We start from the raw sequence: 57,671 nt of genomic DNA on the forward strand, positions 1-57,671 counted from the left end.
ACATCTTTTTCTATTCCTAATTCCTTTATCTTTTTAATTAACTCCTTACCTTTCATAATCACACCTCCTCTTATATTTTAAACATGAAAAAAGGACTATTAAAGTCCCCTGAGTTAGTTCAGATTATATTCCTAAAGTGCAACAATTTCTCCTGTAGCTAAATACAAAGCAACCGATGCTCTGTAATTCTCAGGTACTACTTTCTTTGTGCTAGCTTCCACTGGCTCTAAATCCCACACATTTACCTTAACCAAATAACCATAAGCCTTTATTAAATAATCTTTCATATTATATTCCTCCTAATGTTATTATTTGTTCTGATAATTCTATTATAAGTTCAGCCATTTCGACTTTAGCTAAGTCAACTGGTTGGACTATTATTGGCTCTACATGTTCCCTAAATGTCTTAGTTGTCTCGTCATAATCCCAACCTTCTTTGATTTCTGCATTACCAGTTATTTCTACTAACACGATATTCGGAGCAAAGTCGGGCTTTACTTCAGCCTTAAAAATCCAATGTACTTTGCTTTTATATATCTGTGCAAAATCTTTCATATGGTATACCCCCTATCCTATTCACTCCATTCTATTATTACCAGTCCACTTCCCCCAGCACCGCCAGCACTATTATACCCAGAAGTACCACCAGCACCGCCAGCAGCTATAGTTATTAATATTGGTTCACCAGGTGTTACTGGTATAGGAAAATTATTTAACCAACCACCAGCACCGCCACCTCCGCCGCTACCATAACCAGAACCACTATTACCGCCACCGCCACCGCCACCGCCAGTATACCCAGCAGTACCAGAACCACCATTACCAGCACCACCATTACCACCATAACGATAGCCAGCACCACCAGCACCACCATAAGCATTACTACTATAATCGCCGCCAGCACCATTACCACCAACAATACTAGTAAGGACTCCGCCCTCTCTAGCATAACCCCCACTACCGCCAGCTCCACCAGCACCAGCTCCAGCGGTAGGTCCACCACCAGGCCTACCGCCACTACCGCCTCCAAGAGACACAAAATTTCCAAAACTAGTAACCCCACCGGTAGCACCAGCATTAGGATAACCAGCAGAAGGCCCATAACCAGCACCACCGCCACCTCCAGCAGCTACAATGGACAGTCTAACAGCTTTAACCTTATCGGGGACCACCCATTGGTAAGTTCCTACATTTGCAAAGGACATAGTCTTCGTTAAATTAGAAAGGCTATTAACTTTGCTCAATATTAAATCTAATGTGATCTTATCTGCAATAAAAATTTCTCCTGGCAATTACAAAACCTCCTTATAATATAATAGTCCATTTAATATGCCTAATTTATAATGTTTTGAAGTTCCTGGATCTAACATTCTGTCAATATGCTTCGAGTTATCAGCCCAATGCGAATCAACTTTTTGTTCTAATGTTGTAATTAAAGTGTATAAATTACCTGCAACGTCTGTTGTCAATTGCCCTTTAACTGCATTGAACCAACTATTAAAATCGTTTGTCCAGGTATTGGTATTGGTATTATACCAGGTGTTAAACATATCGAAAAAGTTTTGCGTATTAGTATCATACCAAACATTATATTGCAATTGTTTTTCAGCAGTCCAGTCTACTAGTTCTGCATTGTACTGTGCCTTTTTACTTGTAATCCAGTCCTGATACTGATTAAAAAATGTGGTGGTATCTAATTGTTGAACTACACCATGTACTATGCCACACAAGGATGTATTTGCCCTCAAATCTGTTATATCTGCTTGTACTATACTTACTGCACCTTTATTTATATAGATGTCTGCAATACCTAACTCATAAACATCTGCATCTCTTTGTAGGGTTGGCGCAATTGGTGCGCTTGCAAATGTACCTTTTTTAATATTTGCTGTAATTGTTCTATTTATAGTATTAAACTGTATTACCACTCTATCAATCCTTTTCAATACACCGTCTGCATTTTCTAAAGGCAAAATTAGGTCATCTGTATTTATATAAAAATAACCATCTATCCAAGACTTACCTAGCTTTAGAGTAACCGTCATATTGCTATTGCTTATTATTTGTAAATTTGTGCTAGGCAATGGGAATACACCGTTACCGATAAAGCTTGCAAAGTATTGAGCAAAATCTTGTGCAAAATATTCGCGATCATCACCTATACTATTAAAAAAACTTGATTTTTCCAAACTATCACATCCTTTCTATTTTATTATTTGCTTGATTTTATCTATTAAGGTCGGTATCGAATTACCAAACACTGCATTAATAGATAACCTATTTTCCTCATATATTTCTTCAATCTCGGTTATTCTACTATCCAATGTAATTCCCCATTTCTTAGAAACGATAGTTATTATATCTCCTAAATCAAAATTAAATTTGTACTTAAGATTAGAGTTAAGGTTTATCTTGCTATCAAACGTTTTTAATTTTAATCTCTTGCTTAACTCTGCAGCTAAATCTTTATCTACAAATAATTCAAATCTATCTAATCCGGTGCTGTTTCCTAAACTTGTTGTTAAATCATAAGCCACATTTTTATAATTATCTAAGCTATTTGTATATTCTTGTTCTAAAATGTTCTCAAATTCTTTGCTAAATATGGCCCTTGAATTAGCACTTTGGTTTACAGATCTATCAAGTCCTTTGTAGATATTAAAAGTTAATTTCTTTGTAGATGTATTAAATTCTGTCCTGAATCCTAATGCTCCTAAGGTTGCTATATTGGTTATATCCTCTAGTAGTTCCTTATTATCTAAGGTATAGCTTATAGTGCCTGTGTACCCATTGCTAACCCCTAATAGTAAGTTTGGAATAACTCTATTAGTATTTGTTGGACTTACCGCATTATCTGTTACAAGGCCTCTAATAGCATTTTCTGCAGTATTGTTAATTACGGTAGCCCCTAATGCTATTCTCCTAGTCAAATATCCTGTAGCAAACCTTCCTTTGATTACTATTATTTCTTTGCTCTCTGAATCTAACTTATAATTTACATATCCTATTACACCTACCTCAGTATCATCTTTTTTATAAATGATGCATTCTTCTTGTAATAAAATAAGGATTTCAGGAGTCAACACACATTGCAATTCAAATTCACCACATTTGAAGTACCTGCGGACCCACCTTAGGGATATAAAATTATCTACTATACCCTTAAAATTTAATAACCTATCAAATATATAAAGTTCCATCCATCACACCCCCAAATACTGTGGACGATAATAAATATTTACCACCAAATTGTCTAAATTGGTATCAGCATTATATCGGAATAAGTTATCTCCAACATCGAGCTGAAGGAATGTACTTTGAAAATCTATAAAATTAATAGCATTGGTAGTAACACCATTTAAAGTACTTTTAATATTTTTATCTCCAAAATAAGTACTAACTGAGATTACTTCCCCTGCAACTATAGTTTTATTTATTTTTATAAACTCTCTAGTATTTACATTTAAAATCGAAGGATTAGTAAGTGTAGCCAGGGCTTTAAATTCTACTCTCATTCCACATTCTGTATTTCCCAAATTAGCTACATTTACGATTAAACTTGGCTCTCTATGTCCAAATTTAATCCCGCCACTTGATAATTTCAAAGGAAAACTAAAATCAGGTTTCCATAGTGCTATTTCTTCTTTGCTTTCTAATAAATCAGTCCAATATGGATTTGGACATATTAAATCTGCTGTAAATGTTAGAAGATCATGTGTATTGGTAAGAGGAGCCTTAAAACTTTCTATTTCATATTCTATTGCTTTTTCTACTCCACAATAATCAACAATAAGGACTCCAACATATTTGGGATTAAAAAAAGAGATCAACTTTTCGCGTTCGATCTCTTTGTTTTCTCCTTTAAAGTCTGCCACAATTGCGATAGGCCTTTTATCTATTCTCTTACTACTAACTGTACTTCCATCATACTGCGAATTAGAGGTTATATTTAATTGAAATTCCGCACTCTCTATGCCCTCAATTTCTATTAACTTATAGGAAGTATCTTTAGTGATTTCTAAAATTTTATTATTACTTTTTAAAGTTATATTAATATCCAAGGGCTAAATCCCTCCCTGTCTTTTTAAGCAATCTAGCATTTTCGCTAGGTGTATTTTGTGGATTAACAATTGTAACATTTTGTGTAACACCATTATCATTGTTAGTCGTAGTACCTTGTTGACCAGATTTATAACCATTACTCGCTACAACCTTTGCTGTAATACTAGCAGTTTCGTACCCCACTGTGTCTTTCATTTTAGCAACTAGATCAGATAAGTTGCCTTGCATACTCTTTTGTATGTTTTTAGTCTCATCTTCAAAACCTACTCCAACACCTTGTGCCATATACTTACCAATTTGATCTCTGAATACAGTGGATGGTGAATGTATTCCTAAAACATCTTTAGCTGACTGTAATGCCTGTAACGCAACCTGTGCAACCGTATTGGCAAGATTAATAGCCATATTATTAACTCCTTGAGTTATACCAAGTATTATATTCGCTCCAACTGCATTCCAATCAGGAGTAGCCATTATGGTTTGGATGTTAGTAGCAAGTGTTGCAAATTCCGTTTCAGTACCAGTTCTCAATGTGTTTACTGTACTTTTTACATTTGTAGCCATTGTCTTAAATTGAGTTTCGGTATTTGTTTTTAGAGTACCTATTTTCTTAGCCCAATCTTCATTTAAAGTTTTAAGTTGTAACGCTGAGTCAACGTTTAATTCTGTAAGTTGCTTATCATAATTAGTTTTTAATTCAGTAAGTTTTGAAGCTGACTCAGTAGCTATATCTGACATTTTGTCACTCCATGTAGATACATAGTCACTTAGAGCCTGTTCTGATTCATTATTTAAGGTACTTATTTTGTTTAATGTCTCTAAACGTAATCCTTCAAGCTCACTAATTGCTCTTGTCTTTGCTTCGTCATGCTTTGTTTTCCATAATTTCACATAAGTATCTAATTCAGGAGCAGATAGTTTATTTAAAGCTTCGATTTGTGCTGCGGATTTAGGACGCATATCTGTTAGTTCTTTAATTAAATCATTGCCGATACCTTTTTGGGATAACCCAGACATATTTGATTTCCATGATTCTACTTCTGCAGCCTGGTCTTGTAAATTCTTAATTAAGGACTGCCCACTTACTGGAGATTTGGCACTAACCTCATCAAATAAACCATATGCATTATACAATGATTGGGTTCGCGAAACAACCGCATCATCATACTCCTTATTAACATTCTTGATATCATGTACAAGCTTGTCATTAATTTCTTTAGTTTTATTATAGTACTCGTCTTCTAAGCCCTTTCTCTTGTCTGTTGATGCTGTATTAATATCTAAAACACTTTTAGCATAGTCTGCAGCGAGACTTGTTCGTTTAGAATCGGTATCTGTTTCTATCTTTAAAAGAGATTGCGCATGCTCACGATTAATTTTGTTTATTTCATTCTCAAGTCTATAAACTTCTTTAGCTGCTTCTTTTCGCTCTTTTGTGCCATCTTTGTATTTCTTTTGTATTTCTGACCAAGCATCATATTCTTCCTGTAAACTCATTGTGTTATAGAATTTACGCTCATCTATTGACTCTTTAGCTTTTGAAAATGATTTTTGATTATCTGATTCTTCTTTCTTGATCAATTCATTTTTAAGTCTATATACTTCTCTGTCTGCTTTCTTACGGTTGTCAGTTCCTTCTTCGTATTTCTTTTGCATATCTAACCAGGCTTTATATTCTTCTTCTAAACTCATTTTGTTATAGTATTTAGCTTCATCTATTGTGTCTTTGTATTTTGATAATTCGTCTTGCCTATCAGTTTCTTCCTTTTTAATCAATTCATTCTTAATCCTATAAACTTCTTTATCTGCTTCTATCCGTGCATCAGTTCCAGCTTTATATTTCTTCTGAATGCCTTTCCAAAAAGTAAGTTCTTGCTCTAGAGTTAATTTATTATAATACTTTTCACTGTCAATTACGGCAATTGAGGCATCATATTTCTTCTTAGCATCATCAGCTTGTTTAGCAAGTAATTCATTCTTAAGCCTATAAACTTCTTTATCTACTTCTTTTTGCTCTTCCGAGCCTCTCTTAACTTTCTTCTGAACTTGTTGCCAAGTATAAAGCTCCTCATCTAGACTCAATTTGTTATAATACTTACGATTATCAATCCATTCTTTTGCTGCTTCCATCACAGATTTTGACATTTTCGAAGCCGCGGTTACTACTTCTGGAGTACTAGCCTTTATACCATCAGCCATACCTTTGCCAATCATAACACCAACTTCATCTCTCATAACTCTTGATGGCGAATGTATATCGAAAAAATCTGTAAAAGCATTTTTTATACTTGAAGCCGCATCCTTTGCTGCCTGTATTACTGTCCCAATACCAGCAATAAGCCCTTTGCCAATACCAGCTAAAATATCTATACCAATTTTACCCCAATTAACACTTGCAAAAGCGCCTATTAGGGCAATTACTATTTGAGGTATTGCAGCAATAAGTTGCGGAATTGCCTGTATTAAACCACCTATAAGTGCAATCATAATCTGAACAGCTGCATTAATTATAAGCGGTAAATTATCTGTAAGAACTTTTACTATAGTATTGATTATAGTAGGTAACATAGCTATTAATTGTGGTAGGGCTTGCACTAAACCTTTTATAATAGCAATTATAATTGTTATTGCCGCCTGAAGAATTATTGGCAAGTTAGTAGATATTACTTTTAACACGCTATTTATTATTTGTGGCAACATAGCTATCAACTGTGGTAGGGCTTTTATTAACCCATCTATAAGCGCTACTAAAATAGTCATTCCAGCCTGTAGAATCACAGGTAAGTTCTTAGTTATTATGGTTGTTATACTATCTATTATCTGCGGTAGCATAGCTATTAATTGTGGTAGGGCTTTTGTCAATCCGTCTATAAGTGCTACCAATAACGTTATCCCAGCCTGTAGGATTATTGGCAAATTCTCAGTTAATACTTTTATTATACTGTCTATTATCTGTGGTAGCATAGCTATTAATTGTGGCAATGCAGTTACTAAACCATTTATAAGTGCCACTAATAACGTTACTCCAGTTTCTATTATAATTGGTAGGCTAGTAGTTATAAATGTTACTATACTAGTTATTAATGTTGGCAACATAGCTATAAGCATAGGTAATGCTGTCAATATACCAGTTACTAATCCAGTTATAATTTGCAATCCAGCATTTAATAGTAACGGTAAATTTGTAATTATTGCATTAACTAAGCTCATAACACATTGCAGAGCAAGAGGTATTAGTGTAGGAAGCGCTAGTCCTATACCCATAGCAAGGTTTCCTATAATTTGGAGCCCCACACTCAATAATTGCGGTAACACTTGCAATATTCCAGTTACTAAACTTGTCATTATCTGCACAACTGCACTTGTTATTGCTGGTAAATTGGTTTGTAATCCTGTAATTAAACTTTGAATTACTTGTAACCCTAAGCTTATAATTACTGGCAAAGATGTAAGCATGCCATTTCCAAGAGAAGCTACTATTTTTACCCCAGCATCTAACAAACCAGGTAATATGGTATTTATTAATCCTGGTATTTTATCAATAATTAATGGAAATAATTTTTCTATTAAAAGCCCAATACCATTTATAACAACTTCTATTCTTGGTAATATATTTTCCCCAAAAGCACCTACACTAGTAACTAAATTTTTTATCAATCCATCAAAATCAGACTCCTCATCAGCCATACCTGTTAATAAATTGGCCCATGCGGATTTAGTCATGTTCAAACTACCTTCGATAGTGGATGCAGCTTCTTTTGCAGTAGTCCCAGTTATACCAGTTTGAGTTTGAATTGCATGAATAGCTGTAATAACATCACTAAAGTTTTTCATATCATATTTAACACCAGTAAGTTTTCCTGCATCAACAAGAAGTCTTTGCATTTCTGTTTTTGTACCACCATAACCAAGCTTTAAGTTATCTAACATAGTATAATTTTGCTTTGCAAACCCCTGATATGCGGTTTGTATATTTCCAATACCTGTACCCATCTTGTTTGCGTTATCTGCCATGTCGGTAACAGCCATATTTCCTATATCAGCTGCTTTTTTTGTGTCTCCACCCAATCCTTGTAATAAACTTGCAGAGAATCCTGTAATGGTGCTCATGTATTCGTTAGCAGACATTCCAGCTGTCTTATACGCATTATCAGCATACTTCATAACTTTATCGCTACTGCTTTTAAATAATGTTTGAACTCCACCCGTTAACTGCTCAAATTGAGCATATTGTTCAACTGATGTTTTTGTTAATGCAACCACCGCTCCGGTAGCTACTGCTAACATTGCTGCAGTGACTTTTGAAGCTACTCCTAATGCACCACTAGCCATACTTCCCAGTTTACCGCTAAGGCCTTGTATACCTTTTTCAGCGCCACTACCATTTACACTAGTATCAATTATTATCGTTCCATCACTCATATATTTTCTCACCTACCTTTTATATAAAATAAAAAGCAGGCACTGGCTCACTACACTAATGTGTGGCTCTAGGCTCTGTCTTTGGTATATTAATATCATTTATTTTTTTACATCGAGGGCACTTTAATTCTCCCTTAACATAATCAGCTTTTAAAAGCATTTGATTGCAGTGTTTACATCTAATCTCTACAATTTTAATCACCTTCTTTTTCTCCAACAAAAAAGCACCTACATTTCTGTAAGTACTTTTTTTATATTTCCCATTTGTAACCACAATGCTGACATAAAGCTATAGTTTTATTTTTAAACTTTATGTTCCCAGTTTCCTTTCTTTTCCCAATCAATAGCCACAAGCCACAAGTGCAAAGAATTAAGCAAATCCTTCCAATACTCCAAAGACATCCCATATTTCTATTTTTAGTTTTACCAGCAATTTGCTCTAGTGTCACAGATACATTTTCATTTTTACATTTTGGACATTGCATATAATCACCCCCATATACAATTTGTATTAATTATTGCATATACAGGGTAATATTACAATAGTTTGGATAAATCTCCACCATTAAGCAAAGCATTTTGAATACTATCAAGTTTTTCAATTTCATTTTTACTTACCTGACCTTTTATTTTATACAATTCTTTCATTTTTTTGTATTGTGTTTTCTGCTCTTTATCCTTGATTTCATTTAGATCAATAGAACGATAACCCATAATTTTAACTATCTCATTATCTTCTTTAAGACTTTTAAACATTGCTTTGAACTTCCACCAATGCAAATCTACATCTTGTAAATCAATACTATATTGATCTAAAAATGCACTATAAATATAATCATCATCAAAGTTAAAATCATAAATTTGATTGCTCTTACCTTTACCATTTCCGCTTGATGCAACCATATCTTTACCACATCTATAAAACCAAAGCAATTGATCCATTGCTAAATTTATGTTTTCAGGAGTCTTAGGATAATATAATTCTATGGCCTGTATTATCTTTTGTTTATCATCTAAATCATTGTCAGCCATCATTAACTCAAAGAGCATAGAAGTTCTAAAATCTGAATTTATGCTATATTCCACACCTTCTATAGTGACTTCCAAAGGTAATAAGTCAATTAAAATATTCATTATTTTTTAGCACGTTTTTGTGCCCTATTCGGAGAATATTTATTAGCGAGTTTTTGAACCTCTTCTTTCTGAGAATTCATGGCTACTACTAATTCTTCAAATGCTTTCAAACAAATCAATAGATTAACCCTATCCCCAAATATTTTTTTATCTGTACCTTCTCCAAATAAAGTATTAAAGGTACTAAAGATAACTCTGCATTGAGTTCTAATACTTTCAGATGGCTTCATACCCTCAACTTTTTTAGCAATTCCCGCTACCTCTCCTAATGCATTCTCGTATTTTTCAGCTACATCCGCATCTAATATATCTATATCTTCTAATTCTACATTATTAATTTTCAATTAAATCCCTCCTATATTGTTTTGGCTACAAATCCATCTGTAAATGTTTTAAGCACAGTATCAAATGTTCCTAGTATAGGATCACTTAAACCCAAGAAACTTCCTGAAACTCCAAGCTCTCCATCATTGTCATCAAAACTGTCTACAGATATTGCCACGTTAAATTTTCTAGCTCTAAAGCCAGTCGTTACTGCAGCTTCATCTAAATCAACTATTATATATTCTGTTTCTGTATCAGCTCCTGTAAGTTGCATTTCTCCAATGTTTCTTATATGTTCGATAACATTTTCACTAACAATTTGGTCTGCATTGAAAGAAGTGTTCCATTCATAGCCCGTAACACTTTGGCTTGCACTTGATTGATTGATGTACCTCTTACTTGATGTTTGCGCTGATGGGCTCTCATTTAGTTCTGTGAATCCTGTTCCTAGTAATTCAAAAGCTGCTTTCGCCTTTAAATAGTTTGCTTGTATTTTACGTTTTCTAACTGCCATGATTAAATTCCTCCTTGTTTTTTATAATATTTTAATCTTAATTGAATCTGATATTGTGCAGTATCCTCTGAAACTGCAAATGCATAGCCTGTACTTGTTACTTTAATTTCTCTAACTTCTAAATTTGTATCCAATATAGGAAATATTTCATTATCGTTTTTAGATTCAAGTTCATCCGCAAACTTTTCGTAAAAGCCTGAGTTATCAATATTTTGTATAACATCTGAACCGTATGGCTCTCTGCTAGTAAATATAAACGCATACTGTCTAATGCTATCACCATTAACATATTTTTTTAGAATAGGTTCTATAGGAACTTCCTCAATACTATATGCATCAATATTAGTATCTAAATAATTTACATTCAATCTAATAGCATCATTAAAAGTTTCCAAACAAGACATGTCTTTTATAAAATTTCGTATGCTTTCAATTATCATATATGTCCTCCACAAAAATTAGCAATAGTTTGTACAATAGTACCTCCATTATCAATCCAACCGCGTGAAGCCCATTGCTTTCCCCTTTTACCGCCAGCTGCATCACCCTGTTTCCCCATACCCTTGTTATTATAAAATTGTTTCGATGCATAAGGCGCTGAATATATAATTCTAGCAGTTTCAATAGTGATCATCATATCCTTAAGCCGGCCGGTATCAAGAGGTATATAATTATTAAATGCTTTAGCACATTCTTTTGTAAAAAGTACTTGAGCAGGTCCATTATTTTGCAATTTTCTTTTCGCCATAATAGCTGCAGCTGAGTTCATATTTATTTTTATAGTTGCGCCCATTACTTCCCCTCAACTTCCCAATGATCACTTAATTCTCTGGAAGACATTATATTTATTACATCATTATAATTTTTTTCTAAATCAGCAATGGAGTTAGGTTTAATACCCAAAATTTCAAAGTCAATTTCACCTTTTACGATCTTATCTCCTATAGCTAAAGTAAAATAATTTACTCTTTCATTACCATTTAATTTTGCAAACTGTTTTGGCGAAATATAATTATCTATTTTATCTAAGATAATACGGATGGAATCAGCTAGTAATAAACCATTGCTACTAACTGTAGCGTTCCTAACGCCATTCCAGTTAACGCCTTTAATAACGGTCCTTTGATATAGGTCATATCCACTTGAAAAATTATAGTATTTATTATAAATTGTCACATCAGTGTTTGGAAATAATACCATCTAATCACCCCATCATCCTGACATATGGGAGCGGCAATAACATTTTTACATTATCGGTTATAGACCATGCTTCAATACCATCAGCAAATGTAACAGATTGTACACCATCACTCTTAGATTTAATTCCTGTAGCTTTAATAGATTTAATAGCTAAAGAACTTTCTACTAACTCATCAATGGCAAGCTCAAAATTAACCATCATGTATTCATCTGTATATTTTGGATTGGTACCTACATTCAAGTAGTTTTTGATTGTAAGTATAGCCTTTCTTTGGTCCTTGCTAAGTTCCATAAATACCTCCCTTTACATAAATAAAAAGAGGAAATTAATTTCCTCTTTATTAAAGTGTTATTGTAGCTATTCCTAACTCATCTGCGTGTGGAAAACTTGGAATTGCAGTAGCGGCTGCTTTTGTAAATTCTGCAACTGGATCAATAGAAGTATAAGTCCCAACAAATACATCTCCAACCATTGAAGCTTCTTCCATTTTACCATCACCTATTAATTTTACTTCTTCAGCAGTTAATCCGTAAATTGTTTCACCTAATTCAGCACTTCCAAACATTGCAATTATGTTTTCAGGAAAGTATCTAGTAGTTACAAATCCGTCTGCAGTTTCAATTTTATATTTGCCCTCGTTTATAAGTAATATTGGTAATTCTGATTGTAATAATAGATCATTTAGCAATGCTAGAGTAACAAGCTTATCTGAGTTAGTTCCAAAGATTGCTTTCTTGATAGATGTACATGCACATATGGCTTTCATTACTTTACGAGAAATTATTGCCCTTGTAGGTCTAGCCCCACACTCTGTTTCAACTGCGGTTGCAATTGCTTCTAAATCAACAAGTGGCGCTGCCGTAGTTGTTGCTGACCAATTAAAAGCTTTTTGATTCTCTGCTGGTACGCCATAGTCTATTGTTACTTTTACTTCATTTTCCTCTATTTTAACTTTACCAGTAGAAAGGATTTCCATTCTCATAGCTTCCACACGAACATGTATAGATTCAACTAATGTCTCAGAATCTTTGTATAATTGTGCTAATACATAGTTTAATTCTGCATCATTTCTTGGATTTTGAATTTTGATTAACTCTTTTTCTGTAATCTTAATTTGTCTTTTGATAAGTGCTAAACTTTGAATACCTTTTTCAATGCCTTGTCTACTTGCTAACATTGTTTTAGTATCAAACGCATGTACGGATGCACTAACTGGTAAACCGCCCCTACCTAAGATCATGTCAAACTCAATGTCTTGAATTTTGCGTTCTGGGAATAAAGATTCACCCAACATTGGAGCTGCTACTATTTCACTAAAATAATTTATTAACTCATTTGTGTTAAATACTTCTACTAATTTTGGCATTATTATTCCTCCTCGATTATCTGAATTTTATATTTGGTAATGCTGTTTTAATTGCTGTAATTCCTTTAGCTGCAAAACCAGCTAATACTCTATCCGCTCTTAAATATCCTTCAACTACTAATGAACAAGCTTCATCCCCATTAGTAACATCTACTGTTTGATATAGGATTCCAATAGGAGTAGTCGTTAATGTTTCTGACCCAACTGCACCTGTTTGAGTAACTACTTTCCCAGTAGCATCAATTAAAGCACCTGATACAATATACTTTTTACCATTTTCATCGGCAACCGTAGCGCCTTGTATCAATGTTCCACTGAAACATACTAAATTTGCAGGTGAATATAATATTTCTAAATCATTGGTATAACTAGTTTTCTTAAACATTTATAATTCCTCCTTTATTTTGTTGCCCAAGGATCGCTTGATACAACCTTTGTACTATTATTTTTTTGAGCCATTGCAGCACCAATTGAAAGTTTTTCTCCACCTTTATCTGTACCGCCAGGAACGTAAGAACTGGATTTAAGTCTTTCATTCATGCTTGTTTCTAAACCTTTACCCCAATCAATTGCCAATACATCTAAATTAGCTTTTGTAGTATCTAGATCCTCACCTAGAAACTTATCAATAAATCCTGCTGGCAACTTCTTTTCAGCACCATACTTCATTGCCTCAGTAAGTAGATCCTTTCTAGCAGATGCTTTTTCCATTTGTGCTATTTTGGTTTCCATTTCCAAAACCTTTTTATCCTTTGGATCTTTAATTAAATCAGGATATTTTGCATTCATAAATGGCTCAAGTTCCTTTTCTAAGTTATTTTCTTTCCATGTTTTAAGAGCTTTGACATAATGCTTATCATTTTCCCCATCTGCGTAAGCCTTAAAATCCTTATCAGTTTTCATTTTTTCTTTAAAAGCATCCAAGGTTAATCCACTTGTTTTAAATTGCGTTTCAACATCAGTTCCAACCAATAAAGTGTTAATGTCCTCATCGTCTTTTGAATTTTTTATTTTTTCTAACAAATCTTTCTTTAACATATATTCACTCCTATCCCTTATACGCGAAAATGCCCATAAGACACAAATTTTTATTATTTTGGTGTAGTTGTACCCCTTATACGCAAAATGCCCACAAGACGTTGATATAGCAGTTTAATGTCATGACTAAGGACACCATTTATTCGACTATAGTATTAAATCATTAACCCAAAAGTTGGTGATTTCAGAACTCCAAAAAGAACTAACAATTTATAAATTTTTGAGTTAATATTATGTTTTCTCCACCTATCCCAACGTAGTATATGTTTTATTAACTTCATATTAGCAATATCTCCCCCTTCATAAGAAAAACACTCGCTTATTTATTCGACTATAGTATTGAACCCACGACAAAGAGGATGCAAAAGCCCAGGTGCATCCTCCAAGTCATATATATTTTTATTTATGCCAGCACATTCACCACAGGTCCTGGAATCCATTTCCTCGTTTCTCATAACTCTTTTTACTCCGGTTTCCCTACAAAATCTTTTAAATGATTCATCTTCCACGCGGCTAACTTCAGTTTCTACTAGTCTTTTCGCATTATAAGCACTGGTATTGTAGGTTTTTTCAATATTTTTTTTAATTTGATTAACATTTACCTTGCCACTAAGAAAATCATTAACCTGTTTATCTAGATGCTTGGCAACATCAGATTCATTTTCCCAAACTCTTGAGGAAAAATGTTTTCCTTTGAAATTATTGCCTATAATGGTTTTAACATCTTTTAATCCAACATTATAACTATAGAAATTAAAGGTTTTAGCTACTGTAGTGGTTAATATATCTTTTATAACCCTGTTTTGAGTAGTCCCTTGTATCTGAGCACCACTTGTAACCATTTTAGACAACCTATTATACTCTTTCTTTTTGTCTGCACTAGAAAGCTTCATAAGGTCATTTAAAATGGTATAGGTAAGCATGATAGTTGCTATTTGCTTTAATAATTCATCTCTATTATTCTTTTGTTCCTGATAAACTTCTTTTATTTGTTTGTCAGCTTCATCATAAAGACTTTCTACAAACTCAAGTTCTTCTTCATCAGTATAATTACTCATCAGCGGTCACAGTATTTAAATCAATTTCTGGTATTTCTGCATCCTGTTCCTTTTTAACTTTTTCAGCTTCAGTAATTTTATTATTAATAAAACTGAATAAGCCTCTTGCAGTATCCTTGGAAATAGTACCCTCGGGCACCTGCGCCAACATTTGAGCAGTTCCTAAATCATCCATCGGAATATTAGGAGTGTAAAGAGCATTAATATCTTTATAATCATAATTTTTATTTTTCTTAAGGTTTAAATACATACATAAAAATCTATTACGATTTTTAACAATGTTTTTATGTGCCTTTTCTTCAAGCTCACATTTATTTTCTAAAGCTATTAACCTGGACCTCAATGCAACGCCACTTAAATTACTAACCATACCCTCATTATGATTTATATGACAAGCTATTTGATACATTGTATCTACATACCTATCAAGTGTATTTTGGATGAATGTATCATTGATATTTTTAATGAGCCATTGAATAGTACTATCTTTATCTTTTGCTTGTAATACTCCTAACTTTTTCATATCAGGGATATCATCTTTATTAATTTCACAACCTGTAAACACAAGATATGCTGACCTAAAATCACTTATTTCATTACCTATATCACTAAAATTAGTTTCAAAAGCATCTTGAAGGCCTTTAATATCTTTATATAAACTATCGTGATATTCTTCCAGTGTTAATATTCCAACACTAACAGGAACTTCTCCAAATATATTTTCTTTTGGAGGAGCTATCTCATTAAATTTGTTATCAAAATGGTATATATAATCAGCGGTATAAACATCTATATACTGATTAGTTGTGTCAAAATCATTTTTAAAAGCACGAATAAAAAATAAAATCTTACCTGAGTTATCTGTATAAGCATATCCATCAGTAGGTTTTACAATTTTGCTACAAAAGTCAGCACTATCATTTTCATCCAAATAATATAGTTCATAAACTTTAGTGAATACTAATAAATACTTCATAAGGTCGGTATCATGCAATTCATCCCAATGCGCGGTGTAATACTCAATATCTTTAACTATATCGTTGTTAGCGCTCTTGGACTCATAGGTTATATCATTTCCCACAGTATAGGAAACCTCTTCTTTAACAAATTTTTTCATATAGTTTGTATTTGTCTTAATATTGGATCTCTCAGTTATAAATTTATAATTTCGCATTGCATCAGTATCACCCTTATAATACCTATACATCTTTTCATGTATATACCTATTTGCATTATACTGGCCATATATCTTTTTAACCAATTTAAGATGTTCAGGATTATACAAATCAAAACTGACTTGTTTCTTAAATAATTTTTTTATTAATTCATTTATATTCATTTCTCCACCTCCTTATAGACCTAAAGCTCTTCTGTCAAATACAGTTACAATACTTGTTACTTTTATTATGTCAATTTTCAAATTAAATTCAGCCGTTACATCAGGAGCATCATCATGAACCGAAAATTTCTGACCTGCAAACTCCATTATTTGATTTATAAATTCTTCATCTTCTTCAGCAAAAATAATCTGCCCTTTATTCATATATGGAATAATTGTGCTGATTTTATCATCCTTATTTTTCTTTTGAGCATCATTAATGATTTTTATACCCCTGGACCTCAATGCAGGATCCTCACCAATTGATTTTTCAAGCTGAAAAGCATCAGCACCATTAAATGTGTTTTTCTCAATAGAAACATGAGTTATATCAGGATAATCCTTTAATAAATCAACCATATGCTTAATATAATCATCAAAATTAGTTCTAGCATTTATTTTTGCAAGTTCTGCCTTACGAGCATACTTTAATCCATTATCACATTCTGAACCTACTAAGAATGATGAATAATCTGATTTAACGTTTGCTGTTGCTCCTGGATCCACAACTAACATAGTTTTAATAAATTTATGAGTCTCAATTTCTGTACGAGTTTGAGTATTAACAACTTTAAACCATTTTTCACCTATACTATTTACATCACCCTGAACCTCTTGTTTAAAACTACTTGGATTCGCATAATAACTCATGGCTATATCTAAGCAATCCCAAAATTCATCCCATAACATAGGAAACTGCATCTCTGATTGATACCACCAGTAAAATTCCTTTGCATCCTCTAAGTGATTTTCATTTTTAAAGTCGAAGAAGATATTCTTAAATTCAAGCCATAAACCAGTCTCAAAATAATGATCAAGTCCGTTAATTAGTTTACCGTCTCCGTCTATAAAGTCATCTATTAATACACCCTTTTCATTTTTAAATTTCCAAGTAGGTTGTTTAATAAGACTGCTATAAAAACATTCTTTATGCTGCAGTGTTCCAACTGCAATAAAAGTGGTACCCTTTTTAACTTTCTCACCCTTACGATATAATGCTTTCTGAGAAGCATACATAACATCATCACTGAAGCGTTTCCACTTTTTTAACCGCGCATCCTCAGTTCTTACATCATCCTCACTTTGATAATCATCGAGGATAATAAGATCAGGTCTACAATTATCATATTTTCTACCACGCATGGGAGAGCTTGAAGAAATGGCCTCTAAAAAAGATATATTTGTGAACTCTAACTGTGTAGAATTACAAATATATCTTTTATCTTTATCATCCAGGAGCTTTCCAAAAGCCTTTTCAATGTATTCATTGTTCAGAAATGTATTTTTTATATCTTTAATGAATTTCTCAGCAGTGGATCCTATATCGCTACAAATCAAAGTATATTTTTTAAATTCATAGCAGTGACTCCAAATAGTAGTTGCATAAGTACCAAAGGCAGACTTGCCTGTTCCTCTAGGGAGTATTCTTCCTATTTGTTCAGGACCCTCACCAATTATAGATTCTTGTATATCTTCCCAGAGCTCTCTGTGTACTTCTGCAATTGGAGCTGCAGCATTATCTTCTTTAACCAGGAATACATCTTGTAAAAAATACATACAGAAAAATTCTAATGACCTTTTACCAACAGACCAGGCTAATCCATACTTGTCAAATAAGTGGTCCTTATGTTGCTTCATTAAATCTCTAGCTTTGGTACCTTGAGGATATAACTGCTTTAAATATTTATATAATAATTGCCTATTAACTTTATGTTCATCTACTTCTATATCTTGCAACTAAATCACCTTCTCTGAGTCATTGCCCCATTAACTCTTTTATATACCCTTTGGCCCATGCATTCATTTATGTTAGCATAAGCATCAAGGGTAAAATCTAATTCTTCGCATCCATGGTTCTTGTTGCACTTATTTACCAAAGGACAGCAGCATACTAATTCTTTATCTTTCCATTGAGTTAATAATGTTACTTTCATATTCACCCTCCTACTTTATAATTTTAATAACTGGAAGACCTACAATAGAAAGTTTATCTCTGATTTTTAAAAATTCATGCTTAAACCATGAGTTATAGTCACTGCCATGGAATTCATCATTATATTTACCTCTAACTAAATCACTTAGCTTAATTTCTATATTTGTACTAAGCGCAAGGTTAACTATATATGCAGTTGTATAACCTGTTTTTCTTCCATACCAACTACAAAGCTCTTTTGTAAATAAATACTTAGACTGCATTATGTTTAGATTAAATCCTAATGCCTTTTCTATTTTAAGTATTAATCTTATATCTACCATTACTCTCGCCCCTAACCTAAAAAAATATTGTAGAAAATGTGGAGTCGGCCACCACGATTTTGAAAATTTCAAAAATTAGAATGCCACCCCCATCAAGTTTCAACAAATTATCAATTATCAATAAATTAAATAACGTCGTGAAATAGTATTTTCACGACATTACAACGCACTCTAAACCCATTGCTTTGGTTAACTACTATTATTAATGACATTATCAGGTATTTGTATGAACTAATCATTAACTAACTGTGTACTAACTATGAACATATACAATTAAAACCATTCAACTACTCAGAATCTGACTCATCCATCTCTGCATCCAATACATCAACATCAACTTTGTCCTTACTATCTCTACCATCATCTATGCTTATCTTATTTGTATTAGGCATAGTCTTATTCAATAGAGCAAGCCTAGCATCTAACTCAATCTTCTTGCTAGTAGTACTATCCGCCAGCTTAATCAACTTCATGGCGTTCTTAGGCGCATAGGAGGTGATTATCTGTATTGTGGAAGATATATACTCCTGTTGACATCTGGCCACCTCAGCCTTAAATTCCTCTAGTTCTATCCATTTATAAATAGTGTTACGAGTAACTCCTGCTGCCTTTGCCATATCAGTGATATTGCCCCCTGTAGCCTGTCTCTCTATTGCATCAATTTGTCTTTGATCTAACATCTAATCACCTCCTATATAGTCAACACCATAATAAAAAGAACACCAGTTGTCCACCAGTGCTCTTTAATCTATCTATAATTCTTAATAATACTATTATACTTCTTTCAATGTGATATTAGGTGATATACTTTTCAAGAATTTGTCATGTTTTGATCTGACCGTAATAGTTGCATAACCCATATTTGCTCCAACATCTTCCCAAATTAGTCCTTTAACATATCTATACATAAGTATTTGCCTTAAATCACTATCATCTAAACTGTAGATATACTCTGTCAGCATGTCCTTTTCTTCCACCAGCTCAATAAGCTTACGATTTAATCTATTCTGTATCCTCTGAACCTTATGCTCATAACTTTTAATATCATATCCCTCTATCTTAATACTATGTTGCGTATAAGGAAAATTTATACTTGACCCTGTTACAGAATCCATTGCATACTCTGGCTCAATACTTTCTAATTCTCGTTTAATCTGTTCAATTTCGGATATGATTTTTTGTAACTTTGATAACTCTTCTTTTGTCAACTACTCACCTACTTTATATTTTTTTATCCTAACTTCTTATTCTTATAGGTAGTACCATTTCTAAGTTATCCCCATCCTGTGTTATTACAATAGGATTAACACAGGCACTCATTCTAAACTCAACTTTGTCAGTATAAGTTTTTAAACATTCTGATAGGTACTTTGAATTTACTGCTATTCTAAATTCGCTTTTAGAACTATCATCAAATTTGGTATCACAGTCTACTTCTATTTTTATATCTGCTACCGGTACTAAAGAATACACCTTCTGGACTTTTATATTTTTCTCTTCAGGACACTTTAATTTAAATTCCTTTTTATTTTTTTCTGCTTTTGCTTTTTTAGTGGCCCAGATGTTATATTTTTCTTTGTAATCATTATGGGCTTGAACTTGTAATTCCTTAGTTTTTATTTCACTTGTTTGTTTATCAAATTCTTCTTTGCACTGGCTTGTTAATAGAGTTAATTTATTCTCTGTAAAATTTAACTGTATATGCTTTGTTTTAACTCCGTTTATAAATTCAAGCTCATTTTTAAGTTTGCCCATATCTATAATACTCACATAGAAATGCTCTTCAGGAATAATATTCTTATACTTTATAAACTCACCCTGAAGGATCTTACCAACAATCTCTATGTTTCCTATCTCAAATTTTACATTCTCTTGTTTATCATCCGTATACACATGGACTTCATTATCTGATTTATAATCAAGTGTGCTGTCTAATATCTCAACAGTATTTTTGTTAAGTACAAACTTTGCACTAGACTCATAATTTCCTTTCCTAACACTTACCCTATATCCATCTATTGCACATGTTTCATTATTATTAAAGAATAGACCACACAGTGTTGGTCTAGTATCATCCTGTGCCATTGCATATTTTACTTCTAACATTCTATGAAGTTCTTTTTCTGTGGTAGTAAACAATAAATCTCCTCTGAATAAATCTTCTGGCTGACTTGGACCAGTAGCAGAAAACTTTATAATTTTATTACCGGCTTTTATTTGATTATCCATAAGGGTTAAATTATCTTCTTTAATTTTTTTAATTAATTCTACTATTCCAGATGGTAAAACAAATCTCTCATCTCCACCATAGGAAATGCAATCTAAGGAAATATTCATTGTTGTATCCGAATTTGATTTACTGAATGTTATTGTATTTCTTACAGTTTTAGTTACAATGCCAGTCAAAAACAGGTTACATTTTAGCTTAGATAGTGCCTTTAGGGTTTCTTTTAATTTAAATAGATCTAACTCAATATTCACCTTATACTCCTCCTTTGATTCTAGCCTTTACAGCTTCAAGTAATGTATTTTGATTTATTTCTTTATTCCCTAGTGCTCTCATAACATCTTCATCCACCGTATTTTTACAAACTATATGGTGGACAACTACTGACTGCTTTTGGCCTTGTCTGTGAAGTCTTGCATTTGCCTGTTGATATAACTCTAGGCTCCAAGTAAGTCCAAACCATATTATTATATTTCCACCATACTGTAAGTTAAGTCCGTGACCGGCACTTGCTGGATGAACTAAAAGTATTGGTATTTCTCCATCATTCCATTTTTTAATATCACTAGAATCTCCGAGTCCAATTGCTTTTAATTTCTTAGCTTTTAAGTAACTAACTATTCTATCAAAATCATGTCTGAAACTATAAAATATTAATACTGGTTTACCATTAGCTGCTTCTATAAGCTCTAATAATATTTTTAATTTCTCTTCATGAATTTCTACTACTTCTTTAGTTTCTGAATATATAGCTCCATTAGATATTTGTAAAAGTTTGTTTGTAAGTACTGCTGCATTAGCTGCTGTTATATCATTATCCTCAAGCTCTATTACTAGATCCTTTTCTAATTTCTTATATGTGGACCTAACATTTTCAGGTAAGTTAACATTTATAATATTATCTATTCTCTCAGGTATATCTAAATAGTCCTTTGACATCATGGAAATACATATGTCACCTATTTTATTATGAATTGCATCCTCTGAACCATCTTTCAGTTTCCAGTCATAAACTATATAACCATTTTGTCTTCCAGGCTTAAAATACTGCTGCTTAAATCCTGTTATTGTTTTACCTAATCGTATGCCCCCATCAAGTAAATATAATTGTGGCCATAAATCTATTAAACTGTTAGGTGCTGGTGTTCCTGTAAGTCCTACTATTCTTTTAAAGTATGGTCTTACTTTCTTTAAGGATCTAAATCTAATTGCCTTGGAAGATTTAAAGGAACTGAGTTCATCTATAACACACATATCAAATGGCCACTTATCAAAGTACTCTTTAACTAACCATTCAACATTTTCTCTATTAGTAACATAAATATCTGCAGGTTTATTCATTGCTCTTAATCTATCTTTTGGTTTACCTAAAACCTTAGATATTTTTAAATGACTTAGATGGTCCCATTTTTCTACCTCAGTACTCCAAGTATCTTCTGCTACTCTTAGAGGTGCAATAACTAAAACTTTCTCCACATCCCCCAGAAATAACAAATTATCTATTGCAGTTAATGTTGCTACAGTTTTTCCTAGTTCACAGCCCCATATCTAATAGTAACCCAGCTGATGGATTATCTATGATATGGGATATGGCATATTGTTGGTATTCATGTGGTTTAAATTGCATTGCCTCTCACCTCTTTTATAAGCTCCATTATTCCTTCAACCGAATCTATACATCTAACATCAAATCCTAAAGCTCTAAATTGTTTTGCTCTATATTCTTGCATTGGACTTGGTTTTTCTCCTGGTGCTTTAAGTTCTACAAATATAATCTTTCCATGTGGTAAAATGACAATCCTATCTGGCACTCCTGACATTCCTGGACTAACAAACTTTAATGCTTTACCACCTATTTTCTTTACTTCTTTTATAAGTCTTTTTTCAATAACAGCTTCTTGAATAATAATCACCTTCTTTTTTAGGTGTTGCCAATGTTACCAAAATTCTCTTACGTACGCGTATTCGTGCGTTTAGGCATATAGGTGCTCTCGTGTATATGCCTAATTATATAAATACTACTTATATATTATATTTTGGTAACACTGGCAACACTAACCCTTTAAGCATTGCCTTACCTAGCTTTAGGGTGTTGCCAAAGACGTTACCAAGGTGCTTTTTATTGGTAACACTGGCAACACACACAAAATATTACAATTGGACTTTGGTAACGTTAATTTTGACGTATAAAAGCCCTTTGCACGCCATAAGTTTTTCCAAATCTTAATTTGCTTTTATGCTTTTCCCAACCATCAATCCCACTTAAAATATCATTTATTTCTCTCGCACCCATAGGTGAAAGTTGTTTAGGGTCACCATTAAATAGTTCACACCATATTTCCATAACACAGGTCTTTTCTCGCACCATATTTCCTTCTGGTGAGTCTCCAAAATCAGAACCTTGTATATAGCTTCTTTTTTGAGGAATGTCTAAGCTATACCAATCCTCAGGTAATGGCTTGTTCAAATATTCTTCAATTAATCCGGCTTTAGCACTCTCTTCACTGTGAGAATCTTGTTGTTGAGCTGCTTCTTTCTCTTCATCTTTATTCAGATGAAGTGGCTCTTTACTTTTCCATAGCTCTACAGCTTCAGCCCATATTTGGTCAATTTCATTTTTACTTAAATCTTCCCATACATTTTTAGTATGAGGAACTACCCCAACATCTACTGGCCAGAATCTTCTATTACCGGTCCTGTCCCTCAGAAACTCACTGTCATTAGTTGTACCTATAAACACACACTGCCTTGGGAATCTGCTTGTACGTCTTCCATAGGCAACTCTGTATATATCCTCTGTCTTAGATAGAAAATGCTTTGTAGCTTCAATATCTGCTTTCTTTGTAGCCATCATTTCACCCATTTCTATCATCCACACACCTTGTAGTTGTTCATAGGCTTCTTTGCCTTGTACAGTTGTTAAACTATCTGAATACCAATCCTTACCCAACTTTTTAATAAGTGTACTTTTACCTATACCTTGTGGTCCACTTAATACTGGCATGTTATCGAACTTTATCCCAGGGGCAAATACTCTTGCAACTGCAGCAACTATTATCTTTCGTGTTACTGTTCGTACATAGGGTTTATCCTCTGCCCCTAGATAATCTATAAATAATGTATCTAATCGTTTTACTTTATCCCAAGTAAGACTATTTAAATAATCTTTAATTGGATGGTAAGAATGCTTTTCAAAACTTAGGGCCAATGCATCCGCGCATTTTGCGGTGGAGCTTAAAGCATAATACTTTTCAATAAATTCTCTAAGTCCACTATCATCTATATCTGCCCAGTCTGACTTATTATCATCACTTCTCCAAGGAAGCTTATCAATAACTACAGCTCTGTTAGAAAATTCATTGTAGGCTATTTTACCTTTAAGCATTGGTTCATTCTCTACTACTAATAAAAAGTTACTTATAGTACTTTTTAACTTTCCAACCTCTGTGTATTTCAATTCTTTTAGCCAATCAGTGCTTACCTCTTCATCACTAACAACAGTGTCAAAATCCTCCTGGGCTTTCTCCATACGTTCTTTACCTAGAGTCAGCATTACCTTATTATCAGAACTCGCAAACTCTGACATTCGTGTAAATGAAGGTATTCTATTAGCTGGGGTATCTTCTTTAATATCATCATCTAAGTGCCCAAACTTATTAATTCTTACTAAGTCAAACACATTACACAATATTCCACTAGTTGGGTCCGTTCCATGGTGTGAAAAACTGAATTTATCTTCATAAACTACAACTCCACCTGTAGTGCTTCCATCTACAAATGTATATCTTGTATCATCTGCACCTGCAGTATAAACATCTTCTAAGAACTCTCCTATTGCTTCACTTATACTATAGGTCCTACAAAATGCTCCTATAACACCTTTCTTTTCAAGCGGATCTTCTTGCCTTTTAATAGCACTAGTAATCTTTGCCCTGGCTCTTGAACTCTCAGGCCAATAACTTACATCCTGCCACCCAAAGGTATATCTAGCTAATATAGTATCCGGATTTAACCAAGCTAAGTCCTGGACCTTAAACACATAATCACCATCTGCACTAGTTGATGGCCAATACATTAATCTTGAAGGTTCATAGGTAGTATCATCAAATTGGTCTATCCCCAAATCATCTGCAACCATTCTAGCTATTGCTTGATATTCGTCCGGAAGAACTGGTCTGCTTAAAGGAATAATTAATCTTAATCTTTGATTATCCGGTGCATGTGTATGAGTTGAATACATACAGCACCCAAAGTCCCATAACATTTCTATACTGGACCATACATCACCATTAACATAATCTAGGTCTAATGATAATAATGTTCTATTTGCAACGTTCTCAGCCTTCCTACGACCATTCTTAAGTGACCCTCCTACAAATCCTCCAACATCTTTAATATTGTCTCTATCAGTCTTTGGCATTTTCTTATATTCACTGTAAGTCTCAGGAGTTCTTGTTGTAGTACTTAGCTTTTCAACAAGAGCTGAGTACAGCATATTTTTGTTTTTCCAATGAATCTCTTTTTTACTTTTACCTGAAGCTAACGCTATTGATCCATCATATTTAATTTTTACAATCTTCTTATCTTCTGTCACATATTCCAATTTATCACCACCCTCCTATGCAAATATTTTATATGTTGTTTCTTAAACTTCTTCTACAATACTTATAAGTTTTTGAGCTACTGCTGCAACTTGGATAGCTTCCAGTGCTAATTCTATTGCGTGTTTTCTGATTACTTCAGCTTGAATTTTAAATATTTCCAAATTATCAGTCCTGACACAGCGCCATAAATACTTTGAATTAATATCTATTAACTTCAAAACTTCCTCACACTCTTCAACTTCTTCTTTAATAACTCCATAGCCCTGGTGCATGTCCACGAACTGAGGATGAATTTTGTTGGCTCTTTGTAGTTCTTCCCAAGCTAATGTTTTAACTGCTTCTCGTAATCCTTCATCAATCATTTATATTAGAGCCTCCTACTTCTCAACATAATTGTCTATATTTTTAATCATCATAGTAATGGATCCATCACCATTGTCTTTGATTTCAAACATACTACTATCCACATAAGCATCCCCAGTGATACTTAATTCAATATCACTACTAACTTTAATTTTTATATTACTTAGCTTTTTCTCTAAATACTCTTTATCTACTTGGAACTTTTCTAAATTACATTCTTGAAAATATGCTATAAAGTCTTTTTTAACTTCTGGCTCGTAAGATGAAATTACTTGTTCCGCAATATCATATATGTTTACATCTTCAGCATTCCTCAGAATCCTTTTAACAGAAGTTCTTATTCTCTCTGCTTTAACTGCTTCATCTTTGCAATTACTTCTTGTCCATAATTCAATCCTATTCATAAAATGTCTAGTTGCATCTCTATCATTTTCTATTAAAGAGCAACCAATGAATGTATCTAAGAAGTAATTAACTCCATCAGTATCTGTAACTGGCTTCTTATCGAATACAAGTAAGTCATAGGCTTGGCCATCTCTTATAGGTCTAATGAATGCAGCCTTTTGTACTTTCTTGCTTGCGGATAATCCTGTTATTATAGGAACTAATCCTATTCCAACATTGTTATCAACAATGTCAATTTTGTGGGTATATTGCTTAACATAATCCATCTTTAGTATTCCCATCATTGGGCCATATTCAGTACTGAAAGATATAACTAAAAGGTCACAGGAAGGAATATCATCATTGTCTTTCATTATTTCAAATAATTCTTTTACAATTTCCTTTGAAGCTATACCTAAATCTATTCTTCCATTCAAGTAGTCCTGGCTAACTTCTTTAACAATTGTGTTTTTAGACTTGAATGAAGCATATTTTAAATTTTCATCTTTAAGGACTCTCTCAATGTGACTTAGTATAAATTTATATCTTTCCTCTGTGAGCTCCATCATATAACTATTTAAGATTGGTTCATCTGCACCAGTATCTAATACATGAAGTATTGCCTCATTAATTGAAATATCTCTAATTTTATCCATAAATTTTACACTCTCCCTTTATTTGTTTGAGCATCCGTTCATTATCACTTAAACTAGATTCTACAAAGTCTTTACACCTTTTTAGCTTACGGTCTTGCTCCTTAATGATTTTGTTTAACTTAGCTACTTCTACTTTGTAGAATTCTTCTTTATCTGTTGATAGCTCTACCTCTGCCTTACTGGAGTTATTGAGATTAAGTTCTATATACCCATAAGTCTGATTAGTTTTATCTGCTATACCTAATATTGTTTCATTTCCTAAGGCCCCATGATTGCAACAACCACAGCTTACATGCACTGCTGTTCCTTTTGAAAACTGTCTAAGCTCATTTTCAAGAAGTCCTACTGTTAATTCCATTTATATCACCATATTCAGAACTGCTTTGACCTCTGAAACCCATTCATCTAATTGTTCTTCATTAGAAAATGATATGCTCATATCTTCTCTGCTAAGTGTTACACCCTTTTCAGTGTCTGCATCATACATCCCATTACTGCCTTCTACCTTAATTGTCTTTCTTACCACAACCTTGGATTCTATTACTTTTAATCCTTTCACTTTAATAACCTCCACTTCTTTTATTACTAATGGCTCTAGGCATTGTCTTTCTTTAGCTGCCTCAATTATCTTTTTAGCATTTTCTTCTAATTGTTTAATAGCGGGCACATGAGTTTTCAATGTTGAAAGTGTTGTTGGTGCAGCTGCATTTTTAATTACTGGGGCATCAGCAGGAGCAATAGGATCAATCTCTATTTTTCCCATCATGTAATAATTTTTCCACTTAGAATAATAAGTTTTAGCAGTGGTTTCAGTAAACCCAAACTTATTTATTATATTAGTTACCATATCTGGTCCGCTTAATCTAACTGCGCATCTGTCAAACTCTGCATACACAACTTCTTTAGATATTCTGTTTTCAGTGAGGCCCATTTCCCTTTTAACTTTTACATAAGCATTTACTAGCATTGATCTACTTAACCTTGGGAACTTATCTCTTAGGAGTTCTATACTTTCTTTTTTACTAACTTCTTTATCTAATAAATCCTTTACCTCTGCTAAAACTTTACTTTCAATTTCAGTCATATTAAAATTTCCCTCCTCTAATTTTTCACTTTTTCTACTGTCTTCAAGTAACATTCTTGACATATTAGTTTGTATATCAGATATGTCATTGTAGTCAATTCCATAATCTATTAGCGCTGCACTCATGTTCCTATCAAATAGCTTTTCAAAGTTTTGTATATATTTGTTAACTATTATATCTGCTCGTTCCATAGCAACTAGGTCTACTACTCTTGCTTGCATTGGTGTTAAACTATTGATATCCTTGTTAGCCTTTTGAAGTTCTTTGGGCTGTGATCTCCTATCTTTTCGGTTCAAGGTATAACCTCCTTTTTACTCCGCCATGTTCTTGAATTACGTATTACTTTTGCAAATCAACAATATCTAATACCTTAGTTCTAGCTTCCGTTTCTGTTAATTTAGTATAAAAATCATAATCCTTATCTTCTAATACAAATAACATTTCAACCCAACCAAGACCTCCGCGTTCAGCTAATCTCTTCAATGTTTGAGTGTGATTTCTAATTGCTTGCTCTCCATGTAGATTTACTATATCTAACGGGATATATTCTTTTGGTTTTGAACCGAGTATTGGAAATTTAGTTTTCACCTTAATTCACTCTCCTTCACACTTTTTTCAGAATCCGTATTAATCTTTCTTATAATATTCTGTTTCATATCCATCAGCGCCAAGTGGAAGTCCAGGGGCCCAGTCTAAAGTTTCTCCAAAGATGTCATTAACTTCTTTCATGGTGCCAAAATCTTTTGGTACATCCATTATTATTTCATCATGTACATGCATAACTATTGGATAACCTGCAGCTTCAACTTTAAACATTGCTTCACCAAGACAATCTCTTGCAACTGCCTGAACTATATTCTCAACTAGTTTGGGTCCGTAGGTGTCTAATGTGGTCCATTGTTTAGTTGTCTGCTCCATGCCCTCGTAGGTTATAATAGGCTTACCATACTGACCATCTTCAATCTTAGGTCTTATATAGGCTAGTTTTCTACCTGAGGGTAGTTGTATAAACAAAACCCCTGGATCATATATAAATTTAAGACCAAATTGCATACAAACCGTTGTTCTTTCAGTAATAGCTTTTTTAGCAGCCTTATCACAATCCCACCAGAACTTTGTAATATTAACATTTGCACTTCTCCAGCTTTTAACCAGACCTGGCATGTCCTCCTCTGGGATCTCTTTCTTTTTATCCATTACAGTAAGAGCTCCAACACTGCCACCATACCCAAGGGCTAATTCTGCTATCTTACCTTTTCCTCTCAGGTCACTACCTTTTGTAACTGACTCTATTGGTACTTTAAACATTTGAGCTGCTGAGGCTTCATAGATTTTCCCATGAGTATTGAAAACATCTAGTCTCCATTTTTCACCCGCAAGCCATGCAATTACCCTTGCTTCAATGGCACTAAAATCTGCTACCATGAATCTGTTACCCTCTCTAGGTATAAAAGCGGTTCTTATAAGTTGGCTTAAAGTATCTGGAATACTATCATATAGAAATTCTATTTCATCAAATTGACCTGTTCTTACTAAATTCCTAGCATCATCTAAGTCAGGTAAATGGTTCTGTGGAAGGTTTTGTACTTGGACTAATCTTCCTGCCCATCTACCGGTACGGTTAGCACCGTAGAACTGTAGTAATCCCCTCACTCTGCCATCCTCACATCTTGAATTTTCCATTGTCTGATATTTTTTAATAGAAGTCTTGGCCATAAGTTGTCTTAATTCTAAAATTCTTACTACATCAGCATTTATAACTTCCTCTAGTAGTACTCCCACGCTCTCTTTTGTGAGGCTTGTTACTGTAGTACCTAATTTATTACCTATCCATTTTTTTAATTGAGCTGTACTATTTGGATTAGCTAACCCTGTTATTTCTCTAGCTTCAATCTTAAGTCTTTCAGAATAAGTAGCATCGCACTCAATAGCCTTTTCTATAATTACTAAATCAGTTCCTACACCTCTATCATTTATGTGTTGATCCAGTTCCCAAAGCCTTTGTTCTTTTTCTGTAGTTGGGTATATACTTAATTTATTTCTTATGTCTCTCTCAACTTCAACATCCTGGCAACAATAGGTTTTAAATATTTCCCACTTTTCCATATCATGCTCAGGTAGATTTCTAGTTCTGCCACCATTAGCTTTTGTTGGTTTACAAGGCTTACAGAAGTATTGAATTAACGCTTTACCCTCTTTCATCTTCTGCTTATCTTCAGGTAGATGCATTGCAGTACCGACCATACCCAAAGAGCCGGGTAATCCCATTGTTAAAGCTTTTACCATCGTGCATTGCCACATCTCTGGTGGTGTTGGTGTTTTTAGAAAGTTTCTTATAGCATTTCTTTCAAAGTTTGCATTAAAAGCAGATTTTATTGTATTTGAATTGCAAAGAGCATCTATTACTCTCTGTGGTGTTATTTCACCTGCATCAAAATCTATTATATGAATTTCTTCATCATTGAAAGCATAAGCAAATAGCATTATTCCAAAATCAGGGGCTCCACAATATTTGTAAGCCCCTGAGGTTGCAATATCTACACTGCTGTATGTCTCCACATCTATACATAAGACATCAGCCATTTAAGTCACTCCTTATTTATAAATCAATACTGTACTCTATTTTTAATGGAACTATTGCAACAAATTCTACATCAGAATCTGTATTGTCTAGCACTTCCTTATAAAAGTTCAAAGCGGCTATTTCTGTACTAAATCTTTTTGCTTTTGTTATTATAACTGTGCAATCTATATGCTTTAATGAGTAGTATTTCTTATCAATATATTTTTTAACACCATCTCTTTTAACTACTAAGAGAAAAAATTTAGCTTGTTTTTTAGTTTCAATTGTTTTGTTATCTATTGCCATTTAATTCACTCCTATTCTTCCTCAGCATAAGGATATACTCTTGGATCTTGCTTTCTACAGTCTAGTGGTATGTTATGATTGAATATACAACTTCCGCAATCTACTTCTCCACTAAATTCATATTCACAATCATACTCTGTAGATTCTCCGTTAAATTCGGAGAACCCTAAACATCCATCATCACTCATAACTTTTTAACCTAAGAAATCATCTGTCGCAGATTCTACTGAATCAAAGTCACTTGCAGCACTTGTAAACCCACCTAGAGGTTCTCCCTCTGCTAACTTTTGTACATTTCCAAGTCCTGCTGCTATTCCTTTATTACCTGAAGCTGAGAAAGCATAAAAGTTAATTGTTAATCTACCATAGCAGCCACTATATACTTCAGTAGCATCTAATACTGGTTGTACATCTTGGTCAACTACACCTGGCTTATTTTTGCTACTAGCATTTAAGAAATAACAATTAGCGTAAGCATCATCATCTGGTCTCTCTTCATCCCCATCTCTTAAAGGAGTTTTTATATTAGCAGGAATTTGTCCACCTTTTTTTGCAACTAACTTACTTTTCCCTAGCTCCTTAGCTTCCTCTACCGCTTCCTTAATTGCTTGAAGAGTTACTTTATCACTCTTTGGAATTATTACACTAACTGAGAATTTAGGGTCATTTCCTTCTATTGCGTGTGCTTCGAATAGGTGCGCATAACTTAATCTAACCTTTCCTGTAGTTACCTTTGTTCCTGAACGCATTGCTTTTACTATTGCCATAATATATTTCTCCTTTTGTGGGGGTTGCCCACCATTATTTTTTATAATTCAATCCATCTTTTATTATTGAATATTTTCCATATTGTAGTTTTACTAACATTAAACATCTTTCCTATACTGCTTAAACTTTTAACACCTTTCATCCCTTTAATGATTTTTGCCTGTTCCCTGTTTATTTTTGGTCTGCCTTTTTCTAAACCTATTTTATAAGCGTGTTTTATATTTTCTGTTCCTGTGCACCATTCCAAATTAGTATAAATATTATTCTCTTTTAATCCATCAATATGGTTTATTTGTGGCTTACTATCAGGATTAGGGATAAAATATGTTGCAACTAATTTATGGATAGTAATAGGTTGGTATATTCCATCCTTGTGGAGCTTAACCATTCTATAGCCTTTACTTAAACAAGGTTTTCTGATTATTTCCTTTCTATTATGAAAGCTCTTTACTTTCCCCAGGTTGCTGATTTGGTAAAGCCCCTCATAATTTTTTATGTCTCTCCATATTTCAATCATTTTGAAAATCAGCTTTTACCATTGCCATAATTATTAATCTCCTTTTAATTTAAATTATTTTCTTAAAACTTTGTTTAATATCCCATCTTGCAGGTACATATTTTTTAAGTTCTACTCCATTTTCTGCTAATATCTTTTTTATTGATCTAGGAGCATACCCTAATCTCATGTGTACCGCGGTAAGAGTTGCATACTTTTCATAAAGATATAATACTTTTTCTGTGTCATATATTTTTTTAGCCATCAGCAACAACTCCAAAATCTGTAGTAGCTTTATTGAATACTTCCCTTTTATCTGTCTCAACAACGAGGACTGGTTTCCCAATTGGCTTTTCTATATAATCACCAATTAACTCATTAAATTTTTTCTTACCAATTGATTTTTCCATAGCAGATATACCAAGTATTTCAGCAGGTTTATATACTTTATCTTGTGTGAATTCATCCATCAGAATGTCTGATATAGCATCAATATTTGTGTATCTTCTATTTGCTCTACCCTCAACTAGCTTCCAGCCGGGATAATTTATACCTGATACCGCTTGCTCTAGCGCATACTCTTGTATATCCTTGGCCCACTTAGCTAAGTCATTGCACTTACCTATAATGTCTGCAATTTCCTCTGTGCTTAATGTTGTTGCTTCACTGAACTCATATACTGCAAGTTCCATGTTCTTATCAGCTCTGGCTTTACACACTGCGTTAGCTCTGCAAAATCCAGAGCTACAATGCTCTCCTGCACAGAAATCTCCCTCACCTTTGAATGCTAAGTCTGCGGTGGGCTTTAGAATATCCTCCGCCCACTTCAATAGGTCTTCTGCTTTTATTTCATCTGTACTAATACTGTCTAGTCTAGGTTGAATAATAGTCATTTTTACATTTTCTATATCATATAAAAATTCAAACTCTGCTATAGCTCCTAATGCATAAAGTCTCATTTGATTATTATTAATTGCACTTACCGGAACACCTTTACCATATTTAAGGTCGATAATTTCAATTGTTCCATCCGCAATAATAACCATATCCCCTGTACCAAATCCTTCTGGTACCCATCTACTGTAATTAAGTCTCTGTTCTAAATTAATAACTGCATCTGAGGTTTTTGCTCTTGCCTCTGATACCTTTTCCAAGCAAGTAGCTACATAAATATCTACATAATCAGGCATGTCTGAGCTAAAAAGTTCATTCACTTCTATTTTCTTAAACTCAGAATTAAACTTCCTAGTACTTATAAATTTTAATTCTTTTCTAAGTGTTAACTCCCCTAACTCATGTGCCAAGGTTCCTTCTTCTGCAGCTTCAGATGTTTTATTTGCAAATTGTTGTTCCAATCTTGCAGAAGGTGGGCAAGTCAACCATTTTTTAGCACCGCTTGCACTTAGTATTGCATGTTGTGCCATTATAATAATTCCTCTGCTTCCTCATAGACTGCTGCATATTCCTCTTCTTTTAGATCAGGTAACTTACTAGCACCATGTAGTGCTACAAGTGCTTTAACTTCTGCCTGCTTGCCAGCTTTCATTATTGCTCCAAGTCTTTCTCTTACCATTTCCTTAGTTACCTTAGCTTCTTCCTTTATCTCTTCTTTAGCTGGGATAATCTTAGCTTCTTCCTTAGCAACAATTTCAGCATCTTTAGCTGAAATGATTTCTTTCTCTAGTACTTGCTCATCATTAACCCCTGTAGTTGATACCATTTTTACAGGCTTGTCCTCAGTCTTACCTACTTTTTTAACTTCTACAGGCGTAACCACATTAGTTGTATTAGTAACACCTTGGCTTGGTATGAAGCTCTTAGTACCAAATGCACCAATGAAGCTTAAAAGTTCCTCGTTTGAATTAAATTCTGCTGTTATTTTCATAAATTATATTTCCTCCTTAAAATTTTAATATTGTTTGGGTTAACCTAAAAATTCATCTTCTACAATGCCAGGTTCTTTTGTTTCTTCAATAGCACTTAAATCCTTTAAAACTTCATCTAGGCACCCATGTTCTTTTACATTTACACTCCAGGACTTAGTTAAGCCATTAACACATTTACCTTGAAAATAAATTGCTATTGTTAGAACCCCTGATAGCGGAAAGAACTCAAAAGATACATCTTGGTTTTGTGTAGTTGTAATCTCTATAGCTCTAAGCATAATGTCTTGAACTAGTTTTAAATTTCCTTTCATTTATTCAAACCCTCCTAAAAACATTCTGTTTTCAAAAGCTTCAATATCTACTCTCTGAATAATCCACTTAGTAGCATTTCTAATGTGCTGCTTATTGCTCGAATACCTTGAGAAGTAACCTATTGAGTATGAATTGTTAGTTGGTAACACGAGCACATCATCTTTCTTTAAATCTTCTATATCTGTCCGATAAGAGTATTCCATGTATTCTACTCCTGTACTTTTATCAAACTTAACCAGGGCTATTTTTTCATTCATCTATATCCACCTCCTTATATCCAGACATAACCATTAACATTTAAATATTCTTCAAGAGCATCTAGTTGCGCCTCTGTTCCAGTAACTGTGTAAGTTTCGGTAGCCATTACTTCTGCTTCTTCACGGGTCTCTACTGAGCGCGGACTTGGTGTAACAACTTTTGACTTTTCTATAGCTTCCCATGCTGTTACATCAGAAGATCTTCTTGCATTTAGTGCATCCTGTCTCTCTTTGTAAATTTTCTTATCTTCTTCAAGCTTGGCCGCTCTTTCAACTTTCCTTGCTTCTATTTCTAATTTTTCAGCCTCTGCTTCTTCAGCCTTAATTTTAGTTTGTTCAGCATTTTCATTAATCATTTTAATTAAGCTATTAACGTCTTCACCATCACTGAGCAATGACAAGTACAAATTATTTAGAAGAGTAACACCATATTGAGAGTTAGCAAGTTCGACCTTTGATTTTATTAACTCAATGTTGGCTTCCTCTACATTTTGCAAAGATAATAATATATCTGCTTGCTTGGTTAGATCCACAGTAATATCTTTTATCTTGGGGCCTTTGTTTAACATCTGTTCCGTAATTACCAACTGACTATAATATTTGTATTCCAAGAACCTTTCATCAGTTAAGGTGTTTATAATTGTTTGAATTTCAGCTCTCTTATTCGCTATCCTAGTAACCTCAAAGGCATCAGCCTGGATATTTATTGGATCTATAACAGTATCAAATTTATCACTTAGCTTTTTACATTGCTCCTCAAACTTTGTGATATCTTCAGTTAATAATGCTTTAGTTTTTATCTTAAAATCATTTAAGGATTTTTTACCCTTTCTAAGTTCCGTAATAGTCTTTTTACACTCTTTTACTGTGTCCTCGGTAAATACTAAACCACTATATTTCTTAAGTGTTACATCAAGCTGTGCATCTATTTCAGTGTAGTTAAAAGTAACTACTGCAGGTGTGGTTTGCGATACTAATGCTAATTCTTTCATTAATTTTCCTCCCTTATATATGAATTTGTAGTCTCATCAAAAATCCAAATTGTTTCCATCACTTTACCTCCTCTAAGACCTTTGTAATTATTATGATTGAGTCATTAATGTAGCTATCTCCTGAATTAGGTTCATCAACAGATCTTAGATTCATTAGTACTTCTTCAAGTGCTTGTCTATATTTCTCCTTCATCTATACAATTTCACTTCCTTTTGATATAATGTTATTGAAATGTTTTACTTTAGGGTCCTCGCCAAAGGACTCTTTTTTATGCGCATTTTCTGAATACCTCTACACACCTAACCGCAATATCCAATACATAATTTAAGCTTGTGTGCTTTTTAAAGCTAACTCTATTGAACTTTAAATCATCTGTTATTATCTCTGCTATTACTGCAAACTCTGTATTACTAAGATGTCCAACTCTATTTTCTAATGCTTTTCTTAGCATGTTTTCTCCTTCCCTTTCGCTTTTTTCTTATATCAAAGTCGAATACTTCTACATACAGATAGTCTCTAAATACTTCCGCTATACAATTAGGAATTAATCTATATTTTTCTACTAACCTAAATCTTTCTTTAACATTCTTGAAAGGAACAACTTCAATGAGTTGCATTTTTGTTTAGTCCTCCTTCATCAAATCTTTGCTAGCATCTAGAAATTGATTTTCAAAGTTCTTCTTTACAAATTGGATCTCTGCACATTTACTACAAGGTTCCAGAGTAACTTTTTTATGCGCATGGACACACTCTTCGCATCTAGTTCTTCCAAGTGTCATTTAACTCACCTCTTTCAATATAATTTTAAGTGAGGCTTTTGCTCTTGCTATTCTTCTACTCACAGTCATCTGAGTTGTCCCAAGCATTTCTGCAATCTGCGTTTGTGAAAGTCCAGTTGATAGTTGAATCTTGAAAGCCTGTCTATCTTTTTTATTTAATTTGTTCAAGGCTTCATCAACCCAAAAGCTTGTAAAATCTTGCTCAGAACTAAGACTCTGGCCCAATGTTATGTCTATGCCTTCACTGTGGGCTATTACTTGACTAAAACTGTCGCAGTACACTGTTTTCTTTGCTAAGATATCTTTCCTTTGTGTTCTAATAGTATTTTCAAAATCTCGACAATGCCTTAATATCATGCCATGTGCCACCGCTCCAAAGTATGTGGAGAACATAGCTTTTTCTAAATCTATATTTTTCATTGCGTGAGCAAATGCCTGGTTAACTATTGCTAAAACCTCTTCTTGATCCATATTCATGCATTTATATTTTTTAGCTATAGTACAAACTAAACCTAGATTTTCATTGTAAAAATCGTCTCCCGCTCTTTTATTTCCGTTTTTAAATTGTTGGATAAGTTCCTCTTGCATTTTAATCAGCCTCCTAATTTTTACTTATGCAGTTTTATATTTAATTGCCATTTCTTTTACTATTGCCACGTAACCCTCAATTAGCTTCTTATCTTCTGCTATAACATCCAACACTGTGAGCTTGTCTCTCTTGGACTTACAAATACCTTCATCAGCCATCCTTCTTCTCTTATTGGTAAGCCTCGTTTTAACATCAACTCCAAATCTTTCGCATAAGGATTTATAACTTTCTTCCCTTATAACCCTAATGTGGTCATATCCGCCTGCACCCAATGCCATTTTATTTATTAATGCAGATGTATCTGGTCTCCAGGAATTAGGACTTAAAGTAATAACATCCCTAATCCCTTGTAGGTCTTGCTTTACTGCTGCCGATTCTGCTTTTGCTTCTAAAGCATTATGATTAACCTCATTAAGTTGTTCTCTTAATTTCTTTTGTTCCAGTTCCATGTTTATAAGTAGTTGGAGCTGCGGAGATAATTCTTGTATAGGTGCTTGTACCTGCATTTTCATTTCTTCAAATCTAGTAACATATTCCGCAGTGAAAAGTATTCCTTTTGCTCCAGTCATTTTATTAGCTACCATGTCACATCCTTTTTTAGTTAATAGATAACAAGGCTGTTCTTTATTTTGAGAATTTAAGTAAACATCTTCAATGAAGAAATCGGAGTATCCAAAATTGGATTGTCCTAAAATTACCATATAGCCTCTTATATCTCTAAGAAGATGTGGGTGTTCCTTACCTGTCACTTCTGCAACTTCCCTGCTGTCAGTTACGAATTGTCCGTTTTTATTTAATATTGTTAGATTATGCATTAGCTTGACCTCCTTCAATTTTATTTACCCTCTGCTGGGGCTTGTACACCATATGGGGTGCAATATAATTTAGGTATGTATTTGATATTTGTTTAGATAGGTATGTTGCTTGCTTTATATCTTTGGATTGATTTAACTAATATTTTCTTTTATTTCTTTTTTATCAAGTTCTGAAATTAAATGTTCCAGTTCTTCTGGCGTTAGTTTTTCTGCTATTATGTCTGCCAATACCTCTGCATATTTTTTTTCCAAAATGGTCATATCTTTTGGAAGGATTAACGTTACTACACTCATATTTTATAACTCCTAAAAATAATATTAGTTTATAATATGTTGATTAAGAATTTTTGGTTACAATCTTCTCTTTGCCTTTACTCTTATCTTTCTTTATTTTAAGAATTACCCTTGTCATATAAATAACCTCGCTTTCAAATTAGATTTTCAATTTTTTCACCCAAAGCATCTACAATTTTCATTACCGTATCTATCCTTGGATTCTCTGCTTTTCCACTTATTATGTCGTGCAGAGTTGAATAGGCTATTTGACTTTTTATGGATAGCTTGTACAATGTTAATCCTTGCTCCTGCATTTTTTGTTTAACTTTTTTTGTATTCAAGTTGTCACCGCCTTCTTTTTTTATCGCTTTACCGTTTACAATTTGATTGTATATCACTTTGGCGATAATAAAAAACGGTTTTTTTGACCTTATACACCCATCTGATTTAAATAAGTTGAGAATACTTCCATTTCCTTCAAAATTCTTAGTATTTCTTATCGGTTTACGGATTATTTTATTTTTTAATTGTCGGTTTTCCGTTTTAATTTTCCCTTTACTAATTATCTGTTTACCGATACAATATACATAATGAATATATTCGAGGAGGAAATTATGAGCATATCAGAATTAGGACTAAATATAAAAAGAATTAGAGAACAACGTGGTTGGAATTTAAATAGGTTAAAACAAGAAAGCGAAGTTGGGTATTCTACATTACATGACATTGAAAATGGTAATAGTCAAAATCTAAACTCTTCTACCCTTGAAAAGGTAGCTAAATCTCTGAGCATCTCTACCAATGAACTATTAGGAATTGATGTAATAGAATATACAGTTACTGATCTAGAAGAAACATTAAAAATGATATTACAATCAGACGAATTGGAGTTAGAAGGAACATTGGTTACTGCTGATGAAAAAGAAGACTTAAAAGATTTCTTTTATTTAGCTATAAGCAGTATAAAAAGAAGGAGGGAAAAATAAGAACATGCAGACGATAGCAATTTATAGCAGAAAATCAAAGTTTACAGGCAAGGGAGATTCCATAGAGAATCAAATTGAAATGTGCAAACAGTATATAACTCAAAAGATGGGTAAGAATGTTGAATTTTCAATATTTGAAGACGAAGGATTTTCAGGGAGCACGTTAGAAAGACCTCAATTTAAAAAACTAATGAAAGATATAATGGGAAAAAAAATAAATGCTTTGGTCTGCTATAGACTCGATAGGATTTCAAGGAATGTTGCGGATTTTTCTTCAACCCTTACTATACTACAAGAAAACAATTGTGCATTCATAAGCATCAAAGAAGAGTTTGATACTACTTCACCAATGGGCAGAGCTATGATTTATATTGCTAGCGTTTTTGCTCAATTAGAGAGAGAAACAATTGCTGAAAGAGTTCGTGATAATATGCTTGAACTTGCAAAATCAGGTCGTTGGACAGGTGGTAAAATACCACTAGGATTTATTTCTGAAAGGATTAAATATACTGATGATATGGGGTTACAAAGAGAGTATTCAATATTAAAAATTAATAAAGAAGAAATGGACTTTGTTAAGTTTTTATATGAAAAATATTTAGAACGAGGAAGCTTACACAAATTAGAAGTATACATAACAGAAAATCAATTAAAGTCTAGAAATGGTATTATGTTCGAAAAATCTAGCTTGAAAATAATATTACAAAATCCTATATACGTGAAATCTACAAAAGAAATAGTTGATTATTTGAAGAACAATAGCTGGATCGTTTATGGTGAAGCTGATAATATCCATTCACTTTTAACTTATAATAAAACAGAACAAAGTATTAAAAATGGAAAACATGCTAAAATCTTAAAATCTAAAGATGAAAGATTCGCAGCTGTAAGCAATATTGAAGGGGCTCTGGAACCCGAACTGTGGTTGAACGTTCAAAACCAATTCGATATTAATAGAGATAAGTTCCCACGCTTAGGGAAAACTCATAATGCCTTATTAGTTGGAAAATTGATGTGTGGTGAGTGTAAGAAATATATGCTAATACAACATGGTAGAGAATCTAAAGTTACCGGAGAAAAAGCGTTTTATTATACATGCTCATTAAAAAGGAAATCTCATAAAAAACTATGCGATAATAGCAACGCCATAGCGAGTTATGTAGACTCTTTAGTAATTCAAAGTCTAAAATTACTATCTAAATCCAAGACAGATTTTGTAAACCAGTTGAAAATTATATCAAAAAATAAAATAAAATCTAATCAGATTTTTATTGAAAAACATTCTTTAGAAAATTCTCTACTTGATAAAAAGAAACAAATTGATACTTTAGTCACAACATTATCTAAATGTGATGGCATAGAAGATATAATACTTGATAAAATAAAGAGTTTAAAAAGCGATTGCTCTAAAATTGAAAACACAATTAATGATGCAGAAAATCGCACAAAAAAAGAAAGATTAAATAGTTTTAATCTAAACTTAATTGAATCGATGCTAAATAAGTGTGAGATGATAGACACCTTTCCTCGCAATGAACAGAAAATGATAATCGATATTTTAATCGACTGCATTTACTGGTATGGTACTGGCAATGGTAAAGGTAAAATCGTAATTAAATTTATTGGAACTGATGATGAAGATACTAATACTGTTGAAATATCAGAAGAAGACCTACGTCAGCAAATGTTGCAGTTTGGTTCACATAGCATGACCTGTATCTAAAAGAATAATATTTTCTGCAAACTCTTTAAGCGCATACTGCTGACACACTTTTAGTTTGAGTTTTTCTAAATTTATATCTTCTTCCGGAACCTTTAAAACAACAACCCCGGTCTCATCCAATTGCTTTATAACATCATCCGCTAAAGAATCCTTAGCTAGCTTACAAGATCCGCTAAAAGCTCCATATACATCTTCTTCTCTTTCTCCTTTTAAATCTTCAATACCTGCTCTATAACTTATGCTTACTCTTGGCCCAAAAGATGGACATCTTAAAATACACATTGAACATCCATTTCCATATTTTAAGCAGTTACCCATTGGCCCTGTGGAACCTGTAGTTTCTATAAATACATCTGCCTCCTCATATTTCCCATCTGATAAATATATTCCTTTTATTCTATTGCCTTCTTTTTCAACATCCACTACTCTTGTTATCATATTTATTTCTATATCCATAGCTTTTAAATATTTTAAAACTGCTGGCTCAATCTTGTTTACATCGTAAAGCCAGGCATGTTTATGTCCTGGGAAATCAATGTTTTTATGTCTACTATTTTCATCTGTTAAATGTATTAAATCTCCAGCTCCTAGTGCTATCATTTCTTCTGATGCTGTATATCTTCCATTGTTTCTCATTATACCACCTACATTACCAAGTCCTAAAAGCATATCTGTTTTTTCATATAATACAACCCTAGCACCCGCTTTTTTTGCTGTGATTGCTGCGCTACACCCAGACCAACCACCACCAATTACAATAACCTTCAAAATATTCTCCTCCCCTCTAATACATATTTAGGTTCTGTCTGCATTTTGCAGAGTCTTCTTAATTTACGATCATTATTTTTTCTTGTGCAACAGCCACATATTCCTTCTCCACAGCACATCTTTGCATTATTGCAACAAGAATATTCAATACTTTTATCTATATCTTCTACTGCCTTCATAAGTTCATAATTTAAAACGTCTGCAGCATCACAGTGCACTAACTTAATATCATTATTACTGATTAAATCCTTCAATATATTATTAAATTCCTCTGTAATTCTGCCACGGCTTATAGTATTTACAAGTATAACTTTTGAAGCATATTTTTCCATGTAATCATTAACAAAGCTATTTTTATAAGGTGAATTATCAAGCACAATTATAACTTCATTATTATTTGTATGCAAATGCTTAAGTGGAGGGATCATTGGTGCCTGCCCTATACCTCTTGCTACAATTAAGCATTTACTATTCTTAATCCTATTTATGTTTCTTAGTCCTAAAATACCATTCCAAAATGGTGCTTTTATAAGTAGCTCTTCCCCTTCCTTTAACACATCTAAGGCTTTGGTTTTTGCTCCTTTAAGTTCTATAGCAATAGTTATAGTATTATTTCTGGTATCAGTATCCATTATTGAGATTGGAGTATCAAACCTTGTATCTGTATCTGGGCGGCGAGCAAAAACATAACTTCCTGCATGAACCAATTCGCTTACCAATTTATCACTTGCTTCTAGGGTAAATATAATAATATTATCCTCAAATTTATCTTTCTCTATTATTTTGCAATAATAATATTTCCTACTTTCTTTAGCTTTGTAGTTGTTTGAAGCATAATCTTGATATATACATACTCCATTCCAATTACAACAATCACAAAAATTCTTACCTGCTAGTTGTGAACATAATATACAGTCTCCTGTTTCTGCCAGATGGCAAGGACATGCTCGAAACACCAAACTGCGATGCCCTAAAGCATTTTATACTGGTTCTATAATACAATTGTTTGATTTTTATAGTAATTACAAAATATTCACAAAAAATCTTCACGAAAATCATTGAATATATTGTAATTTTCCGTTAAAATAGTCTTTGAAGAGAGGACTGATTACTTGAAAAAACTTTTTAAAAATTTATTACCACTGCTACTTATTGGTTCTATCCCTTTTTCTAATTTGTTTTATTGGACACTAAATAATACTCAAAGAGGGGTTTATGATTTAACTACTGATTTAGATAGATTTTTACCACTTATAAAAATCTTCATAATACCTTATATGACTTTATGGTTTTTCTTAGCCTTTTGCTTTATTTATTTGTGCTTTAAAAACAGAAAAGTTTATTATAAGATTATGCTTACTTTAATCCTATGTTATGTTGTTGCTTTTATAACTTTTTACTTTTTTCAAACCACTGTTCCAAGGCCTATTGTCACAGGTGAGGATATATTTTCAAAACTAATTTTATTTACCTATAACTCTGATATGCCATATAATTGCTTTCCAAGCATACACGTAATTACTGCGTACCTGGCAGTAAAAGGAATTAATCTTACAAATGCTAGAAAACGGATTAAAATCCCAGTTACTATTGTAGGCTTTCTCATTATTATATCCACTCAGTTTGTTAAACAACACGTGATAATGGATATATTTTTCGCAATTTTTTTATGTGAAGTATTTTTCACAGGGATTGCTTATGTGGAGGAATATTACAAAATCTACAATTCCAAAAAAGCTTATAATTCACTAGAAAAAGATATTAAACAACAACGTGTAAAAGCTGCTGAATAATTTTCAGCAGCTTTTACACGTTACTCCGTACTTTAACATAATTGAACTATACTAAAGGCTTGTTATTTATTATAATCTTATAACAATTTTACCTTCTTTTAATTCTATAGATATATTTGACCCTTCACTAAATTCATTTTGAAGATACTGCTCTGCAATCTCATCCTCAATGTATTTTTGAATAGCCCGCCTCAGTGGCCTTGCTCCATATTTGTCATCGTACCCTTTTTCTAATACAAAGTCCTTTACCTCGTCTGTTACGTCCACTGTAATTTTCTTTTCGCGTACCTCTTCCACAACCTCCATAATCATTAAATCTACTATTTTGCGAAGTTCTTCCTTTTTAAGAGGAGTAAACACAATAGTTTCATCTACTCTATTTAAAAATTCAGGCCTAAAAGTTTCTTTTAAAGCATCCTTAACACGGGCTTCTAAAATATCATAATTATCTTGAACAAACCCCATACTACCTGCTTTAAACTGAGTACCTGCGTTAGATGTCATTATTATTACAGTGTTATCAAAGAAAACCGTCCTTCCCTGACTATCTGTTAATCTTCCGTCTTCAAGAATTTGTAATAGCATATTAAATACATCCGGATGAGCTTTCTCAATTTCATCTAAAAGAATCACGGAGTAAGGCTTTCTTCTGACTTTTTCAGTTAATTGTCCAGCTTGATCATATCCTACATACCCTGGTGGTGCACCAATTAACTTGGAAACTGTGTGTTTTTCCATGTATTCAGACATATCTATACGAATTAATGCTTCTTCACTTCCAAAGAGTTCAGAGGCCAGTGCTTTAACTAGCTCTGTTTTTCCAACCCCAGTTGGTCCAACAAAAATAAAAGAGGAAGGCTTTTTCTTCTTTCGAAAGCCTGAACGATTCCGCCTAATGGCTCTAGATAAACTTGTAATAGCCTCATTTTGGCCTATAACCCGTTTATGAAGTCTATTTTCTAAGTCCAATAGTTTTTTCGCTTCTTTTTCTGTAATCTTTTGAATTGGAATTTTAGTCCATGATTCAATTACAAAAGCAATGTCCTCCTGCGTAATTTGGACCTCACTACATTTTTTCTCGATTTCAACAATATTCTCTTTTATTTTACATAGCTTCATCCTATATTCTGCAGCTTTTTCAAAGTTTGCAGTAGCTTCTGCCTCATCCTTTTCATTTTGTACTTTTTCTGATTGCTCCTTTAGTCCTGAAAGTTCCACAAGCCCATTATTTTTCAAGTTAGCCCTAGAACCAGCTTCATCAATAACATCTATAGCTTTATCCGGAAGAAATCTGTCCGATATATATCTTTCAGATAAGTTTACAACTTCTTCAATAATTTCATCAGATATTTTAACTTTATGATATTCTTCATAATAACCTCGTATTCCCTTTAGAATTTCTATAGTTTCCGCTATGCTTGGTTCTTCAACTAGTACTGGCTGAAATCTTCTCTCAAGCGCTGCGTCTTTCTCTATATATTTTCTATATTCCTCAAGAGTAGTCACTCCAATAACTTGTATTTCACCTTTGGCTAAAGCTGGTTTTAAAATATTTGCTGCATTCATTGACCCACCCTGAACTTCACCAGCGCCCATAATATTGTGCACCTCGTCAATAACCAATATTATATTTCCACTGTCCTTAGCTTCTTCAATAATTGACTTCATCCGACTTTCAAATTGCCCTCTAAATTGTGTCCCTGCCACAACGGCAGTGAGGTCAAGCAAATAAACCTCAGCATTAAACAATTTCTGTGGAACTTGTTTTTCTGCAATTCTCACAGCTAATCCTTCTGCAATAGCTGTCTTACCAACGCCCGCTTCCCCAATTAATATAGGATTATTTTTGGTTCTTCTATTTAAAATCTGTACCACGCGATCAATTTCTTTATTCCTCCCAACAACCTTGTCTACACCATTTTGATTTGCTTTATTTGTTAGGTTTATTCCATATGTATCTAAGTGCTTTCGCTTCTTTTTAAAAAAGTTCTTTTTTGATTTCTCTTCAGGTGCGCCCACAACCTTTGGTGAAGTTTCAATTCCCTCATCTATAAAATCTTTATTTTCATCTTTAGGTGAAAATAAGCCACTAAAAATATTACCAATAAGTTTTTTCCCATCACCATTCTTATTGTTTATATCCTCAAGGTTCATACCCTCTAAATTCATATCTTCTAAGTTCATATCCTCTAAGTTCATATCCTCTAAATTCATATCTTCTAAATTCATGTCTTTAAAGATATTACCCATTTGCTGATTTAAATTTTGAATATCCTCTGAAGATATCCCAGCTTGTTGCATCAATTGATCCATAACTGGAACTCCTCTCTTTTTAGCACACTCTATACATAAAGCTACAGTTTCAGTTTTTCCGCTTTCAATTTTTGATGTTAATATCATTGCTATATTTTTTTTACATACATCACATAACTTCATATAAATCATCTCCATATTTCATCTTGTATTAATATTATAATAGTATATCATTCTTTAATAGAATTTGTTTAGTATATTCAGGATTGTTTGTTTTTTATTAATATATAACAGGGCTTTCCTTCTGAAATGTCGTTAAATTTTCTATTAATTCATTTACTTCTTGTAATGAAAGCTTAGACGCTAATATTTTCAAAGCGGTCCTTGTATATATTCCATTCAAAAGTTCTGTTTCACTCTTATTTAATTCTAAAAGAATGGTAGAGTTAACCTTCATTTATACTCCCCCACATATAATATTATATTATGCAGTTTTAACCACAGTGTTACAAAGGTATGTAACTAAATATATTTAATAATATACCTAACATAAGCATATTATTTTTTAATAATACATATGTTTATTTTGTAAAGCTATTATAGTCTAACTAGGTAATTTCACATCTTATACCCATTTTACCTTTTAACAAACTTTAAATCAATTATTAAGGAGTAAGTAAATTGAAAATTGCAGCTATATACTCCAGAAAATCAAAGATTACCACAAAAGGAGAATCAATAATAAACCAAATTGAACTATGCACGCATGAAGGTAATCATTTAGGCATTGAAAAATATATAATATACGAGGATGAAGGTTTTTCAGGAAAAAATATAAAAAGGCCTCAGTTTCAAAAAATGCTAAGTGATGCAAGAGAAAAAAAATTTAATGTACTTATCTGTTATAGACTAGATAGAATCAGTAGAAACATATCCGATTTTTCTACTCTTATAAATGAATTAGATAGCCTGCATATAAGTTTTATAAGCGTTAATGAACAATTTGATACCTCAACTCCTATGGGACGTGCCATGATGTATATTGCCTCTGTTTTTGCACAACTGGAACGTGAAACTATTGGTGAACGGGTTCGCGACAATATGTTAGAGCTGGCTAAAAGCGGAAGATGGCTAGGAGGACAAACCCCTTTAGGCTATGAAAGTAAAAAAATCACCTGTTTTGATTCCCAGTTCAAAGAAAAAACTATGTATTCATTATCCCCTATAAAAGAAGAACTAGATGTTGTAGCTTTCATATATGATAAATATTTACATTATAAATCTATTAGCCAAGTTTTTATCTGTGTTTTCCAAAAAAATATAAAAACAAAAAATGGGGCTGACTTTAATAAGAAAAGAATTCAACTTATATTAAGAAATCCCCTCTATGTTAGAGCAAATGAAGCTGTTATGAAATACCTTGAATTTATTGGAATGAATGTCATGGGAGAATTTGATAATAAGCATGGGATTCTAATTTATAACAAAAGTAAAGGTTCTAAAATTAAGCGAGATATAAATGAATGGGTAGCTGCAGTTTCCACACATGAAGGAATTATTGATGCCCCTGATTGGCTTTTAATTCAACAAATATTAGATGTAAATAAGAATAAAGCACCACGCCTTGGAACTTCCTCGGCTGCATTACTTACCGGTACTTTAAAGTGTTCTAAATGCGGTAAAAGTATGATTGTTAAACATGGACATATTAGTGTGCATTCCAATAAAAAAATTCAATACTATGTTTGTAGTACTAAAGATTATTCAAAAGGCCTTAGGTGTAACAATCCTAATATCCGCGTAGATGAACTTGAATCAATAGTTATAGATAATTTAAAAAATATCACAATGGACAAAAGTGTTCTGCTTGAAGAGTTAAATAAAATTAAATCTGATATAACCAAAAATAATTTTATGCAAAGTGAAATAGATAATTTACCAGGGCAAATAAAAATAAAACAAGCCCAACTAGATATTCTAATAAGCCAATTATCACTTGACAATGAAATATCAAAATATATAAGACCACAAATTTTGAAATTAGGAGATGAACTAGAAAAGTTAAAAGATAAATGTGATAACTCAAAAGCTATTTCCAATAAATACAAAAACAATAAGTGGGATGCAAATAAATTTTTATATTCCTTAAGTAATTTTCCTTCTCTAGTAGATGTCTTAGATTTTAAAGAAAAGCATCTATTAATCAATAGTATTGTACAATCAATATATTGGGATGGCACTAAAGGTACCATTAAAATCAATCTAATGTCCTTAAAAGAATAACCTAATTATCGCAGTTTAGTGTGGCTAGGACAAAATTCACTTCCTACATCAATACAATCATAGGGTTCATAACTCATAAATATAACCTCCTACGTACTATACTATTAAAATATTTATAACTCTAAAAATTGTTACAAGTTTAACAATAATACTTATAAATCCCAGAAGTATACCTATCCACTTCCTAAATATTTATTTTTAAATTTTTCTAATAAATAAAAGAGTCCTAGGACTCTTTTATTTATTAGGATTAATGAAATTCACAATTTTATCAATTTTTTGTCTAAACATATTTTTTCTCGTCACAGCATTTTTAGCTATTAGAGCCTCTGTAAACAGAAGTTTACTATTTGAATATATATCTACCCTACCCACCTTTTGTCCTACCTGTACTGGAGCAATTATCTCATATAGAGGCTTTTTAATTTTAACCTCAATGTCTTCATCCTTCTTCATTGGAATTATAATATCTCTTGCACTTACTATTTGGACTTTAGATGTCCCGTTTTTTATATTAAGCGATTCCAAAGTATCCTCTTTACTAATCACTTTCTTATATTCATAATTTTTTTCTACATATTCACTTATTTTTTGGGTCTCTTTCCATCTAGGGGTACAATTTAAAGTAACTATAATAACCTCTCTATTTTGAATTTTAACAGAAGTAACTAAACATTTACCTGCTTTTCCGGTAAACCCTGTTTTTACTCCTGTGGCATTTGGTAAAAGATATAGAATTTTATTTATATTATGGTAACTCCTATTAAAACCGTATTCACTAGCATCAATATCCTTAGATATTACTATATCATTAAATAGTTTTATTTCTTTTGCCTTTGCAGTAACCAAAGCTAAATCATAGGCTGTAGAATAATGATTACTACTATCTAAGCCATGTGGAGATTCAAAGTTGCTATTTAATAATCCAATTTCCAGTGCATACTCGTTCATAAGCTTTAGAAACTCTTCAACACTTCCACTAATCCCTTCTGCAATGGCTATTGCTGCATCATTTCCAGACCTTAACATAAGCCCATATAATAACTCTTTTAATGTTATCTCCTCTCCTTTTTTTAAACCTATTTCTGAACCTCTTATAGCTGCAGCCTTTTCTGATATAATTATTTTTTTGTTTAAATCCCCACATTTAATGGCTACTAATGCAGTTACTATCTTTGTAGTACTTGCAATTTCAATAGGAGTGTATGCATTTTTTTCATATAAAACAAGTTTTGATTCACAATCTAATGCTATGGCACTTATAGCGTTAACATGTATATCCTCAGCATAAACATTTTGAATTAATGATGTGACTAAAAAAAATAAACTTAAAGCAAGTGATAAAAATATTCTAATTTTTTTCTTCATAATCTCACCTCTTTTGATATTAGTACATATTTTTAACAAATATAAATAATAGTGACTCACTGATTTTTTTATAGATTATTGGGCATAATACCAATTATTAGGCATACTAGGAGGTTAACATGTTTAAAGGTATAATAGTGATTCTTTTAACCTTAATAATTATATTATTTCCAATCCCTTTGAAAATAACTCTTAAATATAAAAACAAAGCTTTGGGAATTTATATATATAATAAAAAAATAAAGGCAAAAAGCCCTTCGAAAGATAAAGTAAATTCTAAAATAAAAACTATCGAAAAAGGAATCAAAAAGATCGATTTTTTTAAAACATTAACTTATAACGATTTAAACTTAATTATTTACAAAATTAAGAATTTGAAGTTTAAACCCACAATAATTTTAAACACTACATTAGAATATGGTTTTGATGATGCTGCTTTTGTAGCTATTATATTTGGCTTAATTCATTCCACCTATAGTTTTTTCTATTTATTATTACAAAATTTCACCAAAGTAAAAAAGATAAATTTAAAAGTTATCCCTCATTTCAAAGAAAATGATGTTAATATGGAAATTTCGAGTATAATTTATACCAATTTAGGAAAAATTATTTATATATCATTTGTAATGATAAGTTGCCTTATAAATATTAAGCATAAGAAAACAAATTTAAACAAATATAAAGGAGGAAATGTACATGGATAATCATCCAATTGAAAATTTAATGAGGACCACTATGGAAAGTATAAAAGATATGATAGATGTGAATACCATTGTAGGAGATCCTATAGAGTCATTAGATGGTACTACAATTATTCCTATTTCCAGAGTATGTGTTGGTTTTGCATCTGGAGGTAGTGAATTCAATAATATTAAACCTAGTGTTTCAAGCGATAACTACCCTTTTGGTGGTGGTTCTGGAGCTGGAGTCACTGTTAAGCCTGTTGCATTTTTAGTTGTTAAAAACGATTCAATAAGACTTTTATCTGTAGATCAGCAAAACACATATGATAGAATCGTTGATACTGTACCACAGATTATGGATATTATTAAAAATATGTTTAAGGATAAAAGCGACAAACATACAGAACATGAAGACAGTGAAAAGTGTGATGAATAAGTTAATATAAAAAATCATAAATATAACCCCCCATAATAAAGTTACAATCTAAAAGCTTTATTATGGCGAGGTTTTATAATTTTATGCCCATAAATCTTGAAAAATAGTTATTCAGCTTCAGTGCTTTCAATATTTGTTTGTAAATTTTCACCCATAAAATTTTCTAAAGGTGGCATTTCAGCCAGGCTATAAAAATTAAAATGTTTAAGAAATTCATCTGTAGTTACATAAATTATTGGTCTTCCCGGAACATTTTTCCGCCCACTTTCTTCAATTAATTTTTTTTCCGATAAGGTGTAGATTGCTCTATCACTCTTAACACCTCTTATATCCTCAATTTCAACTCTGGTTATAGGTTGTTTATATGCAATGATTGCTAAAGTTTCAAGTGAAGCCTGTGATAGTGATTGTCTAATGTTGGTCTTTAATAGTTTTTGAACATATTCGCTATTACAGGGTTTTGTAACAAATTGATATTGATCATTAGTTACTATAATTTTAATTCCTCTATCCTCTTCTTCATATTTTACTATTAATTCATTTATTAGTTCTCTTGTAAAATCATTGCTACATTCTAATATATTAGCAATGACCGTTAGTTTTAATAAATCTCCAGTAACGAACAACAAGGATTCAATAATGGAAAAATATATCTTTTTAGTAGAAACCTCTTCAATGTCTAATTGCTTAATATTAAGTTCATTCATATTAATTTACCCTTTCTAAATATATGTCTTTAAAAGTACTTTCCTGAAGCACTCTCACACTTCTAATTTTAATAAGTTCAAGTAATGCTAAAAACGTAACAATAACTTCTATTTTTGATGAGTACCCAATGATTAACTTTGAAAAATAGACTTTTCCAAATAAATCAAGTGCATCTTTCAATTCTTCCATCTTATCTTCTATTTTGTATTCATCCACTAATATTTTTTTATTTATAATATTATCAACATTCATTTTATTTATATATTGTTGCATTAAATTGTTGTACAAATTATATAAATCAAGCATTGTAACATTTTTCAGAAAATCTATTTCTTTAGTGTTTTTATTATCTTCTTCAATTATTTCAGGTTTCTTACTAAACATTATACCTGCTCCTTGCTCTAGCATCTTCAAATTTTCAGCTATAACTTTATATTTCCTATATTCTATTAATTTATTTAACAATTCCGCTTCTATATCATTCTCTTCTTCTTTACTAATTTCTTCTTTATTTTTAGGTAGCAATCGTTTTGATTTAATTTGAATTAAAGTTGCAGCTATAACAATGAATTCTGATGTTACCTCTAAATCCATTTCTTTCATAGTTTTAATATGCTCCAGGTACTGACTCGTGATTTCATAAATATTAATGTCATAAATGTCCATCTCGTTTTTCTTAATAAGATGCAATAACAAGTCAAAGGGCCCTTCAAAATTAGTTACTTTTATACTTAATGGCATGTACACTCTCTCCTAAATAAAAATTTAATTATAAAGAAATATGACATTTATATTAATTTCTTTATATCAAGTTAATTTAAGTATAGTGCATCCTTTAAAAAATAACTAGTCAGTATAAAATTTAAAAGCAAAAATATACCGTTTTATAAAAAATCAGCTTCTAAGCAAATAAGTTTTTGCCTAGAAGCTATAGTTTTATATACAATAAGTGTATTAATTTAAATTGCCCTGTCAAATAGGTCTGTAAAATTATTTTTAATATTATCCCATACTCTAGATTTTTTAATATCTCTATCACTATAGATAATAATCTTACCAAATAATTCATTATCAACATATATTTCACATAATCCAATTGCTACACCTTTTTTATACTCTTTAAGTCCTTCCTCTATAACAATTTTTTTGGTGATTTCATTTTTCCTACCTCTTTCAAGAGTTATAAGAAAATTATCTTGTGCTTTAGCCATTAGAAACTTATCCCCTTTCTTATTTAAAGGTATTTTTTCTAATTCTTCGTCTTTTGTAATCACTTTTTTAGTTTCAAATTTAGAGAATCCGTAGTTCATTAACATGCTAGCATCACTATTTCTTATTTTATAAGTTGGTGCACCCATAATTATTGCTAGCATTCTTACATTGTTTCTTAATGCAGTAGCGGATATACAGTATTTTGCCTCGTTTGTAAATCCAGTTTTAAGTCCATCGCAACCATCAAAAAATCTAACAAGCTTATTGTGATTTACAAGACCTATAGGTGTCTTTCTACCCTCAGTAATAGTTTCCATATAAGTTCCTGAGTATTTCAATATTTTAGGATATTTCAATAGTTCTCTAGACATAATTGAAATATCGAAGGCCGAAGTAAGATGTCCATCTGCACTGAGTCCTGTACAGTTTTTAAAAGCAGTATCACTCATATTGAGACTTTTCGCTTTTTCATTCATCATAGATACAAATGCACCTTCACTGCCCCCTAAATACTCAGCCATTGCCACTGCTGCATCATTTCCAGATGCAATAGCAATCCCTTTTAATATTTCTTCCACAGTTCTAATTTCACCAGTGTCAAGTATCATACTACTTCCACCCATTTTTTTTGAGTTTTCACTAATAGTTATTTTATCTTGTAATTTAATCTTGCCTGCATCTATAGCCTCCATAGCAAGTAGCATAGTCATTATTTTAGTTACTGAGGCTGGAGCAAATTTTTCATGAGAATTTTTTTCATATATTATTTTGCCACTAGACGGTTCCATTAGTAGTGCCGACTTTGCTTCTACTATAATTCCACTATTAGCCTTATTTTCGCCTTCTGCCTTTGCTGAGATTGTAAAAACCTGTGCTGTAAAAATTAACGATAAAATTAAACATAATACATTTTTAATACTTCTTTTCATATGTATCCTCCTCATGTTTTTTCCGCTAGACAACAATTATTAAGTGCTATCTACCTTGCTTAAAATTTATATCATTATTTTTACCAAGTTACCACAATATTATCACTATATATTAAAATAAAGTTAAAAAAATATTATACTCATAAAACAAAAACCTGCCTTCATATTTGAAAGCTGGTTTTTTTTGTTAAGTCATATCCTTCTGAAATGTCATTAAGTTCTATTTGTCTTATGCCTAGGATGTATGCTGTTATAAATTACTTCCATTTTACTTTTTTTCTTTATAGTTGAATAAATTTGATTTGTAGCTTCGAAGCTTATGATTTAACCTTTAAAAAATAAGTAAAATGTGAGAATATAGTTATAAACTAATTTATAATTTTTATCAACTAATTTGTAAACAAATATAGAATTTCTATAAATTTTCGTATTATTAATTAAACTTTGAAGCATGTAATCTACAGCTTTAGGCAATAAAATCCCAATTACTAGTAAAATAACAAAGCATTTAATCGTTAACATTACAAACCGCCATAACTCCTTGTGCTTCATTTGCTTACGCTTCCCAAATTATTAATGAGTTTTTTTATAAAATATGGTGCAACATAAGATTCTATAATTATCCCTATAAATAAGAACGCTATTAGTACAATAAATATTATACTGTAATATATTATCCTGCTAGATATACTACTTGTCCCTTGTTTATTAAACTTGTCTTTAAGTAACATTATAGAAAATTCCATTGATACTACAGATGCAAAAATAATACATGGAATATAAATCAAATTTTGAGGCAGAACCCCTAATACTGCAATTCCAATTCCATTTTTTCCAAGGCCACTAATCATAAAACTAAATGTAAATCCTACTGTAAATCCCTTCAATAAATCAATGATTATGATTATTGGTATTCCCACAATAGTCAAGCCTAAAAACCAAATAAAAATAATCACAGGTAGATTATTTTTAAGTGATTGAAAAAATATCAATTTATAACTAATGCCATTTGTATTCGAAGGGTCAATAAAATTCATCAAATAATTTACTAAATCATTTTGTTCAATTTGCCCCATGTATTTCACACTATAGATTCCTAAAATTATACCTGTAAATACACAAAGAATACTTATAATATATAACCAAAAATTTTCTTGTATGTGCTTGTTTATATTACTTATTAGTGTATTAGATGACATAAATTTCTCCCCCTTTGTTAATCACTTTTCTTGTTTATTAGTACTCCTGGTTGATTATAAAATTTAACGCAGATAATTATAATATTAATATTATAACTTAATTCATATTTATGATATCAAAGAGGGTTATATGCCTACTTAGTAATTTTTATATTAATTCTATAGTTTATTATAATCTAAAAATAATATAACCTATGTGCATAGTACACATAGGTTATATTATTTATTAACTTACTCTATTTTGTAATCTTAGCTTATCAGCTACCATAGCTATAAATTCGCTATTGGTTGGCTTTCCTTTAGCATTGTGTATGGTATAACCAAATATCTTATTTATAGTTTCAACTTGACCACGTCCCCAGGCTACTTCTATAGCATGCCTTATTGCTCTCTCTACTCTACTAGCAGTTGTATTGAATTTTTTAGCAATAGATGGATATAACTCTTTTGTTACTGCAGATAAAAGTTCAATGTCGTTTACTACCATAGTTATTGCTTCTCTTAGATACATATAACCTTTAATATGAGCCGGAACACCAATTTCATGAATTATACTTGTGATTTCAGCTTCTAAGTCCATTGGTTCATTACGACTAGTTTTTCTAGGTTCATTTGTGTCAATAAATGAAATTGATTTCTTAGTATGATCACTTGAAATTGTATTATTAAACATCTGTCTTATTCTTTTTGTAAAAACATCCATATCGAAAGGTTTTACTACATAATAATCTGCTCCCAAAGTAATAGCTCTTTGAGTAATTTTATCTTGACCTACCGCAGATAATACTATTATTTTAGGTATTGGATCAAGATCCATGCCTCCCAATCTCTCTAGTACACCAAGACCATCTAAATGAGGCATTATTATGTCTAGTACTACTAAATCAGGTTTTCTCTCTTTTATTAATTTAAGAGCTTCTATCCCGTCTTTCGCAATGCCTGTAACCACAATATCCCTTTGACTTAACAGATAATCATTTAATATATTACAGAATTCTTTATTATCATCTGCAATCAGTACACTAATTCTAGGTTCTTCCATATTATAACTCCCCCTTACAAATAAATTACTATTTACCATAACTTAACAAATTATAAATTCGACAAAAGAATTTTAATTCCTTCTAATATTGAAAAAATTTACAAATAAATAATTATTTATTAATATTTGCAAAATAAAAGATAGCATTTGCTATCCTTTACCTTTTAATTTCTATTTTACCTCTTTTTTTTTAAAATTGCTAGTTATTTTGATAATATGCCCGCATCTTTAAGCATCCACTCTATATATATTCCATATCCCATGTCAGGCTTGTTAATTAAAACATGGGTAACCGCTCCAATAATTTTATTGCTTTGAATTATTGGACTACCGCTCATACCCTGCACTATACCTCCAGTTTTTTCTAAAAGCCTAGGGTCTGTAATTTTAATAATCATGCTTTTAGATCCAGATGTATTTTGAGATAATAGTTTCTGAATTTCTATTTGGAACAATTCTGGTTCATTACCATTTATAGTAGTTAAAATTTCAGCTTTCCCTTCTTTAATTTCATTTCTTAGACCTATTTTCATAGGCTTACTAAATTTACTATTTATAAGGCTTTTAGTTCCATCCCCAAATATACCACATTCTGTGTTACTTATTATTTGTCCTTTAGTTTTATTTTCATCAATAAAAAGGCCTCTTAATTCTCCTGGATTCCCTCTTGTTCCTTTTTTTATAGATACAATATTAGATGATACAATTACTCCATTACTCACACTTAGTATTGTTCCAGTATCAGCATCTGTAATAGGGTGACCCAGCGCCGCGAATTTTTTAGTTTTATCATCATATAAAGTTAGTGTTCCAACGCCAGCTGTTGAATCCCTTACCCATAGTCCTAGTTTTCGCTTCCCATCTTTAGAATCAACTGCAGGTTTAACCTTGATTTCAAAAGTGTTTGAATTGTTTTTTCGTTGTATTTTAAGAGTGATTTCTGAGTTACTTTCTCTATTTATAAATCTTGTTACATCTTCGGCATGATTTATTTCATCATCATTTATTTTTATTATGCTATCTCCTATTTGCACACCTGAAGTTGCTGCCGGACTTGCTATTTTGCCTTTCACACTATCAATATCAGATAAAGCTACAACTAAGACACCTTTAATGTTTAATTTAACACCAATTGGTTGTCCTCCTGGATAAACCATAATTTCTGCTTTGTTTTTTGCGAAAATGGGTTTCACTTCTAAACGCTCTGAGGAATTTACGTATACATCTTTGTTTGTGTTAATTATATTTGTACTAATAGAGATACTGTCTTTTACTTGTTTCATTTTTGTAATTTGGTTAGAATCCATTGGTATATGGGCTCTGGCAACAATATTGTTTTGAGCTTTAAAATATGCACTTAAAGTAATAATTACTAGAGGTATCATAATCAAGCATACTAAATTTAATTTTTTCTTCATGTACTTTACCTCCTTCTCTTATAGTTATGACTTTAATTTACCCTCCAATTCTCCACATTATCCTATAATATTAATTCAATAATAGTCAAAGAAATAGATTGAAAACTAATTTATCATAAATTAAAAAAATTGTTCTGTATTTCAATTATTTTCACATTTCTTTATAATCACATAGGTGAAAATTTTTTATTATATAAATACCAACATTATTTTCTTGTTTACTATGGTTTTTTAAAAATTAAAACCACCAATAAAAAAAATAAAGCCACCAATGGTGACTTTATTTTTCCCTATAAAAGATATTTTTATTACTATATTGTTTTTTTAAATTAAATAGACTTTTGTTTTTTTGCCATATTTATCATTTCTTTAGAATTTTCTAAAGTTAATTTTGTAACCTCGGTCCCACCTATCATTCTAGCTATTTCTTGTTGTTTTTCACCATCATTCATTTTTATAATACTAGTATAAGTTTTATCATTTTTAACGTTTTTGGATATTAAATAATTCGTATCTGCCATACTAGCTATTTGCGGCAAATGAGTTACGCAAAAAATTTGATGATTTTTAGATATTAAATACATTTTTTCGGCAACACATTGTGCAATTCTACCACTAATACCAGTATCTATTTCATCAAATATAACAGTAGGTATTTCATCCTTATCAACGAATACTGTTTTAAGAGCAAGCATTATTCGCGATAATTCTCCCCCAGACACTATATCTTCCAGTGGACTCAGTGGTTCTCCTGGGTT

Annotated in this window: 70 protein-coding genes and 2 pseudogenes (1 of these 72 running past the window's edge); 6 read left to right on the top strand and 66 right to left on the bottom strand. The window is 32.2% G+C overall.

Annotated features, from left to right (window positions below; genetic code table 11):
• Window positions 1-131 precede the first annotated feature (131 nt).
• The 54 genes and pseudogenes from ACREV6_RS21965 to ACREV6_RS22230 all read right to left on the bottom strand — a co-directional run bounded on the left by ACREV6_RS21965 (window position 132) and on the right by ACREV6_RS22230 (window position 38,453).
• Window positions 132-287 carry a CD1375 family protein gene (locus ACREV6_RS21965; RefSeq protein ID WP_431580185.1) on the bottom strand — a complete coding sequence of 52 codons (156 nt, stop codon included), beginning with the start codon at window positions 285-287 and terminating at the stop codon, window positions 132-134.
• A gap of 1 nt (window position 288) precedes the next feature.
• Window positions 289-555, bottom strand: a complete 267-nt coding sequence (locus ACREV6_RS21970) for a hypothetical protein (RefSeq protein ID WP_431580186.1) — start codon at window positions 553-555, stop codon at window positions 289-291.
• Between the two features lie 17 nt (window positions 556-572).
• Complete coding sequence (locus tag ACREV6_RS21975; protein WP_431580187.1) at window positions 573-1,292, bottom strand: hypothetical protein; 720 nt, start codon at window positions 1,290-1,292, stop codon at window positions 573-575.
• A complete protein-coding gene (locus ACREV6_RS21980; protein ID WP_431580188.1) occupies window positions 1,293-2,189 on the bottom strand; it encodes a hypothetical protein in 897 nt (298 codons plus the stop codon).
• 15 nt (window positions 2,190-2,204) lie between these two features.
• Window positions 2,205-3,200 (bottom strand): siphovirus ReqiPepy6 Gp37-like family protein, encoded by a 996-nt coding sequence (locus ACREV6_RS21985; protein WP_431580189.1) that lies wholly within the window; start codon window positions 3,198-3,200, stop codon window positions 2,205-2,207.
• A gap of 3 nt (window positions 3,201-3,203) precedes the next feature.
• Complete coding sequence (locus tag ACREV6_RS21990; RefSeq protein WP_431580190.1) at window positions 3,204-4,061, bottom strand: phage tail family protein; 858 nt, start codon at window positions 4,059-4,061, stop codon at window positions 3,204-3,206.
• A complete protein-coding gene (locus ACREV6_RS21995; protein ID WP_431580191.1) occupies window positions 4,051-8,484 on the bottom strand; it encodes a phage tail protein in 4,434 nt (1,477 codons plus the stop codon). Before ACREV6_RS21995 ends, ACREV6_RS21990 begins: the two co-directional genes overlap by 11 nt.
• Window positions 8,485-8,539: 55 nt before the next feature.
• The gene (locus ACREV6_RS22000; RefSeq protein ID WP_431580192.1) at window positions 8,540-8,686 is read right to left on the bottom strand and encodes a Com family DNA-binding transcriptional regulator; all 147 of its coding nucleotides are present in this window, start codon (window positions 8,684-8,686) and stop codon (window positions 8,540-8,542) included.
• 49 nt (window positions 8,687-8,735) lie between these two features.
• Window positions 8,736-8,969: a hypothetical protein gene (locus tag ACREV6_RS22005; protein WP_431580193.1), complete on the bottom strand. Its 234-nt coding sequence runs from the start codon at window positions 8,967-8,969 to the stop codon at window positions 8,736-8,738.
• Between the two features lie 52 nt (window positions 8,970-9,021).
• Entirely contained in the window at window positions 9,022-9,618 is a 597-nt protein-coding gene (locus ACREV6_RS22010; protein ID WP_431580194.1) for a bacteriophage Gp15 family protein, read from the bottom strand.
• Entirely contained in the window at window positions 9,618-9,962 is a 345-nt protein-coding gene (locus tag ACREV6_RS22015) for a DUF6673 family protein (protein WP_431580195.1), read from the bottom strand. The genes ACREV6_RS22010 and ACREV6_RS22015 overlap by 1 nt, the downstream gene beginning before the upstream one ends.
• 11 nt (window positions 9,963-9,973) lie before the next feature.
• Window positions 9,974-10,456: a hypothetical protein gene (locus tag ACREV6_RS22020; protein WP_431580196.1), complete on the bottom strand. Its 483-nt coding sequence runs from the start codon at window positions 10,454-10,456 to the stop codon at window positions 9,974-9,976.
• Between the two features lie 2 nt (window positions 10,457-10,458).
• Complete coding sequence (locus ACREV6_RS22025) at window positions 10,459-10,896, bottom strand: chloramphenicol resistance protein (protein ID WP_431580197.1); 438 nt, start codon at window positions 10,894-10,896, stop codon at window positions 10,459-10,461.
• Window positions 10,893-11,249, bottom strand: a complete 357-nt coding sequence (locus tag ACREV6_RS22030; RefSeq protein WP_431580198.1) for a minor capsid protein — start codon at window positions 11,247-11,249, stop codon at window positions 10,893-10,895. Before ACREV6_RS22030 ends, ACREV6_RS22025 begins: the two co-directional genes overlap by 4 nt.
• A complete protein-coding gene (locus tag ACREV6_RS22035; RefSeq protein WP_431580199.1) occupies window positions 11,249-11,656 on the bottom strand; it encodes a DUF6751 family protein in 408 nt (135 codons plus the stop codon). Before ACREV6_RS22035 ends, ACREV6_RS22030 begins: the two co-directional genes overlap by 1 nt.
• Window positions 11,657-11,660: 4 nt before the next feature.
• A complete protein-coding gene (locus ACREV6_RS22040; RefSeq protein WP_431580200.1) occupies window positions 11,661-11,948 on the bottom strand; it encodes a hypothetical protein in 288 nt (95 codons plus the stop codon).
• Window positions 11,949-11,997: 49 nt separating this feature from the next.
• On the bottom strand, window positions 11,998-13,023 hold the full coding sequence (locus ACREV6_RS22045; RefSeq protein WP_431580201.1) for a major capsid protein: 1,026 nt from the start codon (window positions 13,021-13,023) through the stop codon (window positions 11,998-12,000).
• A gap of 16 nt (window positions 13,024-13,039) precedes the next feature.
• On the bottom strand, window positions 13,040-13,408 hold the full coding sequence (locus tag ACREV6_RS22050) for a hypothetical protein (protein WP_431580202.1): 369 nt from the start codon (window positions 13,406-13,408) through the stop codon (window positions 13,040-13,042).
• A gap of 14 nt (window positions 13,409-13,422) precedes the next feature.
• Entirely contained in the window at window positions 13,423-14,061 is a 639-nt protein-coding gene (locus ACREV6_RS22055; RefSeq protein WP_431580203.1) for a DUF4355 domain-containing protein, read from the bottom strand.
• A 323-nt stretch (window positions 14,062-14,384) separates the two neighbouring features.
• On the bottom strand, window positions 14,385-15,119 hold the full coding sequence (locus ACREV6_RS22060; RefSeq protein ID WP_431580204.1) for a minor capsid protein: 735 nt from the start codon (window positions 15,117-15,119) through the stop codon (window positions 14,385-14,387).
• Window positions 15,112-16,458: a phage portal protein gene (locus ACREV6_RS22065; protein WP_431580205.1), complete on the bottom strand. Its 1,347-nt coding sequence runs from the start codon at window positions 16,456-16,458 to the stop codon at window positions 15,112-15,114. The genes ACREV6_RS22060 and ACREV6_RS22065 overlap by 8 nt, the downstream gene beginning before the upstream one ends.
• A 12-nt stretch (window positions 16,459-16,470) precedes the next feature.
• Entirely contained in the window at window positions 16,471-18,234 is a 1,764-nt protein-coding gene (locus ACREV6_RS22070; RefSeq protein WP_431580206.1) for a hypothetical protein, read from the bottom strand.
• Window positions 18,235-18,239: 5 nt separating this feature from the next.
• Window positions 18,240-18,431, bottom strand: a complete 192-nt coding sequence (locus ACREV6_RS22075) for a hypothetical protein (protein ID WP_431580207.1) — start codon at window positions 18,429-18,431, stop codon at window positions 18,240-18,242.
• Window positions 18,432-18,441: 10 nt separating this feature from the next.
• Window positions 18,442-18,753, bottom strand: coding sequence for a hypothetical protein (locus tag ACREV6_RS22080; protein ID WP_431580208.1), 312 nt, complete (start codon window positions 18,751-18,753; stop codon window positions 18,442-18,444).
• Between the two features lie 287 nt (window positions 18,754-19,040).
• Window positions 19,041-19,433: a hypothetical protein gene (locus tag ACREV6_RS22085; protein ID WP_431580209.1), complete on the bottom strand. Its 393-nt coding sequence runs from the start codon at window positions 19,431-19,433 to the stop codon at window positions 19,041-19,043.
• A 93-nt stretch (window positions 19,434-19,526) separates the two neighbouring features.
• Window positions 19,527-19,961, bottom strand: coding sequence for an RNA polymerase subunit sigma-24 (locus tag ACREV6_RS22090; protein WP_431580210.1), 435 nt, complete (start codon window positions 19,959-19,961; stop codon window positions 19,527-19,529).
• 28 nt (window positions 19,962-19,989) lie between these two features.
• Complete coding sequence (locus ACREV6_RS22095; RefSeq protein ID WP_431580211.1) at window positions 19,990-21,234, bottom strand: DNA polymerase III subunit beta family protein; 1,245 nt, start codon at window positions 21,232-21,234, stop codon at window positions 19,990-19,992.
• 1 nt (window position 21,235) lies between these two features.
• Window positions 21,236-22,607, bottom strand: a pseudogene (locus ACREV6_RS22100) (SNF2-related protein).
• On the bottom strand, window positions 22,597-22,884 hold the full coding sequence (locus tag ACREV6_RS22105) for a PDDEXK family nuclease (protein WP_431580501.1): 288 nt from the start codon (window positions 22,882-22,884) through the stop codon (window positions 22,597-22,599). Before ACREV6_RS22105 ends, ACREV6_RS22100 begins: the two are co-directional and overlap by 11 nt.
• A 269-nt stretch (window positions 22,885-23,153) precedes the next feature.
• Window positions 23,154-25,583 (bottom strand): virulence-associated E family protein, encoded by a 2,430-nt coding sequence (locus ACREV6_RS22110; protein ID WP_431580212.1) that lies wholly within the window; start codon window positions 25,581-25,583, stop codon window positions 23,154-23,156.
• 42 nt (window positions 25,584-25,625) lie between these two features.
• Window positions 25,626-25,946: a hypothetical protein gene (locus ACREV6_RS22115; protein ID WP_431580213.1), complete on the bottom strand. Its 321-nt coding sequence runs from the start codon at window positions 25,944-25,946 to the stop codon at window positions 25,626-25,628.
• Between the two features lie 15 nt (window positions 25,947-25,961).
• A complete protein-coding gene (locus ACREV6_RS22120) occupies window positions 25,962-26,987 on the bottom strand; it encodes a nucleoid-associated protein (protein WP_431580214.1) in 1,026 nt (341 codons plus the stop codon).
• The gene (locus ACREV6_RS22125; protein ID WP_431580215.1) at window positions 26,980-27,345 is read right to left on the bottom strand and encodes a hypothetical protein; all 366 of its coding nucleotides are present in this window, start codon (window positions 27,343-27,345) and stop codon (window positions 26,980-26,982) included. Before ACREV6_RS22125 ends, ACREV6_RS22120 begins: the two co-directional genes overlap by 8 nt.
• On the bottom strand, window positions 27,346-28,368 hold the full coding sequence (locus tag ACREV6_RS22130) for a hypothetical protein (protein ID WP_431580216.1): 1,023 nt from the start codon (window positions 28,366-28,368) through the stop codon (window positions 27,346-27,348).
• Window positions 28,369-28,411: 43 nt separating this feature from the next.
• Window positions 28,412-28,660, bottom strand: coding sequence for a hypothetical protein (locus ACREV6_RS22135; RefSeq protein ID WP_431579731.1), 249 nt, complete (start codon window positions 28,658-28,660; stop codon window positions 28,412-28,414).
• Between the two features lie 39 nt (window positions 28,661-28,699).
• Complete coding sequence (locus tag ACREV6_RS22140; protein WP_431580217.1) at window positions 28,700-30,655, bottom strand: DNA polymerase; 1,956 nt, start codon at window positions 30,653-30,655, stop codon at window positions 28,700-28,702.
• Window positions 30,656-30,671: 16 nt separating this feature from the next.
• Window positions 30,672-30,941, bottom strand: a complete 270-nt coding sequence (locus ACREV6_RS22145; RefSeq protein ID WP_431580218.1) for a hypothetical protein — start codon at window positions 30,939-30,941, stop codon at window positions 30,672-30,674.
• Between the two features lie 11 nt (window positions 30,942-30,952).
• The gene (locus ACREV6_RS22150) at window positions 30,953-31,129 is read right to left on the bottom strand and encodes a hypothetical protein (protein ID WP_431580219.1); all 177 of its coding nucleotides are present in this window, start codon (window positions 31,127-31,129) and stop codon (window positions 30,953-30,955) included.
• A 6-nt stretch (window positions 31,130-31,135) separates the two neighbouring features.
• On the bottom strand, window positions 31,136-31,708 hold the full coding sequence (locus ACREV6_RS22155) for a DUF2815 family protein (protein WP_431580220.1): 573 nt from the start codon (window positions 31,706-31,708) through the stop codon (window positions 31,136-31,138).
• A gap of 41 nt (window positions 31,709-31,749) precedes the next feature.
• Window positions 31,750-32,226: an NUMOD4 domain-containing protein gene (locus tag ACREV6_RS22160; protein ID WP_431580221.1), complete on the bottom strand. Its 477-nt coding sequence runs from the start codon at window positions 32,224-32,226 to the stop codon at window positions 31,750-31,752.
• 49 nt (window positions 32,227-32,275) lie between these two features.
• Window positions 32,276-32,470, bottom strand: a complete 195-nt coding sequence (locus ACREV6_RS22165; protein ID WP_431580222.1) for a hypothetical protein — start codon at window positions 32,468-32,470, stop codon at window positions 32,276-32,278.
• Complete coding sequence (locus ACREV6_RS22170; protein ID WP_431580223.1) at window positions 32,463-33,629, bottom strand: DUF2800 domain-containing protein; 1,167 nt, start codon at window positions 33,627-33,629, stop codon at window positions 32,463-32,465. The genes ACREV6_RS22165 and ACREV6_RS22170 overlap by 8 nt, the downstream gene beginning before the upstream one ends.
• Window positions 33,629-34,090, bottom strand: a complete 462-nt coding sequence (locus ACREV6_RS22175; protein WP_431580224.1) for a hypothetical protein — start codon at window positions 34,088-34,090, stop codon at window positions 33,629-33,631. The genes ACREV6_RS22170 and ACREV6_RS22175 overlap by 1 nt, the downstream gene beginning before the upstream one ends.
• Window positions 34,091-34,129: 39 nt before the next feature.
• Entirely contained in the window at window positions 34,130-34,402 is a 273-nt protein-coding gene (locus tag ACREV6_RS22180; protein ID WP_431580225.1) for a hypothetical protein, read from the bottom strand.
• Complete coding sequence (locus ACREV6_RS22185; protein WP_431580226.1) at window positions 34,403-34,660, bottom strand: hypothetical protein; 258 nt, start codon at window positions 34,658-34,660, stop codon at window positions 34,403-34,405.
• Between the two features lie 14 nt (window positions 34,661-34,674).
• Window positions 34,675-35,652 (bottom strand): DUF1351 domain-containing protein, encoded by a 978-nt coding sequence (locus ACREV6_RS22190; RefSeq protein ID WP_431580227.1) that lies wholly within the window; start codon window positions 35,650-35,652, stop codon window positions 34,675-34,677.
• Window positions 35,653-35,710: 58 nt separating this feature from the next.
• A complete protein-coding gene (locus ACREV6_RS22195) occupies window positions 35,711-35,845 on the bottom strand; it encodes a hypothetical protein (protein WP_431580228.1) in 135 nt (44 codons plus the stop codon).
• A 76-nt stretch (window positions 35,846-35,921) separates the two neighbouring features.
• A complete protein-coding gene (locus tag ACREV6_RS22200) occupies window positions 35,922-36,104 on the bottom strand; it encodes a hypothetical protein (RefSeq protein WP_431580229.1) in 183 nt (60 codons plus the stop codon).
• The gene (locus ACREV6_RS22205; protein WP_431580230.1) at window positions 36,079-36,270 is read right to left on the bottom strand and encodes a hypothetical protein; all 192 of its coding nucleotides are present in this window, start codon (window positions 36,268-36,270) and stop codon (window positions 36,079-36,081) included. Before ACREV6_RS22205 ends, ACREV6_RS22200 begins: the two co-directional genes overlap by 26 nt.
• A 6-nt stretch (window positions 36,271-36,276) precedes the next feature.
• Window positions 36,277-36,432, bottom strand: coding sequence for a hypothetical protein (locus ACREV6_RS22210; RefSeq protein WP_431580231.1), 156 nt, complete (start codon window positions 36,430-36,432; stop codon window positions 36,277-36,279).
• The gene (locus ACREV6_RS22215) at window positions 36,433-37,020 is read right to left on the bottom strand and encodes a sigma-70 family RNA polymerase sigma factor (RefSeq protein ID WP_431580232.1); all 588 of its coding nucleotides are present in this window, start codon (window positions 37,018-37,020) and stop codon (window positions 36,433-36,435) included.
• A 24-nt stretch (window positions 37,021-37,044) separates the two neighbouring features.
• Entirely contained in the window at window positions 37,045-37,836 is a 792-nt protein-coding gene (locus tag ACREV6_RS22220; RefSeq protein ID WP_431580233.1) for a Rha family transcriptional regulator, read from the bottom strand.
• 132 nt (window positions 37,837-37,968) lie between these two features.
• The gene (locus tag ACREV6_RS22225; RefSeq protein ID WP_431580234.1) at window positions 37,969-38,130 is read right to left on the bottom strand and encodes a hypothetical protein; all 162 of its coding nucleotides are present in this window, start codon (window positions 38,128-38,130) and stop codon (window positions 37,969-37,971) included.
• Window positions 38,131-38,264: 134 nt separating this feature from the next.
• Complete coding sequence (locus ACREV6_RS22230) at window positions 38,265-38,453, bottom strand: helix-turn-helix domain-containing protein (RefSeq protein WP_431580235.1); 189 nt, start codon at window positions 38,451-38,453, stop codon at window positions 38,265-38,267.
• Between the two features lie 273 nt (window positions 38,454-38,726).
• Between ACREV6_RS22230 and ACREV6_RS22235 the strand changes: the two genes are divergently transcribed.
• Together ACREV6_RS22235 and ACREV6_RS22240 are read left to right on the top strand one after the other, a co-directional pair.
• Window positions 38,727-39,098 carry a helix-turn-helix domain-containing protein gene (locus tag ACREV6_RS22235; RefSeq protein WP_431580236.1) on the top strand — a complete coding sequence of 124 codons (372 nt, stop codon included), beginning with the start codon at window positions 38,727-38,729 and terminating at the stop codon, window positions 39,096-39,098.
• A 4-nt stretch (window positions 39,099-39,102) separates the two neighbouring features.
• Window positions 39,103-40,821, top strand: coding sequence for a recombinase family protein (locus tag ACREV6_RS22240; protein WP_431580237.1), 1,719 nt, complete (start codon window positions 39,103-39,105; stop codon window positions 40,819-40,821).
• On the opposite strand, the pseudogene ACREV6_RS22245 reads toward ACREV6_RS22240, so the two are convergent.
• Window positions 40,804-41,589, bottom strand: a pseudogene (locus ACREV6_RS22245) (FAD-dependent oxidoreductase); the annotation flags it as partial. The gene ACREV6_RS22240 and the pseudogene ACREV6_RS22245 sit on opposite strands and share 18 nt — an antisense overlap.
• Window positions 41,586-42,545 carry a sulfide/dihydroorotate dehydrogenase-like FAD/NAD-binding protein gene (locus ACREV6_RS22250; RefSeq protein ID WP_431580502.1) on the bottom strand — a complete coding sequence of 320 codons (960 nt, stop codon included), beginning with the start codon at window positions 42,543-42,545 and terminating at the stop codon, window positions 41,586-41,588. The pseudogene ACREV6_RS22245 and the gene ACREV6_RS22250, both read right to left, overlap by 4 nt.
• Before the next feature lie 156 nt (window positions 42,546-42,701).
• Here ACREV6_RS22250 and ACREV6_RS22255 point away from each other — a divergent pair, with 156 nt between their 5' ends.
• Window positions 42,702-43,382 (top strand): phosphatase PAP2 family protein, encoded by a 681-nt coding sequence (locus tag ACREV6_RS22255; protein ID WP_431580238.1) that lies wholly within the window; start codon window positions 42,702-42,704, stop codon window positions 43,380-43,382.
• A 69-nt stretch (window positions 43,383-43,451) separates the two neighbouring features.
• Here the strand turns inward: ACREV6_RS22255 and ACREV6_RS22260 are convergent, their stop codons facing one another.
• Together ACREV6_RS22260 and ACREV6_RS22265 are read right to left on the bottom strand one after the other, a co-directional pair.
• Window positions 43,452-45,818: an ATP-dependent Clp protease ATP-binding subunit gene (locus ACREV6_RS22260; RefSeq protein WP_431580239.1), complete on the bottom strand. Its 2,367-nt coding sequence runs from the start codon at window positions 45,816-45,818 to the stop codon at window positions 43,452-43,454.
• Window positions 45,819-45,915: 97 nt separating this feature from the next.
• Window positions 45,916-46,092 (bottom strand): hypothetical protein, encoded by a 177-nt coding sequence (locus ACREV6_RS22265; RefSeq protein WP_431580240.1) that lies wholly within the window; start codon window positions 46,090-46,092, stop codon window positions 45,916-45,918.
• A 224-nt stretch (window positions 46,093-46,316) separates the two neighbouring features.
• On the opposite strand from ACREV6_RS22265, the gene ACREV6_RS22270 reads away from it, so the two are divergent.
• Window positions 46,317-47,918, top strand: a complete 1,602-nt coding sequence (locus tag ACREV6_RS22270) for a recombinase family protein (protein ID WP_431580241.1) — start codon at window positions 46,317-46,319, stop codon at window positions 47,916-47,918.
• A 237-nt stretch (window positions 47,919-48,155) separates the two neighbouring features.
• Here ACREV6_RS22270 and ACREV6_RS22275 read toward each other — a convergent pair whose 3' ends face one another.
• Complete coding sequence (locus ACREV6_RS22275; RefSeq protein WP_431580242.1) at window positions 48,156-49,286, bottom strand: D-alanyl-D-alanine carboxypeptidase family protein; 1,131 nt, start codon at window positions 49,284-49,286, stop codon at window positions 48,156-48,158.
• 119 nt (window positions 49,287-49,405) lie between these two features.
• On the opposite strand from ACREV6_RS22275, the gene ACREV6_RS22280 reads away from it, so the two are divergent.
• Complete coding sequence (locus ACREV6_RS22280) at window positions 49,406-49,990, top strand: DUF2953 domain-containing protein (RefSeq protein WP_431580243.1); 585 nt, start codon at window positions 49,406-49,408, stop codon at window positions 49,988-49,990.
• Window positions 49,983-50,405: a GerW family sporulation protein gene (ytfJ, locus tag ACREV6_RS22285; RefSeq protein ID WP_431580244.1), complete on the top strand. Its 423-nt coding sequence runs from the start codon at window positions 49,983-49,985 to the stop codon at window positions 50,403-50,405. The genes ACREV6_RS22280 and ytfJ overlap by 8 nt, the downstream gene beginning before the upstream one ends.
• A 107-nt stretch (window positions 50,406-50,512) precedes the next feature.
• Here ytfJ and scpB read toward each other — a convergent pair whose 3' ends face one another.
• From scpB to recN, 7 genes are all read right to left on the bottom strand, one after another.
• The gene (gene scpB, locus ACREV6_RS22290; RefSeq protein WP_431580245.1) at window positions 50,513-51,112 is read right to left on the bottom strand and encodes an SMC-Scp complex subunit ScpB; all 600 of its coding nucleotides are present in this window, start codon (window positions 51,110-51,112) and stop codon (window positions 50,513-50,515) included.
• A 1-nt stretch (window position 51,113) separates the two neighbouring features.
• Window positions 51,114-51,854, bottom strand: a complete 741-nt coding sequence (locus ACREV6_RS22295) for a segregation/condensation protein A (protein WP_431580246.1) — start codon at window positions 51,852-51,854, stop codon at window positions 51,114-51,116.
• Window positions 51,855-52,072: 218 nt separating this feature from the next.
• Window positions 52,073-53,254: a D-alanyl-D-alanine carboxypeptidase family protein gene (locus ACREV6_RS22300; RefSeq protein WP_431580247.1), complete on the bottom strand. Its 1,182-nt coding sequence runs from the start codon at window positions 53,252-53,254 to the stop codon at window positions 52,073-52,075.
• Between the two features lie 548 nt (window positions 53,255-53,802).
• Window positions 53,803-54,453, bottom strand: coding sequence for a stage II sporulation protein M (spoIIM, locus tag ACREV6_RS22305; RefSeq protein ID WP_431580248.1), 651 nt, complete (start codon window positions 54,451-54,453; stop codon window positions 53,803-53,805).
• Window positions 54,454-54,679: 226 nt separating this feature from the next.
• Window positions 54,680-55,495, bottom strand: coding sequence for a sporulation transcription factor Spo0A (gene spo0A, locus ACREV6_RS22310; protein ID WP_431580249.1), 816 nt, complete (start codon window positions 55,493-55,495; stop codon window positions 54,680-54,682).
• Between the two features lie 203 nt (window positions 55,496-55,698).
• Window positions 55,699-56,913: a SpoIVB peptidase gene (gene spoIVB, locus ACREV6_RS22315; protein WP_431580250.1), complete on the bottom strand. Its 1,215-nt coding sequence runs from the start codon at window positions 56,911-56,913 to the stop codon at window positions 55,699-55,701.
• A 329-nt stretch (window positions 56,914-57,242) separates the two neighbouring features.
• Window positions 57,243-57,671 carry the 3' end of a DNA repair protein RecN gene (gene recN, locus ACREV6_RS22320; protein WP_431580251.1) on the bottom strand. Its footprint extends 1,260 nt past the window's final position, so only the last 429 of its 1,689 coding nucleotides appear in the window; its start codon lies off the right edge, out of view; the stop codon is at window positions 57,243-57,245.

Source organism: Clostridium sp. (genome assembly GCF_050717515.1).
Lineage (GTDB): Bacteria > Bacillota > Clostridia > Clostridiales > Clostridiaceae > Clostridium_AD.

What these genes read in the sequence shown, in the direction of transcription:
- ACREV6_RS22125 (WP_431580215.1), bottom strand. Translation starts at nt 27,345, where the DNA reads ATGGAATTAACAGTAGGACTTCTTGAAAATGAGCTTAGACAGTTTTCA.
- ACREV6_RS22080 (WP_431580208.1), bottom strand. Translation starts at nt 18,753, where the DNA reads ATGGTAGATATAAGATTAATACTTAAAATAGAAAAGGCATTAGGATTT.
- ACREV6_RS22035 (WP_431580199.1), bottom strand. Translation starts at nt 11,656, where the DNA reads ATGGTATTATTTCCAAACACTGATGTGACAATTTATAATAAATACTAT.
- ACREV6_RS22055 (WP_431580203.1), bottom strand. Translation starts at nt 14,061, where the DNA reads ATGTTAAAGAAAGATTTGTTAGAAAAAATAAAAAATTCAAAAGACGAT.
- ACREV6_RS22220 (WP_431580233.1), bottom strand. Translation starts at nt 37,836, where the DNA reads ATGCATAATCTAACAATATTAAATAAAAACGGACAATTCGTAACTGAC.
- ACREV6_RS22170 (WP_431580223.1), bottom strand. Translation starts at nt 33,629, where the DNA reads ATGGCACAACATGCAATACTAAGTGCAAGCGGTGCTAAAAAATGGTTG.
- ACREV6_RS22010 (WP_431580194.1), bottom strand. Translation starts at nt 9,618, where the DNA reads ATGAATATTTTAATTGACTTATTACCTTTGGAAGTCACTATAGAAGGT.
- ACREV6_RS22225 (WP_431580234.1), bottom strand. Translation starts at nt 38,130, where the DNA reads ATGAGTGTAGTAACGTTAATCCTTCCAAAAGATATGACCATTTTGGAA.
- ACREV6_RS22085 (WP_431580209.1), bottom strand. Translation starts at nt 19,433, where the DNA reads ATGTTAGATCAAAGACAAATTGATGCAATAGAGAGACAGGCTACAGGG.
- ACREV6_RS22045 (WP_431580201.1), bottom strand. Translation starts at nt 13,023, where the DNA reads ATGCCAAAATTAGTAGAAGTATTTAACACAAATGAGTTAATAAATTAT.
- ACREV6_RS22190 (WP_431580227.1), bottom strand. Translation starts at nt 35,652, where the DNA reads ATGAAAGAATTAGCATTAGTATCGCAAACCACACCTGCAGTAGTTACT.
- ACREV6_RS22275 (WP_431580242.1), bottom strand. Translation starts at nt 49,286, where the DNA reads ATGAAGAAAAAAATTAGAATATTTTTATCACTTGCTTTAAGTTTATTT.
- ACREV6_RS21970 (WP_431580186.1), bottom strand. Translation starts at nt 555, where the DNA reads ATGAAAGATTTTGCACAGATATATAAAAGCAAAGTACATTGGATTTTT.
- ACREV6_RS22160 (WP_431580221.1), bottom strand. Translation starts at nt 32,226, where the DNA reads ATGATTGAAATATGGAGAGACATAAAAAATTATGAGGGGCTTTACCAA.
- ACREV6_RS22020 (WP_431580196.1), bottom strand. Translation starts at nt 10,456, where the DNA reads ATGGCAGTTAGAAAACGTAAAATACAAGCAAACTATTTAAAGGCGAAA.
- scpB (WP_431580245.1), bottom strand. Translation starts at nt 51,112, where the DNA reads ATGAATGAACTTAATATTAAGCAATTAGACATTGAAGAGGTTTCTACT.
- ACREV6_RS22240 (WP_431580237.1), top strand. Translation starts at nt 39,103, where the DNA reads ATGCAGACGATAGCAATTTATAGCAGAAAATCAAAGTTTACAGGCAAG.
- ACREV6_RS22025 (WP_431580197.1), bottom strand. Translation starts at nt 10,896, where the DNA reads ATGATAATTGAAAGCATACGAAATTTTATAAAAGACATGTCTTGTTTG.
- ACREV6_RS22175 (WP_431580224.1), bottom strand. Translation starts at nt 34,090, where the DNA reads ATGAAAATAACAGCAGAATTTAATTCAAACGAGGAACTTTTAAGCTTC.
- ACREV6_RS22195 (WP_431580228.1), bottom strand. Translation starts at nt 35,845, where the DNA reads ATGAAGGAGAAATATAGACAAGCACTTGAAGAAGTACTAATGAATCTA.
- ACREV6_RS22205 (WP_431580230.1), bottom strand. Translation starts at nt 36,270, where the DNA reads ATGCAACTCATTGAAGTTGTTCCTTTCAAGAATGTTAAAGAAAGATTT.
- ACREV6_RS21965 (WP_431580185.1), bottom strand. Translation starts at nt 287, where the DNA reads ATGAAAGATTATTTAATAAAGGCTTATGGTTATTTGGTTAAGGTAAAT.
- ACREV6_RS22300 (WP_431580247.1), bottom strand. Translation starts at nt 53,254, where the DNA reads ATGAAAAGAAGTATTAAAAATGTATTATGTTTAATTTTATCGTTAATT.
- ACREV6_RS22165 (WP_431580222.1), bottom strand. Translation starts at nt 32,470, where the DNA reads ATGGCTAAAAAAATATATGACACAGAAAAAGTATTATATCTTTATGAA.
- ACREV6_RS21985 (WP_431580189.1), bottom strand. Translation starts at nt 3,200, where the DNA reads ATGGAACTTTATATATTTGATAGGTTATTAAATTTTAAGGGTATAGTA.
- ACREV6_RS22060 (WP_431580204.1), bottom strand. Translation starts at nt 15,119, where the DNA reads ATGAGTAATTATACTGATGAAGAAGAACTTGAGTTTGTAGAAAGTCTT.
- ACREV6_RS22005 (WP_431580193.1), bottom strand. Translation starts at nt 8,969, where the DNA reads ATGCAATGTCCAAAATGTAAAAATGAAAATGTATCTGTGACACTAGAG.
- spoIVB (WP_431580250.1), bottom strand. Translation starts at nt 56,913, where the DNA reads ATGAAGAAAAAATTAAATTTAGTATGCTTGATTATGATACCTCTAGTA.
- ACREV6_RS22265 (WP_431580240.1), bottom strand. Translation starts at nt 46,092, where the DNA reads ATGAAGGTTAACTCTACCATTCTTTTAGAATTAAATAAGAGTGAAACA.
- ACREV6_RS22280 (WP_431580243.1), top strand. Translation starts at nt 49,406, where the DNA reads ATGTTTAAAGGTATAATAGTGATTCTTTTAACCTTAATAATTATATTA.
- ACREV6_RS22155 (WP_431580220.1), bottom strand. Translation starts at nt 31,708, where the DNA reads ATGGCAATAGTAAAAGCAATGCGTTCAGGAACAAAGGTAACTACAGGA.
- ytfJ (WP_431580244.1), top strand. Translation starts at nt 49,983, where the DNA reads ATGGATAATCATCCAATTGAAAATTTAATGAGGACCACTATGGAAAGT.
- ACREV6_RS22075 (WP_431580207.1), bottom strand. Translation starts at nt 18,431, where the DNA reads ATGAAAGTAACATTATTAACTCAATGGAAAGATAAAGAATTAGTATGC.
- ACREV6_RS22120 (WP_431580214.1), bottom strand. Translation starts at nt 26,987, where the DNA reads ATGGATAAAATTAGAGATATTTCAATTAATGAGGCAATACTTCATGTA.
- ACREV6_RS22030 (WP_431580198.1), bottom strand. Translation starts at nt 11,249, where the DNA reads ATGGGCGCAACTATAAAAATAAATATGAACTCAGCTGCAGCTATTATG.
- ACREV6_RS22150 (WP_431580219.1), bottom strand. Translation starts at nt 31,129, where the DNA reads ATGAGTGATGATGGATGTTTAGGGTTCTCCGAATTTAACGGAGAATCT.
- ACREV6_RS22215 (WP_431580232.1), bottom strand. Translation starts at nt 37,020, where the DNA reads ATGCAAGAGGAACTTATCCAACAATTTAAAAACGGAAATAAAAGAGCG.
- ACREV6_RS22065 (WP_431580205.1), bottom strand. Translation starts at nt 16,458, where the DNA reads ATGAATATAAATGAATTAATAAAAAAATTATTTAAGAAACAAGTCAGT.
- ACREV6_RS22050 (WP_431580202.1), bottom strand. Translation starts at nt 13,408, where the DNA reads ATGTTTAAGAAAACTAGTTATACCAATGATTTAGAAATATTATATTCA.
- ACREV6_RS22210 (WP_431580231.1), bottom strand. Translation starts at nt 36,432, where the DNA reads ATGACACTTGGAAGAACTAGATGCGAAGAGTGTGTCCATGCGCATAAA.
- spo0A (WP_431580249.1), bottom strand. Translation starts at nt 55,495, where the DNA reads ATGGAAGAACCTAGAATTAGTGTACTGATTGCAGATGATAATAAAGAA.
- ACREV6_RS22180 (WP_431580225.1), bottom strand. Translation starts at nt 34,402, where the DNA reads ATGAAAGGAAATTTAAAACTAGTTCAAGACATTATGCTTAGAGCTATA.
- ACREV6_RS22295 (WP_431580246.1), bottom strand. Translation starts at nt 51,854, where the DNA reads ATGCCATTAAGTATAAAAGTAACTAATTTTGAAGGGCCCTTTGACTTG.
- ACREV6_RS22145 (WP_431580218.1), bottom strand. Translation starts at nt 30,941, where the DNA reads ATGGCAATAGATAACAAAACAATTGAAACTAAAAAACAAGCTAAATTT.
- ACREV6_RS22140 (WP_431580217.1), bottom strand. Translation starts at nt 30,655, where the DNA reads ATGGCTGATGTCTTATGTATAGATGTGGAGACATACAGCAGTGTAGAT.
- ACREV6_RS22185 (WP_431580226.1), bottom strand. Translation starts at nt 34,660, where the DNA reads ATGAATGAAAAAATAGCCCTGGTTAAGTTTGATAAAAGTACAGGAGTA.
- ACREV6_RS22260 (WP_431580239.1), bottom strand. Translation starts at nt 45,818, where the DNA reads ATGAAGTTATGTGATGTATGTAAAAAAAATATAGCAATGATATTAACA.
- ACREV6_RS22040 (WP_431580200.1), bottom strand. Translation starts at nt 11,948, where the DNA reads ATGGAACTTAGCAAGGACCAAAGAAAGGCTATACTTACAATCAAAAAC.
- ACREV6_RS22235 (WP_431580236.1), top strand. Translation starts at nt 38,727, where the DNA reads ATGAGCATATCAGAATTAGGACTAAATATAAAAAGAATTAGAGAACAA.
- ACREV6_RS22200 (WP_431580229.1), bottom strand. Translation starts at nt 36,104, where the DNA reads ATGCTAAGAAAAGCATTAGAAAATAGAGTTGGACATCTTAGTAATACA.
- ACREV6_RS22115 (WP_431580213.1), bottom strand. Translation starts at nt 25,946, where the DNA reads ATGATTGATGAAGGATTACGAGAAGCAGTTAAAACATTAGCTTGGGAA.
- ACREV6_RS21995 (WP_431580191.1), bottom strand. Translation starts at nt 8,484, where the DNA reads ATGAGTGATGGAACGATAATAATTGATACTAGTGTAAATGGTAGTGGC.
- spoIIM (WP_431580248.1), bottom strand. Translation starts at nt 54,453, where the DNA reads ATGTCATCTAATACACTAATAAGTAATATAAACAAGCACATACAAGAA.